General features: G+C 66.1%; 36 protein-coding genes (1 of these 36 running past the window's edge). 31 read left to right on the top strand and 5 right to left on the bottom strand.

From position 1 onward, the window contains the following. The 7 genes from CSC74_RS15460 to CSC74_RS15430 all read left to right on the top strand — a co-directional run. Nucleotides 1–1144, top strand: the 3' portion of a protein-coding gene (locus CSC74_RS15460; RefSeq protein ID WP_162315393.1) for a TonB-dependent receptor. Its footprint begins 1103 nt before the window's first position; 1144 of the gene's 2247 nt are visible here — the last part of the coding sequence; its start codon lies beyond the left edge, outside the window; the stop codon is at nt 1142–1144. An 86-nt stretch (nt 1145–1230) separates the two neighbouring features. Then, on the top strand, nt 1231–2517 hold the full coding sequence (locus tag CSC74_RS15455; protein WP_162315392.1) for a serine hydrolase domain-containing protein: 1287 nt from the start codon (nt 1231–1233) through the stop codon (nt 2515–2517). Beyond that, nucleotides 2514–3467, top strand: coding sequence for a ribokinase (locus CSC74_RS15450; protein WP_162315391.1), 954 nt, complete (start codon nt 2514–2516; stop codon nt 3465–3467). The genes CSC74_RS15455 and CSC74_RS15450 overlap by 4 nt, the downstream gene beginning before the upstream one ends. Nucleotides 3468–3502: 35 nt before the next feature. Further along, entirely contained in the window at nt 3503–5692 is a 2190-nt protein-coding gene (locus CSC74_RS15445; protein WP_162315390.1) for a formylglycine-generating enzyme family protein, read from the top strand. Further along, nucleotides 5638–8553, top strand: a complete 2916-nt coding sequence (locus CSC74_RS15440) for a ThuA domain-containing protein (RefSeq protein ID WP_162315389.1) — start codon at nt 5638–5640, stop codon at nt 8551–8553. The genes CSC74_RS15445 and CSC74_RS15440 overlap by 55 nt, the downstream gene beginning before the upstream one ends. Then, nucleotides 8550–10403: a glycoside hydrolase family 127 protein gene (locus CSC74_RS15435; RefSeq protein ID WP_162315388.1), complete on the top strand. Its 1854-nt coding sequence runs from the start codon at nt 8550–8552 to the stop codon at nt 10401–10403. The genes CSC74_RS15440 and CSC74_RS15435 overlap by 4 nt, the downstream gene beginning before the upstream one ends. A gap of 402 nt (nt 10404–10805) precedes the next feature. Then, complete coding sequence (locus tag CSC74_RS15430; protein WP_162315387.1) at nt 10806–11993, top strand: CoA transferase; 1188 nt, start codon at nt 10806–10808, stop codon at nt 11991–11993. A 30-nt stretch (nt 11994–12023) separates the two neighbouring features. Here CSC74_RS15430 and CSC74_RS15425 read toward each other — a convergent pair whose 3' ends face one another. After that, nucleotides 12024–12422 carry a DUF1801 domain-containing protein gene (locus tag CSC74_RS15425; RefSeq protein WP_211369663.1) on the bottom strand — a complete coding sequence of 133 codons (399 nt, stop codon included), beginning with the start codon at nt 12420–12422 and terminating at the stop codon, nt 12024–12026. A 156-nt stretch (nt 12423–12578) separates the two neighbouring features. Here CSC74_RS15425 and CSC74_RS15420 point away from each other — a divergent pair, with 156 nt between their 5' ends. The 6 genes from CSC74_RS15420 to CSC74_RS15395 all read left to right on the top strand — a co-directional run bounded on the left by CSC74_RS15420 (nt 12579) and on the right by CSC74_RS15395 (nt 20571). Next, nucleotides 12579–12671, top strand: a complete 93-nt coding sequence (locus tag CSC74_RS15420; protein ID WP_162315386.1) for a potassium-transporting ATPase subunit F — start codon at nt 12579–12581, stop codon at nt 12669–12671. A gap of 13 nt (nt 12672–12684) precedes the next feature. After that, nucleotides 12685–14385: a potassium-transporting ATPase subunit KdpA gene (gene kdpA / locus CSC74_RS15415; RefSeq protein WP_162315385.1), complete on the top strand. Its 1701-nt coding sequence runs from the start codon at nt 12685–12687 to the stop codon at nt 14383–14385. A gap of 10 nt (nt 14386–14395) precedes the next feature. Next, nucleotides 14396–16450, top strand: a complete 2055-nt coding sequence (gene kdpB / locus CSC74_RS15410; RefSeq protein ID WP_162315384.1) for a potassium-transporting ATPase subunit KdpB — start codon at nt 14396–14398, stop codon at nt 16448–16450. Nucleotides 16451–16461: 11 nt separating this feature from the next. Beyond that, entirely contained in the window at nt 16462–17082 is a 621-nt protein-coding gene (gene kdpC / locus CSC74_RS15405; RefSeq protein WP_246193316.1) for a potassium-transporting ATPase subunit KdpC, read from the top strand. Nucleotides 17083–17171: 89 nt separating this feature from the next. Further along, nucleotides 17172–19838: a sensor histidine kinase gene (locus CSC74_RS15400; protein WP_162315383.1), complete on the top strand. Its 2667-nt coding sequence runs from the start codon at nt 17172–17174 to the stop codon at nt 19836–19838. Beyond that, complete coding sequence (locus tag CSC74_RS15395) at nt 19813–20571, top strand: response regulator (protein WP_162315382.1); 759 nt, start codon at nt 19813–19815, stop codon at nt 20569–20571. Before CSC74_RS15400 ends, CSC74_RS15395 begins: the two co-directional genes overlap by 26 nt. Before the next feature lie 136 nt (nt 20572–20707). Here the strand turns inward: CSC74_RS15395 and CSC74_RS15390 are convergent, their stop codons facing one another. Then, nucleotides 20708–21448: an SDR family oxidoreductase gene (locus CSC74_RS15390; RefSeq protein ID WP_162315381.1), complete on the bottom strand. Its 741-nt coding sequence runs from the start codon at nt 21446–21448 to the stop codon at nt 20708–20710. 153 nt (nt 21449–21601) lie between these two features. Between CSC74_RS15390 and CSC74_RS15385 the strand changes: the two genes are divergently transcribed. After that, complete coding sequence (locus tag CSC74_RS15385) at nt 21602–21952, top strand: VOC family protein (protein ID WP_162315380.1); 351 nt, start codon at nt 21602–21604, stop codon at nt 21950–21952. A 120-nt stretch (nt 21953–22072) separates the two neighbouring features. Here CSC74_RS15385 and CSC74_RS15380 read toward each other — a convergent pair whose 3' ends face one another. Then, nucleotides 22073–23044 carry a LysR substrate-binding domain-containing protein gene (locus CSC74_RS15380; RefSeq protein WP_162315379.1) on the bottom strand — a complete coding sequence of 324 codons (972 nt, stop codon included), beginning with the start codon at nt 23042–23044 and terminating at the stop codon, nt 22073–22075. Nucleotides 23045–23212: 168 nt separating this feature from the next. Between CSC74_RS15380 and CSC74_RS15375 the strand changes: the two genes are divergently transcribed. The 15 genes from CSC74_RS15375 to CSC74_RS15305 all read left to right on the top strand — a co-directional run bounded on the left by CSC74_RS15375 (nt 23213) and on the right by CSC74_RS15305 (nt 52882). Further along, the gene (locus CSC74_RS15375; protein ID WP_162315378.1) at nt 23213–24394 is read left to right on the top strand and encodes an acyl-CoA dehydrogenase; all 1182 of its coding nucleotides are present in this window, start codon (nt 23213–23215) and stop codon (nt 24392–24394) included. A gap of 1 nt (nt 24395) precedes the next feature. After that, the gene (locus tag CSC74_RS15370; RefSeq protein WP_162315377.1) at nt 24396–25637 is read left to right on the top strand and encodes a CaiB/BaiF CoA transferase family protein; all 1242 of its coding nucleotides are present in this window, start codon (nt 24396–24398) and stop codon (nt 25635–25637) included. Between the two features lie 551 nt (nt 25638–26188). Further along, nucleotides 26189–28423 (top strand): TonB-dependent receptor, encoded by a 2235-nt coding sequence (locus tag CSC74_RS15365; RefSeq protein WP_162315376.1) that lies wholly within the window; start codon nt 26189–26191, stop codon nt 28421–28423. Further along, a complete protein-coding gene (locus tag CSC74_RS15360; RefSeq protein WP_162315375.1) occupies nt 28423–29550 on the top strand; it encodes a DUF4437 domain-containing protein in 1128 nt (375 codons plus the stop codon). Before CSC74_RS15365 ends, CSC74_RS15360 begins: the two co-directional genes overlap by 1 nt. 96 nt (nt 29551–29646) lie before the next feature. After that, nucleotides 29647–30591, top strand: a complete 945-nt coding sequence (locus CSC74_RS15355) for a DUF4437 domain-containing protein (protein WP_162315374.1) — start codon at nt 29647–29649, stop codon at nt 30589–30591. Continuing rightward, nucleotides 30588–31736: a DUF4437 domain-containing protein gene (locus CSC74_RS15350; RefSeq protein WP_162315373.1), complete on the top strand. Its 1149-nt coding sequence runs from the start codon at nt 30588–30590 to the stop codon at nt 31734–31736. Before CSC74_RS15355 ends, CSC74_RS15350 begins: the two co-directional genes overlap by 4 nt. Before the next feature lie 174 nt (nt 31737–31910). Next, nucleotides 31911–33275 carry a spinster family MFS transporter gene (locus CSC74_RS15345; RefSeq protein ID WP_162315372.1) on the top strand — a complete coding sequence of 455 codons (1365 nt, stop codon included), beginning with the start codon at nt 31911–31913 and terminating at the stop codon, nt 33273–33275. Between the two features lie 67 nt (nt 33276–33342). Then, the gene (locus CSC74_RS15340) at nt 33343–34149 is read left to right on the top strand and encodes a GntR family transcriptional regulator (protein WP_162315371.1); all 807 of its coding nucleotides are present in this window, start codon (nt 33343–33345) and stop codon (nt 34147–34149) included. Between the two features lie 4 nt (nt 34150–34153). Then, on the top strand, nt 34154–35425 hold the full coding sequence (locus CSC74_RS15335) for a 3-isopropylmalate dehydratase large subunit (RefSeq protein ID WP_162315370.1): 1272 nt from the start codon (nt 34154–34156) through the stop codon (nt 35423–35425). Continuing rightward, a complete protein-coding gene (locus CSC74_RS15330) occupies nt 35422–35919 on the top strand; it encodes a LeuD/DmdB family oxidoreductase small subunit (protein WP_162315369.1) in 498 nt (165 codons plus the stop codon). The genes CSC74_RS15335 and CSC74_RS15330 overlap by 4 nt, the downstream gene beginning before the upstream one ends. Before the next feature lie 148 nt (nt 35920–36067). Beyond that, nucleotides 36068–37534, top strand: a complete 1467-nt coding sequence (locus CSC74_RS15325; protein ID WP_162315368.1) for a dihydroorotase — start codon at nt 36068–36070, stop codon at nt 37532–37534. A gap of 247 nt (nt 37535–37781) precedes the next feature. Then, on the top strand, nt 37782–38642 hold the full coding sequence (locus CSC74_RS15320; protein ID WP_162315367.1) for an isocitrate lyase/PEP mutase family protein: 861 nt from the start codon (nt 37782–37784) through the stop codon (nt 38640–38642). A 694-nt stretch (nt 38643–39336) separates the two neighbouring features. Next, nucleotides 39337–41523, top strand: coding sequence for a hypothetical protein (locus CSC74_RS15315; RefSeq protein ID WP_162315366.1), 2187 nt, complete (start codon nt 39337–39339; stop codon nt 41521–41523). Between the two features lie 84 nt (nt 41524–41607). Continuing rightward, complete coding sequence (locus tag CSC74_RS15310; protein WP_162315365.1) at nt 41608–46917, top strand: autotransporter domain-containing protein; 5310 nt, start codon at nt 41608–41610, stop codon at nt 46915–46917. Then, nucleotides 46835–52882, top strand: coding sequence for an autotransporter domain-containing protein (locus tag CSC74_RS15305; RefSeq protein WP_425501471.1), 6048 nt, complete (start codon nt 46835–46837; stop codon nt 52880–52882). Before CSC74_RS15310 ends, CSC74_RS15305 begins: the two co-directional genes overlap by 83 nt. Before the next feature lie 359 nt (nt 52883–53241). Here the strand turns inward: CSC74_RS15305 and CSC74_RS15300 are convergent, their stop codons facing one another. Further along, the gene (locus CSC74_RS15300) at nt 53242–53946 is read right to left on the bottom strand and encodes an SDR family NAD(P)-dependent oxidoreductase (protein WP_162315363.1); all 705 of its coding nucleotides are present in this window, start codon (nt 53944–53946) and stop codon (nt 53242–53244) included. 14 nt (nt 53947–53960) lie between these two features. Between CSC74_RS15300 and CSC74_RS15295 the strand changes: the two genes are divergently transcribed. Then, entirely contained in the window at nt 53961–54197 is a 237-nt protein-coding gene (locus CSC74_RS15295) for a hypothetical protein (RefSeq protein WP_162315362.1), read from the top strand. 95 nt (nt 54198–54292) lie between these two features. Here the strand turns inward: CSC74_RS15295 and CSC74_RS15290 are convergent, their stop codons facing one another. Next, nucleotides 54293–55006 (bottom strand): response regulator transcription factor, encoded by a 714-nt coding sequence (locus CSC74_RS15290; RefSeq protein ID WP_246193309.1) that lies wholly within the window; start codon nt 55004–55006, stop codon nt 54293–54295. 508 nt (nt 55007–55514) lie between these two features. Between CSC74_RS15290 and CSC74_RS15285 the strand changes: the two genes are divergently transcribed. Beyond that, on the top strand, nt 55515–57671 hold a 2157-nt coding region (locus CSC74_RS15285), incomplete at its 3' end, for a DUF6923 family protein (RefSeq protein ID WP_162315361.1).

Genomic DNA, 57671 nt, shown 5'->3' with positions numbered 1-57671 from the left:
CTACGACCAGTCCGAAATCGACACCAAGAAATACGGATTCCGTCCGTCGTGGGTGCGCTCTTCCCTGTTCGATGTTTCCGGCCTGGAATTGCGCGTCGGCGTCGACTATGTCTACGATGAAGCGCAGCAGCGTCTGGCTCTGACCGATCGCTTGTGGGTGCCGCCGATGGAATACACCAGCACGGCGCCCTATGTGCAGCTGAGCTACGACCTGGGCCCGGTCACCCTGAGCGGTGGCTATCGGCACGAGAACGGCGAATTGAAGGTCGACAGCTACACCACCACGCCGTACCGGAACAGCGTGTTCGTGGAAGGCGGCGGCGTGAAGTACACGGAGAGCCTGGTCAACTTCGGCGCGATCTGGCGCATCACCGACGAGTGGTCGGTGTTCGGCTCCTACGGCGAGGGTTTCGGCCTGCCCAACATCGGCATCCCGCTGCGCAACATCAATGTGCCCGGGCAATCGGTTGATCGCATCCGCGACATCCAGCCGATCATCGTCGACAACCGGGAATTCGGTTTCAACTGGCGCGGCGAAAAGGGTTCGCTGGGTGGTTCCTATTACGACTCAAGATCGCCTTTCGGTACCTCGCTCTCGGTCGATCCCGAAACCAACGACTATGTCCTCAATCGTGCGCCGACCCGGATCAAGGGCGTCGAGCTGAGCGGCGAATGGCGCTTTACCGACGAATGGAAGGCCAGCGCGCTGTATTCGCGTATCCGCGGCAAGACCTCATTCTGGAATTCGGACCTTGAAGGGCGCTACCCGGCCGGCGGCTTGAACAAGCCTATCGGCGTGTCGGACATCAACCCCGACAAGATCGGGGCATCGGTGACCTGGAATTTCGTGCCCGAAGCCGGCGTGACCCTGAGTGCGACCAAGCTGCTGTCGAGGGATCTGTCGGCTACCGACGTGCGCGAGTTCGATGGCGAAGAATACGAATTCGAGGAACACACCAAGGGCTACACGCTGTTCGACCTCAGCGCGACCTACAAGATGGAGAAATACGGCCGCTTCACCGTGGGCATCGAAAACCTGACCGACAAGCAGTACGTGCTCAGCTGGTCGCAGGTCGATTTCTACAAGAACTACTTCGCCGGTCGCGGCCGCATGACTTCCCTTACCTATGAGCTGACGTTCTGAACCCAGGTCGATCCACGGTGGCCGACCATGGCCACGCAAGCAGCAAAGCCGCCCGGCCTTCCCGCGGGCGGCTTTCGATCGCTGGCGTGGCGAAGGCCGGTGCGCTGGGCTTGCTGTTCTCCTGCTTCGGCGCGGCGCCTGCCATCGCCGCTTCCCTGCCAGCCAGTCCTGCAGGCGCGGGCGCCGATTCTTCCCGGTTCCCGGCAGAACGCCTGCAGCGTTTGGACGGATTCCTGCACAAGGCCACCGACGCGCACGGCTACCTCGGTGCGGTGAGCCTGGTCGTGCGCGACGACGACGTGGTCCAGTCGCAGGCCTATGGCTATCGCGACCTCGCCCGCAGCGCGCCGATGCGCGCCGATTCCATCTTCCGCATCTATTCCATGACCAAGACCGCGACCACGATCGCGGTGCTGATGCTGATGGAAGAGGGCAAGTTGAACCTGGACGATCCGCTGGAGAAATTCCTGCCGGAGTTCGCAGGCATGAAGGTGTTCGCGGGCGGCACCGCCGATGCGCCGCAGCTGCGTCCCGCGGAGAACAAGATCACCCTGCACCAGCTGCTCACGCATACGGCCGGCTTCGCCACCGGTGGCGCGGGCTATGAAGAAGCGACCAGATTGCTGGAGCGTGCGGACCTGCACGGCTCGGCCGACCTCCAGGAATTCTCGCACCGCTTGAGCCGGGTACCGTTGGCGGTCGAACCAGGCACGCGCTTCAGCTACGACGGCACCCAACTGGAAGTGCTGGCCCGGGTGGTGGAAGTGGTCGGCGGGCAACGCTTCGATGCGTTCCTGCAGCAACGTCTGTTCGATCCGCTGCGCATGGCCGACACCGGTTTCAGCGTGCCGACGAACAAACGCGACCGCATCGTCGACATCACCGTCATGGGCAGCGACGGCAAGCTGCGCCTGGACGACGGCCCCAGTGCGGTGGATCCCGGCGCGATGCTGAATCCCTACTACAGCGGTGCCGGCGGACTCTATTCCACCGCGCCGGATTTCATGCGCCTGTGCCGGATGCTGCTCGACGGCGGCAGCCTCGATGGCGTGTCGATACTCGGCCGCAAGACCGTCGAGCAGATGATGGTCAATCACCTGACCTTTCTCGATCCGCCGGTCACCCAGTTCAGCGATGCCGAAGGCTTCGGCCTGGGCGGTTCGGTGCTGCTCGACCCGGCCCGCAAGGGACGCCTGGGATCGGTCGGCCAGTTCGGCTGGTCGGGCGCGGCTTCCACCTACTTTTCCATCGATCCGAAGGAACGGATGATCTCGATCCTGCTCCTGCAGCACCTTCCCAACGGTGCGGCCAACGACCTGCCGCGGCTTGCCACGCCGTTCTACAACCTGGTCTACCAGGCGCTGGTGCGATGAACGCGCGGGTTCGCGACACCTTGCTGGTGGCCGGTTCCGCCAACCTTGATTTCGTGGTCCGCGCCTCGCATGTGCCGGCGCCCGGCGAAACCGTGCTCGGACGCGACTTCGCAACCTTTCCGGGTGGAAAGGGCGCCAACCAGGCCGTGGCCTGCGCGCGCGCGGGCGACGTGCGAACCCGCATGTTGCTGGCGTTGGGCAACGACTCCTTCGCTGCCAGCCTGGAAGATTCGCTGGAAGGAGCCTGCGTGGAGTTGCAGGTCGTGCGCAGCGCATTACCGACCGGCACCGCCTTCATCTGCCTGTCCGATGATGCCGAGAACGCGATCACCGTGGCCCCGGGCGCCAATGCTGCGCTGCGCGGCGACGAACTTTCCTCGTTGCACGAAGTAAGCCATCTGCTGTTGCAACTGGAGACGCCGCTGGAAGCGGTCACCGCGTTCGCGCTGGCGGCACGCGCGGCGGGCGTGCAGGTCGTGCTCAACGCGGCGCCCGCGCGCGCGCTGCCGACCGAGCTGTTGCGATCGGTGGACGTGCTGATCGTCAACGAGGGCGAACTGGCCGCCCTCACCGGACATAACGGAACCGTCAACGAATGCCTGGCGCAGCTCGACGTGCCTTGCGTGGTGGTGACCCTGGGCGCGCGCGGTTGCTGCGCAAGGCAGGGCGGGGAGTTCTTCCTGCAACCGGGATTCAAGGTGCAGGCCGTCGATACCACCGCCGCTGGCGATACTTTTTGCGGCGCCCTGGCCGCCGCATTGTGCAGGCAGCTGCCCATGGCCGATGCCTTGCGCCATGCCAGCGCCGCATCGGCATTGACCTGCACCCGTCTGGGCGCACAATCCAGCATCCCCGCGTGGGAAGAGGTGCAGGCGCTGTTGCAGGATCCGGCTGCCGTCCACTCCCCGCAGGCCGTCGCAGCACTGGCCGCCTATTGCGGCTTCGGCTGAATCCCCCATTTGTTTATCGCTGGATGCAGGACCTGATGACCACGCCCTACCAGACGCCGGATTACGACAACGAAACGCCCGATTACGGGCCGGCGCCGATCAAGACCGAATACAAGTTCTCGCACGTCACCACCGGGCGTTACCTGCCCACGCCGGGCAAGGCGCCGGGCTGGCCGTTCGCCGATATCGGCCAGTGGATGATCGACGCCAATGCCAGTTCCGCCGACTGGCTGGCCGAACTGAAGGACTGGCGCCGCGAACACCTGGTGCGGATCGGCTACGACGACGGCAATTACCGTCGCCCGGAACTGCAATGGGCGCAGCGCAATTTCGTGCACGCGCAGATGATGGTGGAAGACCGCTACTTCTACGATCCGGTGAAGGGCGAGTACACCGTCGACCGTTACCTCGACGATCTGGAGGCGCGCTTCGGCGGCCTGGACAGCGTGCTGATCTGGTACATCTACCCGAATATCGGCATCGACGACCGCAACCAGTTCGACCTGGCCCACAGCCTGCCCGGCGGCCTCGACGGTTTGCGCGGCGCGGTGCAGGCGTTCCAGAAGCGCGGGGTCAAGGTGTTCCTGCCGGCCAAGCCGTGGGACCACGGCACCCGCGATCCGGGCACCACGCATTGGGACGGGCTGGCGGAAATCGTCAAGGCAGTGGGCGCCGACGGCATCAATGGCGACACCTTCAATGGCGTGCCGCGCGCGTTCTTCGATGCCTGCGACAAGCTCGGCCAGCCGGTGGTGGTGCAGCCCGAATCGACGATCAGCTCCGAGGAGCAGTTGATCTGGAACGTGCAGAGCTGGGGCAAGAAAGCACCCGATGGGCCGGTGCCGCCGGTGTCCAAGTGGAAGTGGCTGGAACCACGCCACATGGTCAACTACGAGAACCGCTGGGGCCGCAACCGCAACCACGACCTGCAATACATCTTCTTCAACGGCATCGGCTACAACGCCTGGGAAAACATCTGGGGCCTGTACAACCGGTTCACCCCACGCGATGGCGAGGCCTTGCGCCGCATCGCCGCGATCGAGCGTCAGTTCGCGCCCTTGATGGTCAGCCTGGACTGGGAACCCTACCAGCGCAGCTTGCAGGCCGGGATCTTCATCAGTCGCTTCCCTGGCGCCGGCCGTGCGCTGTGGACCTTGATCAACCGCAACGAATACGCCGTCGATGGCGAGCAACTGGCCGTGCCCCATGTCGAGGGAGCGCGTTATTTCGATGCCTGGAACGGAGTCGAGCTGCAGCCGCGGGTGATCGATGGCGACGCCATCGTCGAGTTGCCGATGGAAGCGCGCGGTTTCGGCGCATTGCTGGCTTTGCATGCCGGTGCCGACGAAGCCGGCCTGTCGACGTTCCTGCAGGCGATGCACGATTCGGCCAAAACCCCGCTTGGCGGCTATTCCGCCGCATGGAAGCCGGTGGCGCAGCAACAGGTCGCCATCGCGCCGACCGCGGCGCAAGCGCTCGCGCCGGAAGGCATGCTCAGGATTCCCGCAGGCGAATTCCTGTTCCAGGTCGGCGGCATAGAAATCGAGGGTTTCAACTGGGCCGGACAGGATTTCCAGTATCCATGGGAAGACTGTCCGCGCCGCCATCACCGCCAGCGCATGACCCTGAAGTCGTTCCACATCGACCGTTACCCGGTCACCAATGCACAATTCAAGCGTTTCATCGACGCCAGCGGCTACTGGCCGAAGGACGATCACAACTTCCTCGCCGACTGGAAGGACGGCGCACCGCGTGCCGGCTGGGACAACAAGCCGGTCACCTGGGTGTCGCTGGAGGATGCCCGCGCCTATGCGCAGTGGGCCGGCAAGCGCCTGCCGCACGAGTGGGAATGGCAATACGCCGCGCAGGGCGATGATGGCCGCCTGTATCCGTGGGGCGACGACTGGGAGAGCGGCTTCCTGCCGCGGGCCAATCGCGGCCGCCGGCTGCTGCCGCCCGACGATGTCGATGCCCATCCGCAGGGCGCCAGTCCGTTCGGGGTCGAGGATATGGTCGGCAACGTCTGGCAGTGGACCGACGAATACCAGGACGAGCACACCCGCGCCGCGGTCCTGCGCGGCGGCAGCGCCTACCAGCCGCAGACCTCGCACTGGTATTTCCCGCAGGCCTACCGCCTGGACCAGCACGGCAAGTACCTGCTGATGGCGCCGTGCAAGGACCGCTCGGGTTGCATCGGTTTCCGCTGCGTGGCGGACGCGGTGTGATCAAGGTGTTGTTGCGCGTGCCCGCCGCCGTGGTCGCGATGCTGGCCGTGGCCATGCTCGCGGCTTGCGGCGGAGGCGAACAGAAGAAGATCGTCCTGATCGGCGGCACGCCGAGTGAAGGCGCCGCGCGTCACGCCTATCCCGATGGCGTGCGCCTGCTGGAATCGTTCCTGCGCTCGGCGCCGGAAGCGCGTGGGGCGAAGATCGAAGCCTTCGCCGATGGTTGGCCGGACGACCCGGCCGCGTTCGATGGCGCATCGACGCTGGTGCTGTATTTCGACGGGCAGGACAAGCATCCCCTGCTCGATGCCGGCCACCGCCGCCAGTTCGAGGAACTGATGCGGCGCGGGGTCGGGCTGGTGGCCCTGCACCAGGCCTCCACGGTGCCCGTCGACGACACCGCCATCGGCCTACAGCGCTGGTTGGGCGGCGCGCGTTTCGGCACCTTCGACCGCAGCACCGAAACGGTCGAGGTGCAGGTCGCGGATCCCTCGCATCCGTCGAGTCACGGGGTGCGCGGTTTCCGCTATCGCGACGAGTTCTATCCGACCTTGCGTTTCGCGAAGACGGGCGTGACGCCGATCCTGACCGGCACGCTGCACGTGCAGTACCGCGACGGCGCCAGCGTGGTGGAAGACCTGCCGGAAAAGACCACCCTGGCCTGGGCTTACGAACGCGCGCAAGGCGGCCGTTCCTTCGGTTTCACAGGTGCGCACTACCTGGCCGCGCTGGACCAGCCGATGCTGCGCCGGAGCCTGCTCAACGCGATCCTGTGGACCGCGCACATCGAGGTGCCGCGCGAAGGCGCGACCCTGTCCTCGCCCGCCGCCGCGACCCGCGTCGCCGAACAGGCGATGGCCGCGGCTCCCCCAGCGGATGACTCGCATGTGGCGGGCGTGGATGCGCCCACCTTCCATGGCGACGCGCAACGCAGCGGCTGGCATTCCAGGCAAGGCGTGCTCACGCCGGACAACGTGGGCGGTTCCTCTTTCGGATTGTTGTGGGAGTCGCCGCAACTGGATCCGGTCGATGGCCAGCCGCCGCGCCTGTATGCCTCGCCGGTGTACGCGGAGCGGGTGAAGATCGGCGCAGGTCCGCACCAGGGCGAAACCTTTTCCACGATATTCGCAGCCAGCAACAATGGCTACGCGTACGCCATCAACGCGGCCAAGGCCGGCGATGTCGCGCCCGGACGGATCCTGTGGCGCACGCAGCTCGGCAAGCCGTGCAGGTTGCAGCCTGCACCACTGGATGCGGTGCCTACCGGCGTATTGAGCACGCCGGTCATCGACGTGGCGCGCGGGCGCCTGTACCTGACCAGTTGCGATCCGGAAAAGAAATGGCAGGCCTATGCGCTGGATATCGGCAGCGGCAAGGTCTTGCCCGGCTGGCCGGTGCAACTGGACGAGGCGCGCTTCAACGCGGTCAACCGCAACGCCGGACCGGTGCCGGTCGCACCGACCCGGCGCTTCGATTTCCGCGTGCAGCGCGGCGCGCTGAACCTGAGCCCGAACGGTTCTCGCCTGTACGTCACCTTCGGCGAAACCGAAACCGGCTGGCTGGTGTCCGTGGATACGCGGAAGGCGAGGGTCGACAGCGCCTTCGCCGCGGTCGCCATGCCGCATCGCGGCAGCGGCGGCATCTGGGGCGCGGGCGGTCCGGCGATCGACAAGTCCGGCAACGTATACGTGGTGACCGGCAGCGGCTTCGATGGTTTCGTCGCACAGGACCACGACTGGACCCAATCGGTGCTCAAGCTCTCCGATGCCGCATCCACCGGGCTGAAACTCGAAGGCACCTACACGCCCTTCAATTACTGCGGCACGGCGAAGATGGATATCGACCTGGGTTCGAGCGGCGCTTCGCTGCTTCCGGACCTGGATGCCGGCAGCACCAGCACGCCACATCTCATGGTGGTCGGTGGAAAGCAGGGCAACGCCTACCTGCTCGATCGCGACCGCTTGCCGGGCAGGCTGGATCGCCGCCAAGCCTGCAGCAATGACGCCGCCAGTGACGGTTCACTGCTGCCGCCGCAGCGCCAGCCGCAATTCGCCGGACGCGGACCGTTGAGCGTGTTCGGTCCGTACTCGGAAAACGATGCGGCGCTGGACCTGGCGCGGGCGCGTTCGACCCCGGCTTCTTTCCGTGCCGCCGACGGCAGCGGTTACGTCTTCATGACCGGCAACAACAAGGACGGCGAAGGTTCGCCGACCAGCATCCCGCCTTCGCTGGTGCGGTTGAAGGTCGCCACCGCATCCGGCAAGCCCGCCTACCTGCAGCGGGACGCGGCCGAGAAGAGCGTGGTGTTCGGCAATCCGGGCTCCCCCGTGGTCAGCAGCCACGGCTCCAGGGATGCGATCGTCTGGGTACTGGACGAGAACGCGCGCCGCTCCGCGCCCCTGGCCGGCAAGGATGCGCCCGCGCCGGTGCTGTACGCGTTCGATGCGATGACCCTGAAGCTGTTGTGGCGCAGCGCACCGGGCCAGTTGCATACCAGCGGCAAGTACAACGAACCCACCTTCGCGCGCGGCGCGGTGGTGGTCGGCACGGATCGCATCCAGGCGTTCGGGCTCGGCGCCGCACCGCTTCCACACCGCACCGGAAAGACCGCTGAAATCGCCGCTGACCGCATTGCCGTTGCAGTCGCCGCTGATTCCGGCCTGGATGGCGAAACGATTTACCAGCAGCGTTGCTCTGCCTGCCACGACCATCCGCAGGGCAATATCCCGCCGCGCGAATTGATCGCCAGGCGCTCCTATTCCCATATCGTCGATACACTCGCCAACGGCGCGATGCGTCCGCAGGCCGCGGGGCTCGGCCCCGGCGACATCGAAGCCGTCGCAAGGTACCTCAAGAAATGACCGATCTCCCCCGCGTCCAACTGCACGGCTTGCTGGGCGACGCACTCGCCGCCAATCATTCCGGCCGCCTGTCGCACTTCATCGTCGATGAAGCCAGTCCCGCGATCGAGATCTTCGATCCGGCCCGTGCGGCGAGCAACGACAAAGGCGACTGGTACGGCGAGCACGCCGGCAAGTGGTTGTATGCCGCGGCGAAATCCGCAGGCCGCACCCGCGATCCGCAACTCATCGGACACCTGCATCGCGTCGCCGGCTATCTCGTCGGCGTGCAGGAAGCCGACGGCTACCTGGGCACGTATGCGCCCAGCCACCGCTTCATGCGCAAGCAACCGCCCAAGCCCGGTACCTGGGATGGCGCGCCCAGCGTGCGCACCTGGGATATCTGGACCCACAGTTACCTGATCCTCGGCCTGCTTGAGGTCAACAAGCATTTCCCCACGCCCGCTTACCTGCGGGCGGCAAGCAAGATCGGCAACCTGTGCTGGCGGACGCTGACCGAGGGCGGCATCGATATCTGCGAACTCGGCAACCACCATGGCATGTCGGCGACGGTGCTGATGGACGCGGCGGCCGAACTGTATTTCGCGACCGATACGCCGCGCTACCTCGAACTGGCGCAATTGGTGCTACGGCAAGCCGATGCCAATCCGGACCTGGCCTTGCTCGAGCGCGCGCTGGCCGGCGTCGACGCTTCCGAGATCGCCACCGGCAAGGCCTATCAACTCGCCTGGAACCTGGTCGGCCTGGCCAAGCTGCACAAGGCCACCGGCGACGAGTCATATCGCGTGGCGGTCGACAACCTTTGGCGGAGCATCCGCACCCAGCACCTGACCCTCGGCGGCGGGCCGTGGGGTGGGGTGGCGCATCGCTCGCGCGAAGTGTTCAATCCGGCCGGGGTGTTCAGCCCGCACGGTTATGTGGAAACCTGTTCGCTGCTGGCCTGGATCCAGCTCAACCGCGAACTGCTGGCCATCAGCGGCGAAGCGCGCTACGCCGAAGAGATCGAACGCACCGCCTACAACGACCTGCTCGGTGCGATGGCGCCCGATGGCGAGGACTGGTGCTATTACTCCTTCGCCAATGGCCGCCGCGTGCACACCACGTATTGGCGCTGCTGCAAGTCGAGCGGGGCGATGGCGATCGAGGAGTTGCCGGCGATCGCCTACACGCAGTCGGCGGATGGAGATATCTCGGTCAACCTGCTCGGTCCGGGCGATGCGGAGTTCGATCACCCGCGCGCCGGCGGTTTGCGGCTGCGGCAGGTCACCCGCTATCCGTTCGACGGCGGCATCGTGCTGCAGGTGGCGCCGGAGCGCAGCGCGCGCTTCGCGCTCTCGATACGCATTCCGCAATGGGCGGAAGGCGCGACGATCCTGGTCAACGGCCGGGCCCATTCCGGTTCCGCGATGCCGGGCGGTTATGCGGTGATCGAACGCGAGTGGCTGACGGGCGACGAGATCCATCTCGACCTGCCCATGCCGCCGGTCGCCCACGGACAGGTCCAGCAGAACACCCAGGAATCGTTCGCGCCCGATGGCTCGCCGGTACGCCAGCAGGTCATGCACTACGAGTACATCGCGGTGACGCGCGGTCCGCTGGTCTATGCCAGTGGCCTGGTCGACGGCTACAGGACCGGCGAGACCTTGCGGCTGTCCGATGCGCCGGTCGAACAATGGCTGCAAGTGGCGCAGCAGGACAATGGCGAAGGCCCGGCGATCCATCTGCATAGCGACGGCCGCACGCCTCTGCTGCTGGAGCCGTACTACCGCACCGGCGGTCGCGTCGATGGCGCCTGGCGATTGACCTGGATGTCGCTGGCGCCGGCCGGATTCCACGAAGCGGTGGAATGAGATGAGGGTTTCCATCGGCGGCGCACTTGTTTGTCCCCTCTCCCCTTGTGGGAGAGGGGGCCGAAGGCGGGAGAGGGGAAGAACGGAGCCAGTACATCGTCCGGCTCGGCTCACCGTGCCGAGTATCGCTTTCCTTCAAGGGCCATCGCACTCGATACACCATGGCTGCACGCTGAAAATGGGCTCCGGCGGCCCCTCTCCCGGCCTGTCGGCCACCCTCTGCCACAAGGGGAGAGGGACACGAGGCGAAGCAACCAGCGACGGATTTTTGATATCCAGTCAAATGCGGTCCTCAAGCAAGAAATTGTGCCGACAGAAACTATCGGGCGATCCTGTTCAAGCCCGCGGGCATGAATCAGACTTTGCCCGGTGTTGTTGATGAGGTAGAGGGAGACGGATCTTATGGCGACTACTTCCGCTTTCGCGTTCGCAGGACGCACCGGTGCGGCCGGCCCGCTGAGCGGCGTGCGCGTGCTCGACCTCAGCGCCTACATCGCCGGGCCGTACGGCTGCACCCTGCTGGCCGACCAGGGCGCCGACGTGCTCAAGGTCGAGCCGCCCGATGGCGACAACCTGCGCAAATATCCGTCCACCCTGCAGGCCGAGAGCCGCGCCTTCATCGGCGTCAACCGCAGCAAGCTGGGCATCACCCTGGACCTGAAGAATCCCGTCGACCACGCGGCCTTGCTGAAACTGGTGCGCGAGGCCGACGTGCTGGTGCACAACTTCCGCCCCAGCGTGCCCAGGCGCCTGGGCATCGACCACGAGCAGTTGAACCTGGTCAATCCGCGCCTGGTCTACTGCGCGGTCACCGGCTACGGCGAAACCGGGCCGATGAAGGACAAGGCCGGTTACGACCAGGTGCTGCAGACCATGACCGGCATGTGCGCGCTGCAGGGCAAGCGCGGCGGCGCGCCGGAAATCATCTACGGCTCGGTGGTCGATTACTACGCGGCCGCGCTGGTGGCCGCGGGCGTGTCGTCGGCGTTGTACGAACGCGAGCGCAGCGGACTGGGCCAGTTCGTCGGCGTGTCGCTGCTGCGCAGCGCGTTGACCATGCAGTCGGCGCGGATGATCTGGGCCGAGGGCGAATCGCTGGACATCGGCCGCGACATGCGTTCCGGCGGCGTCACCGGCATCCACCCGGCGCGCGAGGGCCACCTCTACATCTCGGCCAACACGCCGCGCTTCTGGAAGGCGCTGTGCGACAAGACCGGGCTGCGCATGCTGGAAGAAAACCCGCGTTACGACAGCGTGCGCAAGCGCGCCGACCATGCCAGCGAAATCGTCCCGCACCTGCACGCGGCGCTGATGCGCCATACCGCACTGGAGTGGGAAGCCATCTTCGGCGATGAAGTGCCCTGCGCCGCGGCCCTGAAGGTCGAGGACATGTTCGACCATCCGCAGGTGCTGGCCGAAGAAATGGTCGGGGATATCGAACATCCGGTGATCGGCCGTTATCGCGGCATCACCCGGCCGATCAAGTTCGGACGCACGCCGGGGCCGGATCCGTTCGCGGCGCCGGTATTCCAGGAAGCCGAGGCCGCACGGGATCCATCGGCCGCGGGACAGAAGGCCCGCAAGGCCTGAAGCCATTCCGGCAGTTGCGCGGAGCGGCGGTCACTTGCCTTTGGCCACCTGCGTCGGGTCGCCGAGCTTCTTGTTCAGGACGACCGCTTCCCGGGTCAGCTTCGCCGCCGTCGTGGCAGCCAGCTCCATGCCCTCACGCAAATCCAGGGTCGCCATTTCGTACTTGCCGCCGCGCTTGAGCCCGGGTTCGATCCCGCGCAGGCGTTGTCCACGCCAGAAACCGAACAGCACGCGTTTTTCCTCGGCGCGGATCAGCAGGACCGGACCATCCGACAGATAGACCAGGTGGCCCCACTTCACGACTTCCTCCAGCGTCGCAGCGGAGCGGACTGCCGCGCGTAATCCCTCCACGCAGCTGCGCCGCCAACCGTCGAGACCGGCCACGTACGCATCGGGATCGGCGGCGGCAATCGACTTCTGCATGGCCATGTCGCGTGGTGCTCCGGATCGGGGCTGCCTGATGCGCGCGCGGCGGCAGGCGGGGTCGAATTTACGCTGAATTTACGCCGCCACTGCGTGCGCGAATAGAGGCTTTACGCGTCCCGGACCGACACTGCGCACCTCGAAACACCTGAGGAATGCGCGATGCCCGGCTGGTTGTCCCTGTTGTGCGGAACCGTGGTGATCATGGCGGCGGCTTACCTGCTGCTGGTGATCCTGCGCCCGGAAAAGTTCTGAGCGGACGGCGAACATGACCGAAATCCTGCTCGTTTTCGCTCTCGCCATCGGCCTGGGTTGGCCCCTGGGCCTCTACCTCGCCAAGGTCATGCGCGGCACTCCGATGCGTAGCGACCGCCTGTTCGGCTGGCTCGAGAAGCCGGTGTACAAGCTGCTCGGCACCGATCCCCGGCGCGGTATGAGCTGGCGCGGCTATGCCAAGGCCTTTCTGCTCAGCAATCTGGTCGTCGGCTCGCTGACCTGGCTGCTGTTCATGACCCAGGCCTGGCTGCCGCTCAATCCCGACGCCATCCCCAACCTGCGCTGGGATACGGCGCTGCACACAGTGGTGTCGTTCCTGACCAACACCAACCAGCAGCATTATTCGGGGCAGGCGCAACTCTCCTACCTGTCGCAGATGGTCGGCATCGTCGGCCTGCAGGTGGTCACGCCGATGATGGGCCTGGCGCTGGTGGTCGCGACGTTGCGCGCACTGTTCGGCGGCGCGGAACAGAACGCGCACGAAACCGGCGAAGCGAATGTCGGCAATTACTGGGCCGACGTAACCCGCGCGACGGTGCGCTTCATGCTGCCGCTGTGCCTGCTGTGGTCGGTGCTGCTGGCCTCGCAGGGTGTGCCCGCGACGCTTGCCGCGGGTCCGACGGTGACCCCGATCGACGCCAGCGCGCAGATGGCCGGCCAGAAGATCCCGCTGGGCCCGGTCGCGGCGATGGTCGCGGCCAAGCAACTGGGTTCCAACGGGGGCGGCTGGTATGGTCCCAACAGCAGTTTCCCGCTGGAGAATCCGACTCCATTCTCGAACCTGCTCGAAGTCTTCGGCATCATGCTGATCCCGATCGCGGTGATCTTCATGATCACCCCGTTCACCGGACGGCGTAGGCTCACCGCCCTGGTGTTCGGCGCCATGTTGTCGATGTCGGTGGTGTCCACGGGCGTTTCGGTGTGGTCGGAAGCCTGGTCGTCGACCAGTGGCGACGTCGCCGTCATGGAAGGCAAGGAAGTGCGGCTGGGCGCCGGATCCTCCGCCTTGTGGTCGTCCATCACTACCCAGGTCAACAACGGCTCGGTCAATTCCATGCACGATTCGCTGGCGCCGCTGACCGGCGGCGTGGCCATGGTCAACATGCTGGTCAACTCGATCTGGGGCGGCGTCGGTTGCGGCCTGCAGCAGTTCCTCGTCTACCTGCTGCTGAGCGTGTTCCTGGCCGGATTGATGACCGGGCGCACACCGGAATTGTTCGGTCGCAAGATCGAGGCGCAGGAAGTGAAGCTGCTGGCGTTGCTGGTCCTGCTGCAGCCGCTGGTGCTGCTGGGCTTCACTGCGTTGACGCTCGCCATCCCGTCGATCACCGGTTACTCCAACCCCGGCTTCCACGGCATCAGCCAGGTGTTCTACGAGTACACCTCGGCCTTCGCCAACAACGGCTCCGGTTTCGAAGGCCTCGGCGATGCTACGTACTGGTGGAACCTGAGCTGTGCCGCCGTGCTCGCGCTTGGCCGCTATCCAGCCCTGATCGTTCCGCTGGCCGTGGCCGCACTGATGGCGCGCAAGCGTCCGGCGCCGGAAAGCGCGGGCAGCCTTCGTATCGAAACGCCGACCTTCGCCCTGACCCTGATCGCGGTGGTGCTGGTCCTGACCGTGCTGCAGTTCATGCCCGCACTGGTGCTGGGTCCGATCGCCGACCACCTGTCGCTGTCCGCGATGGCGCACTGAGAGCAACGAAATGAGCGAAATCACTTCCCACAGCCAGCATCCGCGCAAACCCGCCCTGGTCGATGCCGCGGCGCTGCGCAGTGCGCTGCGCGACTCTTTCCTGAAGCTGTCGCCACGCCACCTGGCCAAGAGCCCGGTGATGGCGATCGTGTTGATCGGAACCTTGCTGTCGGCGTTGATCACCCTGGCCGGTCAAGCATCGCCCGGGTTCGGTTGGTCGGTCACTGCGATCCTGTTCGTCACCGTGCTGTTCGGCAACTTCGCCGAGGCCATCGCCGAAGCGCGCGGCCGCGGCCAGGCTTCGTCGCTGCGTCGCGCACGCAAGGATCTGGTCGCGCGCAAGCAGGAAGCCGACGGCAGCGAAACCCAGGTGCCTGCCGCCGACCTGCGTCCGGGCGACACGGTGATCGTCAGCGCCGGCGAACAGATTCCCGCCGATGGCGAGATCATCCAGGGCCTGGCCACGATCAACGAATCCGCGGTCACCGGCGAATCGGCGCCGGTGCTGCGCGAGGCCGGCACCGACCGCTCCGGCGTGATCGGCGGGACCAAGGTGCTGTCCGACGAGATCGTCATCCGCATCACCGCCGAACCCGGCCACAGCTTCCTCGACCGGATGATCGCGCTGGTCGAGGGCGCCAACCGGCAGAAGACGCCGAACGAAATAGCATTGACCATGCTGCTGGCGGCGATGACCCTGACCTTCCTGATCGTGGTCGCCACGCTGCCGGCCATCGGCGCCTTCGTCGGCGTGCAGGTCGCGCCGCTGCTGCTGATCGCGCTGCTGGTGTGCCTGATTCCGACCACGATCGGCGGTTTGCTTCCGGCCATCGGCATCGCCGGCATGAACCGCGCGCTGTCCGCCAACGTGCTGGCCAAATCCGGCAAGGCGGTGGAAGTGGCCGGCGACGTGGACGTGCTGCTGCTGGACAAGACCGGCACCATCACCCATGGCGACCGCCAGGCGACCGTGTTCCATCCGCTGGCCGGCGTCGATGCCTCGTTGCTGCGCGAGGCCGCGCTGCTGGCATCGCTCGCCGATCCCACGCCGGAAGGAAAATCAATCGTGAGGCTGGCGCGCGAGCAGGACTGCACCGTTCCCGAGCCCGACCGCGCCCATTACCTGCAATTCACCGCGCAGACGCGCATGTCCGGCGTGGATCTGGACGACGGTCGTGGCAACATGCGCGTCATTCGCAAGGGCGCCGGCGATGCGATCAGGCGCCACGTCGAAGCGCAGGGCAGCCTGGTGCCGAACGAACTCATCGCGCGCGTCGAACAGGTCGCGCGCAGCGGCGCCACTCCGCTGGTGGTCAGCGAAGGCAAGCACATCCTCGGCGTGGTCGAGTTGTCGGACGTGGTCAAGCACGGGGTGAAGGAAAAGTTCGCCCGCTTGCGTGCGATGGGCGTGCGCACGGTGATGATCACCGGCGACAATCCGCTGACCGCCGCCGCCATCGCCGCCGAAGCCGGCGTCGACGACTACATCGCCGAATCCACGCCCGAGGACAAGCTCGCCCGCATCCGCAGCGAGCAGGCCGGGGGCAGCCTCGTCGCCATGGTCGGCGACGGCACCAACGATGCGCCCGCGCTGGCCCAGGCCGACGTGGGCCTGGCGATGAACTCGGGCACCCAGGCGGCGAAGGAGGCCGGCAACATGGTCGACCTGGATTCGGATCCGGCCAAACTGCTGGCCGTCGTCGAGATCGGCAAGCAGCAACTGATCACCCGCGGCGCGCTGACCACGTTCTCGCTGGCCAACGACGTGTCCAAGTACTTCGCCATCCTGCCGGCGCTGTTCGCCGCGGCGATCCCGTCGATGGCGGCGTTGAATGTGATGAAGCTGTCCAGTCCGACCAACGCCGTGCTCGCCGCCCTGATCTTCAATGCGCTGATCATTCCGGCATTGATCCCGCTGGCGCTGCGCGGCGTCCGCTTCAAGCCGGCCGGGGCCACCGCGCTGCTGCGCCGGAACATGCTGATCTACGGCCTCGGCGGGGTGATCCTGCCGTTCGTTGCCATCAAGCTGATCGACCTGGTGCTCGCCGCCACGATCGGCGCCTGAGGAACAAGACAGTGAACTCCCTTATCCGCAACCCACAGCTCCACGACAACGGCGTCCTGCGCGCCTCGCTGGCCTTCGCCGCCGTCATCCTCCTCGGCATGGGCCTGCTCTATTCACTGGCCGGCACCGCGCTCGGTCGCGGCCTGTTTCCGCAACAGGCCACCGGCAGCATCGTGACCGTCGACGGCAAGGCGGTCGGCTCGTCGCTGATCGCGCAACCGTTCGCCGATCCGCGCTATTTCCAGCCGCGGCCCTCGGCGGCCAACTACGACCCGATGGCCGCCGCGGGCAGCAACCAGGCGCGGACCAACCCCGACCTGCGCAAGCGCATCGAGGAAACCGCCGCCGCGGTCGCCGCGCGGGACGGCATCGCCGCGCAGGACGTGCCTGCCGAACTCGTCACCCAATCCGGCAGCGGTCTGGACCCGCACCTGAGTCCGGCCGGCACGCAGGTGCAGATCGCACGCGTGGCCCAGGCACGGGGACTGGATCCTTCGGCCGTCGCCGCATGGGTGGCGGCCAACACGCAGGCGCCGCAGTTCGGCGCGCTTGGGCAGCCGCGGGTCAACGTGCTGGAGTTGAACCTGGCGTTGGATAGAAAGGAACAGGCACTGCATTCGCCGGAAAAATAGAAGTCGCCGTCCCCGCGAAAGCGGGGACGACGATCCAAAAAAATAGCGACAGCCCCAACAAGCCGTGGCCCCAGGCGCACAATAACCGCATGATCGACCTCCGCACCCACCAGGCAGACGCTCTCATCGGCGAGCTCCGGCGCGAAAGCGGCGGGCGTCTGACCATCTTCCTGGGCGCCGCGCCGGGCGTGGGCAAGACCTACACGATGCTGTCGCGCGCGCGCGAACTGCGCAAGCAGAATGTCGATGTCGTGGTCGGCATCGTCGAGACCCACGGCCGCGCCGAAACCGCCGCGCTCATCGACGGCCTGGAACTGATGCCGCGCGCGCGCCTGGACTACCGCGGCCGCGTGTTCGAGGAAATGGACCTGGACGCGATCCTGGCGCGCAAGCCGGCGATCGTCCTGGTCGACGAACTCGCCCACCGGAATGCCGCCGGCAGCCGCCACGAACGCCGCTGGCAGGACGTGGTGGAACTGCTCGACGCCGGCATCGACGTCTACACCACGATCAACATCCAGCACCTGGAAAGCCTCAACGATGTGGTCTTCCGCATCACCGGCGTGCGGGTGAGCGAGACCGTGCCGGATGTCATATTCGACCGCCTGCGCGACATCGTGCTGGTCGACCTGCCGCCGCGCGAACTGATCGAACGCCTGCGCCAGGGCAAGGTCTACGTGCCCGACCAGGCCGCACAGGCGTTGCAGACCTTCTTCTCGCCTTCCAACCTGATCGCGCTGCGCGAGCTGGCGATGCAGACCGCGGCCGACCGGGTCGACAGCGACCTGCGCGAAACCCAGGCCGCGCGCGGCGTATCCGGGATGAACGTGCGGCGCAGGGTGCTCGTCGCCATCGATGGCCTGGGCCAGTCGGAATATATGGTTCGCGTGGCCCGCCGTCTTGCCGAACGCCGCGATGCGCCGTGGACCGTGGTCACCGTGCAGACTGGCGTGAACGATGAGGTTCGCCAGCAGGAGCTCGACGCGGCCTTCGCCCTGGCGCGCAAGCTCGGCGCCCAGACCGAAGTGCTGCACGGCGCCAGCATCGCCGACGCGTTGCTGGACCACGCCGGGCGCAGCGGGGTGTCGGCGATCGTCCTGGGCCGCACCCGCGAACGTCCGGTGGCGCGCATGTTCAACCGCACCCTGACCCAGCAGCTGCTGCAGCGGGGCGCGCACTACGAACTGACCATCGTCAACACGCCAGAGGCGCGCGCGCGCGCGCGGCGCGAATCGCATGCGCCGCGCCTGTCCTTCATCCGCCACGATGTCGCGCTGGTGTTGGCCGCCACCTTGCTGGCGATGCTGGTCGCCTGGCTGGCCGAGCGCTGGGTCGGGCTGGACGATCTGTCGATGGTGTTCATCGTCGCGGTCGTGGTCGTCGCCGCACGCACGCGCATGACCGCGGCGGTGGTCACCGCGGTGCTGTGTTTCCTGGCCTACAACTTCTTCTTCATCGAACCGCGCTTCACCCTGGAGATCAGCGCGCGCCAGGGCGTGATCACCGTGTTCCTGTTCCTGGTCGCCGCGCTGGTGGCGGGGCGGCTGGCGTCCAGGCTGCGCATGCAGGTGATCGCCTTGCGCGCGGCCAACACCCATGCCACGGCGCTGCAGGAGCTTGGCCGGCAACTCGCCAGCGCGGCGGACCTGGGGCAGGTGCTTGCCGCGGGGCGCACCTCGTTGCAGGCGACCTTCGGCGCACCGGCGTGGATCCGCATCGACGATGCCGTGGCCGCATCGGAGTCTGCGAAGCTCGGCGATACCGACCTGGGCGCGGCCGAATGGGCGCAACGCCACGGCCAGGCGACCGGTCGCTATACCGATACGCTGGCGGGTTCGGCATGGTGGTTCCTGCCGCTGCGCAACGATCGCGAAACGCTCGGCGTGATCGGCCTGCGCTTCGCCACCGGCCATGCGCGGCTGGCCTTCGAGCAACAGCGCCTGGCCGAGGCCATGGCCGACGACATCGGCCAGGCCGCATTGCGCACGCGGCTGGTGTCGGACCTGGAAACCGCGCGCGTCGGCAACGAAACCGAGCGCCTGCGCTCGGCGCTGCTTTCTTCCGTGTCGCACGACCTGCGTTCGCCGCTGTCGTCGATGATCGGTTCGGCCAGCAGCCTGGCCAATTATTCCGAGGCGATGAGCGCCGAAGACCGCAAGAGCCTGCTCGACACCATCCAGCTGGAAGGCGAGCGCCTGGACCGCTACATCCAGAATCTGCTCGACATGACCCGGCTCGGCCACGATGGCCTGACCTTGAATCGCGACTGGATCGGCGTGGACGAACTGATCGGATCGGCCACCAGCCGCCTGCTGCGCTATCAGCCGGATATCAAGCTGCAGATGCGGATCGCGGCGGACCTGAAGCCGATCTGGGTGCATCCGGCGCTGGTGGAGCAGGCGTTGTTCAACGTGCTCGAGAACGCGGCCAAGTTCTCCCCGCCCGACCAGCCTGTGGAAGTCGAGGCGCGCCTGGTCGAAGGCAAGCTGCGCATCGACGTGCGCGACCATGGCCCCGGCATTCCCGAGGACGAGCGCGCGCGGATCTTCGACATGTTCTACAGCGTGGAGCGCGGCGATCGCGGCCGCCACGGCACCGGCCTGGGCCTGACCATCAGCCAGGGCATGATCGGCGCGCATGGCGGCAGCGTCGAAGCGCTCGCCGCCGATGGCCGCGGCACCCTGATCCGGATTACCCTGCCGCTGATCGAACCGCTGCCGCAGATGAGCAATGCCAAATCAGAATCACCCGACTGAAGCAGGCGACCCGACCTCCGCGCCACCGGCGCGGGTGCTGGTGATCGACGACGAGCCGCAGATCCGCAAGTTCCTCGACATCAGCCTGCGCGCGCAGGGCTACCAGGTGGCGCTGGCGGCGAATGGCGGGGAAGGACTGACCGCACTGGCCGTGCAGGGCGCGGATCTGGTGATCCTCGACATCGGCCTGCCCGACAAGGACGGCCATGAAGTGCTGAAGGAATTGCGCCAGTGGTCGCAGGCGCCGGTGATCATGCTCACGGTGCGCGCGGGCGAAGCGGAGAAGGTCGCCGCGCTCGATGCGGGCGCCAACGATTACGTGACCAAGCCGTTCGGCGTGCAGGAACTGATGGCGCGCGTGCGCGGATTGCTGCGCCAGCATGCGGCCGATCCGCACGAAGCCCTGCCCGTGTTCGACGACGGCCACCTGCGCGTGGATCTTTCCCGGCGCGAAGTGCGCCTGCACGGCGAACCGGTCGCATTGACCCGCAAGGAATACATGCTGCTCGCGCTGCTGTTGCGCCATGCCGGCCGCGTGGTCACCCAGCCGCAGTTGTTGAAGGAAGTCTGGGGCCCCACCCACCAGCACGACACCCATTACCTGCGCATCCTGGTCGGCAAGCTGCGGCAGAAGCTGGGCGACGAAGCGGCCTCACCGAAATACATCGCTACCGAGCCGGGAGTGGGCCTGCGTTTCGTCGACGCAAGCCAGTGGAAGCTACCTGACTTGTAGATCCGAGCTTGCCCGGATGCTTCTGCTTCGGCGTTTGTAGATCCGAGCTTGCTCGGATGCTTTTGATTCTTCACCAAGAGCATCCGGGCAAGTTCGGACCCACAGGTATCCGGGCATGTTGGTGTCCGTGGTCCGCTCAGACCATCCCGCCATTCGCCCGCAGCACCTGTCCGTTGATCCAGCCGCCATCCGGGCCGACCAGGAACGCCACGACTGCGGCGATATCTTCCGGCGTGCCCAACCGCTCCAGCGGGTTCATCTTGGCCAGGCGCTGCACCAGTTCGTCCGATTTCCCATTGAGGAAGAGATCGGTCGCGGTGGGGCCGGGTGCGACCGCATTGACGGTGATGCCGCGGCCGCGCAGTTCCTTCGAGTGGATGGCGGTCAGCGTTTCCACCGCCGCCTTGGTCGCCGCGTACACACCGTAGTTCTCCATTTTCGTGCCGACCACACTGGTGGAGAAGTTGACGATGCGTCCGCCGTCGCGCAGGCGCCTGGAGGCTTCGCGCATGGTATTGAAGCTGCCTTTCAGGTTCACCGCGATCTGACGATCGAACAGCGCATCGTCGCTGTCGCCGATCGATCCCAGCATCATGATGCCGGCGTTGTTGACCAGCACGTCGATGCCGCCGAAAGCCGCGACCGCCGCGTCGAACAGTTTCGCCACGGCCGCGGCATCCGCCACGTCGGCCTGCACCGCGAGCGCCTGGCCGCCGGCGGCTTCGATCCGGCGCACCACGGCTTCGGCTTCGAGGGCGTTGCCGGCGTAGTTGACGATCACCGCATGGCCATCGGCGGCCAGGCGCTGGGCGATGGCCGCGCCGATGCCGCGGGAGGCGCCGGTGACCAGGGCGACGCGTGGGGTTGCAGTATTCATGCGGGGCTCCATCGGCGGAAAGCGCGCAGTGTAAGGGCGCACGCGCACATGAATGCGGATCCCGTCCCGTCGGGCGTGAGCGGTCCATTTCACCAGCCTGTAACTGCCGGTTCGGTATCCCTCGTTCAAGACCCTCGCAGCGGAAGGTGTGCCATGTCCATCGTCAATGCCCTGGCCGGGATCGCAGTGAAGGATATCGATGCGGCCGTGCTCTGGTACGAGCGGATCCTGGGGCCGGCCTCGCGACCGATGGACGAAGTCGCCGAGTGGCAGCTGCCCCATGGCGGTTGCGTGCAGGTGTTCGAGGACGGGATCCGCGCCGGCTATTCCTCGATGACGCTGGTGGTCGAGGATCTGGACCGCGAAATCGCCGGACTGGAATCCAAGGGCATCCGCATCGGCGAGAAATCGCGCTCCGACCTGGTCGACGTGGCCATCGTCCAGGACCAGGACGGCAACCAGGTGGTGTTCGCGCATGCCAAAAGCGATGCGTTGCTGAGTTAGCCGCCGCAGGTCGTCCCTGCGCTGGTGCGGGCAGGGCACGCAGGAAGGGCGAACGAGGCCTCGTCTATCTTCTTCGAAGGATGACTGCAGGCCGGGGCGACCGCGCAGGCGTCGTTTCCGTCACTGGCCGGAAGCTGGCGAACGGGAGGCGCCGCGCGTCGCGAACGACAGTGGTGCCTGATCAACCGCGTGGTTCGCGGCCGCGGCCTGCTGCAGCCATTCGCTGAAATGCCGCAGCCGGGCATTGCCGGCTGCGGTCTCGGGGATCACCAGGTAATAGTGGCTTGCGCCATGCAGGGGACGGTCGCAGGCGATGACCAGTTCGCCGCGCGCCAGTTCCGCCATCACCAGCATCTTCGGTACCAGCGCGATACCCAGGCCCGCCGTCGCCGCCACCGCCGCCATCGAGAACAGGTCATAGCGGGGCCCGGCAAGCGCCATGGGCGAATCGACCTCCATCGCCGCAAACCATTGCCGCCATGCCTCCGGACGGGTCGACTGTTGCAGCAGCGGCGCGGCGGCGATATCGGCCGGCGTCCAGGATGCGCGCGTGGCCAGCAGCGCGGGACTGGCCATCGGCACCACATCCTCGCGCATCAGCGCGGTGGCGCGGATGCCCGGCCACTGCGCGATCTGTTCGGCGGTACCGGCGTACAGCGCGGCATCGTGGCTGGTTTCGGCGAACAGGAACGGCCGCGTGCGGGTTTCCAGATGGATCGTGATATCCGGATGCAGGGCCGAAAACCAGGGCAGGCGCGGCAACAACCAGCGTGTGGCGAAGGTGGGAACCGATGCCAGCCGGATCGAGCCACCGGCACCCTGGCGCGCCATCGCGTCCAGAGTGTCGCGTTCGAGCCCGTCGAGGCGTCCGGCGATCCGCCGCGCATACGCGGCCCCTTCCTCGGTCAGGCGGACGCCATGGCGGGTACGGCGAAACAGGTCGAAGCCGAGAAACGCTTCCAGGCTGGCGATCCGCCGCGACACCGCGCCCTGGGTGAGGGCCAGCTCGCGCGCGGCGCGGGTATAGCTCTCCTGGCGCGCGGCCGCCTCGAAGCATTGCAAGACCTGGAAGGATGGAAGCTTTCTTGCCATGACATGCAAAAACCGGTTGAATAAACAGAAATCGTGCGCAACAGCAGGCGTTCAGTACAGGATTTGCATCCAAATATGCATCAGAATCATATCTGCTTGCATACTTTTCGTTTGCCGCCGGCCCCGCCGGTTCCTAGGATGGCAGCCTTCACCCTGCCGGCGGCGCCCATGACCCGTACCGTTTTCTCCTATAACGACCCGCTCGATCTGGACGCGCAACTCGGCGCCGAGGAGCGGATGATTCGTGATGCGGCCGCCGATTACGCGGGCACGCGTCTGGCGCCCGGGGTCACCAGCGCCTTCCGCAACGAACATACCGACCCAGGCATCTTCCGCGAGATGGGCGCGCTTGGCCTGCTCGGCGCGACCTTGCCCGAACGCTACGGCGGCACCGGCCTGAATTACGTGTCCTACGGCCTGATCGCGCGCGAGATCGAACGCGTGGATTCGGGCTACCGCTCGATGATGAGCGTGCAGTCGTCGCTGGTGATGGTGCCCATCCACGACTTCGGCAACGAAGAGACCCGGCAGCGCTATCTGCCCGGGCTCGCCACCGGCGAGCTGATCGGTTGCTTCGGCCTGACCGAACCCAACCACGGCTCGGACCCGGGCAGCATGATCACCCGTGCGCGAAAGGTCGCAGGGGGTTACTCGCTGAGCGGCGCCAAGACCTGGATCACCAACAGCCCGATCGCGGACGTGTTCGTGGTGTGGGCCAAGGACGACGAGGGCGCGATCCGCGGCTTCGTGCTGGAGAAAGGCTGGAAAGGGCTTACGGCGCCGCCGATCCACGGCAAGATCGGTCTGCGCGCCAGCATCACCGGCGAGATCGTCATGGACGAGGTGTTCTGTCCCGAGGAAAACGCGTTTCCCGAGATACGCGGCCTGAAAGGACCTTTCACCTGCCTCAACAGCGCGCGCTACGGCATCGCCTGGGGCGCGCTCGGCGCGGCGGAGGACTGCTTCCATCGCGCACGTCTCTACACGCTGGAACGCAAGCAGTTCGATCGCCCGCTGGCCGCCAACCAGCTGGTGCAGAAGAAACTCGCCGACATGCTCACCGAGATCGCACTCGGCCTGCAGGGCTGCCTGCGGCTGGGCCGCATGAAGGACGAGGGCGGCGCAGCGGTCGAGCTGACCTCGATCATGAAGCGCAACAGTTGCGGCAAGGCGCTGGACATCGCGCGCCAGGCCCGCGACATGCTGGGCGGCAATGGCATCAGCGATGAATTCGGCGTCGCCCGCCATCTGGTGAACCTGGAAGTCGTCAATACCTACGAAGGCACCCACGACGTGCATGCCTTGATCCTGGGCCGCGCCATCACCGGCATCGCCGCATTCGCGGGCTGAGGTGAGCCCTTCTTCCCTCCGCAGCGCTCCGCTTGCCGGCATCCGGGTGCTCGATCTGTCGCGGGTACTGGCCGGCCCCTGGTGCAGCCAGATGCTGGCCGATCTCGGCGCCGACGTGGTCAAGGTCGAGCGCCCCGTGCACGGCGACGACACGCGGACCTGGGGGCCGCCGTATCTGCGCGATGCCGCAGAACGCGATACCGGTGAAGCCGCGTATTTCCTCTGCGCCAACCGCAACAAGCGTTCGATCGCCATCGATCTGGCCACGCCTGCCGGTCAGGCGGTGGTCGCGGATCTGGCCCGCAAGGCCGATGTCGTACTGGAAAACTTCAAGCCCGGCGGGCTGGCCAAGTACGGCCTGGATGCGGCCAGCCTGCGTGCGATCGCGCCACGTCTGGTGTACTGCTCCATCAGCGGCTTCGGCCAGACCGGGCCCTATGCCAACCGCGCCGGCTACGACTTCCTGATCCAGGCGATGGGCGGGCTGATGAGCATCACCGGGCGCGGGCAGGACGAGCCGGGCGCAGGCCCGCAGAAGGTTGGCGTGGCGCTGGCGGATATCCTCACCGGCCTCTATTCCACCATCGCGATCCAGGCCGCGCTAAGCGAACGCGAGCGCTCCGGACTGGGCCAGCACATCGACCTGGCGCTGTTCGATGTGCAGATCGCCTGTCTTGCCAACCAGGCGTCCAATTACCTGGTCGGCGGACAGGTGCCGCAGCGCATGGGCAACGCGCATCCGAACATCGTTCCGTACCAGGATTTTCCGACCGCGGATGGCGACATGATCCTGGCGATCGGAAACGATCAGCAATTCGCGCGTTTCTGCACGGTCGCCGGCCATCCGGAGTGGGCGCAGGACGCGCGCTTCTCGAGCAATCCGCAGCGGGTGGCCCACCGCAGCATCCTGATTCCGCTGCTGCGCCAGACCACGGTGATGAGGACCACGGCTGAGTGGGTTTCCGCGCTGGAATCGCAGGCGGTGCCTTGCGGGCCGATCAACGCAATCGATCAGGTCTTCGCCGATCCCCAGGCCATCGCACGCGGCATGCGTATCGAGATGCCGCATCCGCAAGCCGGCTCGGTATCGCTGGTGGCCAATCCGATCCGCTTTTCGGAAACTCCGGTGAGCTACCGGCTGCCCCCGCCAACGCTGGGCCAGCATACCGACGCCGTGTTGGCCGACTGGCTGGGATTCGACGCGGCGCAGCTGCGGACGTTGCGCGACAACGCCGCGATCTGAGCGCATCGGCGCGGCTTGCGCGCCGACGCCCGACATGCCGGCGCGCGGCGCGCGTGCCGGATCGGTTTTGGGCCGAGTACTGCAGAGGCTGCAACTGCGGCATTCCAGGATCGCGTTCCAGGCCCTTCGGAAAAACATGCCGCCGACCGGCGCCGTGCCCGACGGCATGTCCGGCAAGCTTGGCGCCGCCCCTGGCCCGCGCGGATGCGGATGATCCGCTCCCGCCGCACCCGGCCTCTTCGCGAGAGCGGCGTGGCGCACGCGCGCCGACCCCGAAAGACTCCGGAAGGAAATCGCACAAGACGGGAAATTCTCTCCAGCTGGCGCATATGGGCTATTGACCACCGCAAATGGCTAATGTATATACTTAGGACAAGTGCAGAGCGATCGGCACCGATGGACTCGAAAGGGATGCAGCAGATAGCTCCCGCACGAAGGGCAAAGGTTCGGGGAAGGCGGAAAAAATCGACGGTTTGCAGGGCGCGAATCGCCTGCCAGGCGTCACATCAGATCTTAGAGATGTCCCAGCACACTTAAGAGGGGTTGTTGAGATGGCCAGAGAGATTCGTCCCGTACGCAAGTTCCTGATGGTCGCGATCGCGACCGCGCTGTTCCCGGCGGCCGCTTTTGCGCAGGCCGGCGCCGAGACGGCCGAGGCGCAGGTAAGCGATGAAGCCGCCGATGAAAAACAGAACCAGCAGAGCAACGCGGTAACCCTGGACGAAGTGACCGTGACCGCCGAGCGCTATGGCGGTTCGGTGAAGACGACGCCCATTTCGGTGACGGCCCTGAGTTTCGAGGCCCTGGGCGATCGCCAGGTCAAGGATGTACGCGACATCGCCAACCAGATCCCGGGCGTGGTGCTCGCGCCCGCGACGGCTCCTTCCGCGCAGATGAAGATCGTCGTTCGCGGGGCCGGTACGGAAACGGGCGGCATCCGCTCCAACGGCACCGTCGGCGTGTATATCGACAACGTCATCCAGCCCCGTCCGATGGGAGCGTTCTTCGACTTCTTCGACATCAGCCGGGTGGAATTCCTGCGCGGTCCGCAGGGAAGCCTGTACGGGCGCAACACTTCCGGCGGCGCCATCAAGCTGGTGACCAAGCAACCCTCCTATTCGTGGACAGGCGGCGCCCAGCTGAGCGTGGGCGACTGGAACGCCCGCGAAGCCAAGTTCTATCTCAGCGGTCCGCTCATCGAAGACAAGCTCGCCTTTTCCGTCAGCGGCGTGCATCGCGAGCGCGATGGATACATCTACGGCTTGCAGTACGACGATCGCATCGGCGACATGGACCGCAGCGCGGAGCGCATGAAACTGCTGTTCCAGCCGACCGAAAAGCTGATGCTGGAGCTCTCGGCCTACGCGATGCAGGACGACTCCGACGCCAACATTCCGATCCCGCTGGTGGTGCTGCCGGGCGTCGACGATCCGTACGCGGTTCCCGGGCGCGACCTGACCATCAACGAGGTGTACGCCAACCTCGACCAGACCCTTTCGCAGCGCGGGTCGTCGCTCAACGCGACCTACGACCTCACCGAAAACGTGCAACTGACCTCCATCACCGGCTACGGCTCGCTGAAGCAGCGCAACCTGGGCAACGATTCGTTCCTCACGCCGGCCAGGATCGCGGCCAATGGCGGACGCCTGGTCGTGGCCAACGCGGACCGGGTGCGCCTCGAGAGCTCGTGGTGGACGCAGGAATTCAATGCGATCTTCACTGGCGAGCGGCTCAAGGGCGTCGCCGGCCTGTACTACTTCGCCGAAGAAGGCTCGCAGCAGGGCGCGAGCGGCGGCAGCCAGGTCGACGACGCGAAGAACGAAGTCAAGGCGCCCGCGGTGTTCGGCCAGGCGACCTACACGATCGGCGATGGCTGGAGCGTGGTGGCCGGCCTGCGCTACACGCGCGAGACCACGGACTACTACTCGCTGGCCATCGGTTCGGTGGCGGGCGAGCAGGTGGGCCACTCCACCTTCTCCTCCACCACGCCCAAGCTCGGCGTCAACTGGGAAGTCAACGACCAGCTGTTCACCTATGCGTCCTGGACCCGCGGCACCCGCAGCGGCGGCTTCAACTCGCGCGATCCGGTGACGGCGGCGCTCCAGCCCACGCCTTACGGCGCAGAGTGGGTGGACAGCTACGAGCTGGGCGCCAAGATCAACTCGTCGGACAACCGCTTCAGGCTCAATGCGACGGCTTACCTCGCCGACTACACCGACCTGCAGCTGACCACCGTCATTCCCGGTTCGCAGTTCCTGGCGGTGCTCAACGCCGGCGCCGCGCGGGTCTGGGGCCTGGAGCTCGAGCCCAACTGGCAGGTCACCGACAGCCTCAACCTGTACGGCAACATGGCCTTCAACGACGGCAAGTACACCAAGGATTTCGTTTGCGGCAACGCCAACGCGGTCTATGTGGACTGCACGGACAAGGAGATCAAGGGCCTGCCGAAGGAGAAGATCAGCGTGGGCTTCCGCTTCACGCCGACGATTCCGGCCTTGCCGGGAGACCTGACGTTCAACGGTTCCTGGGACCACACGTCGAAGGTCTACAACAACATTTCCAACGAACCCGAGCTGGTCCAGACGCCGGTGCTCGATCTGTTCAATGCGTCGATCGGCTGGCGCAGCAGCAACGGCAGCTGGGATGTCTCGCTGGAAGCACGCAACCTGACCAACAAGCACTACGTGCAGGCCGGTTTCCTGCGCTCCGATCCGGTCAGGCCGGCCGTGGTCGGCTACATCGGCGATCCGCGCCAGATCATGCTCCGCGTCGGTTACACCTACTGATGAACGTCCGACTCGGCCCGGATCCGTCGTCGTGCGGAGTGTGGTGGCTCCGCACCACGACATGCCTCTCGCTGACCCTCGCCGCGGGCCTGGCGTGCATCGCATTGCCCGCGGCCGCGCAGGAGTTCGGTCCGCCGAGCGTCAACCAGGCTCCGCCATTCCCGGTACCCGAGGAGGGCTACGAAGTCGAAGGGCGCCCGGGGCCGCCGGGTTCGGGCTTCGTCCTGCACTACACGCCCACCGCGATCGCGTGGGAAGCGTTCGAAGGCCCCGGTATTCCGGCCGGCCTGCAACGCAGGTTGCTGAGCCAGTCGCCGAGCATGGGCGCGGTGGCGCAGATCACCTACGTGCCCGCGGGTTGGCGCCAGGCGGCGGGTTACGACGAAGTCGACAACGAACTGGTGGTGCTGGACGGCGACCTCAGCTTCGGCGAAGGCGCTGGAGCCGAACGCCTCGCGCGCTATTCGTACAGTTATATCCCTGCCGGTGTCATGCGCGGTTCGATGGCCTCGCGCCAGGGCGCGGTGCTCCTGCAGTGGTGGAAGGGAAAGCCGAAATTCACCGCCTCCGACCGCGACAGACCGGGCGCGCGCGTCGAGGCGCGCATCCGCGACTGGAACCAGTTCGATGCCGCCTGGTACATCGGCAAGCCGTTCCCCGACTACCGCAGTGGCGGCAACTTCCCCGGCGCGCTGCACAAGCTGCTCCGCGAGGATCCCGACACCGGCGAGATGACCTGGATGACGTTCAGCTCCAGCATTCCGGCGCCGCCCAGCGGAAAGCCCAGCAACTTCGGCGGCGGCTACGAGGTGCACCCGAGTTTCGAGGAGTATTTCTTCCTCGAGAAGACCAACGACACGGTCATCGGCGAGTGCCTGGAGCAGGGCGAGACGCCGGTCACCTACGGCGACCGCACCTACTGGTGGCGCCCGGGCGGCGTCGCCCACGGCGGCCACATGAGCCGTGGCGAGCGCGACGCGGGCTACACCATTTCCATCGTCCGTACCGGTACGCCGCTATGGGCCACGTACGTGAGCGACTGCAGCTACAAGACCGGACTCGAGTACACGGGCGAGGGCTGGAAGAAGTACGACTACGACGTGCCGCGGTACCGGGTGCACGAATAGCCGTTCCCCCGACTCCGTGCTCCTCGAGCCGATGCATCGCGATAGTTTTCGCCACCTTTGCCACCGTCAAATGTTGATCCAACCCGGGAGCTACCAATGCCAATAAGCAATCGACTCAGAGCAGGCCTGTCAGTGTGCGGCGCATGGCTGCTCTGCACGACGGCGTTCGCGCAGGACGTGCGGATACCCGAGTCGCGCGATCGTTCGGCCGAGCTTGTCGGATTCGTCCAGCCGCGCAACCTGCACTTCCGCCCGCTGACGTTCCCCGGTCTGCCGGGCGCCGAGTTCAAGCAGCTGAGCTTCGATGACAAGACCGGTGCGAGGACGATCCTGGCCAAGCTGCCGCCGGGCTGGAAGCAGCCGTCGGGATACCATTCGGCGGACCTGGAGATGTTCGTCGTCGAAGGCGGCATCCGCATCGGCGACAAGCCGATGGGGCGATACGCCTACGCGTACTATCCGGCTGGCCATGCGCACAGCTTCAGCACCGAGGAAGGCGCCACGGTCCTGCAGTTCTGGGGCGGCGCGCCCGACTACGTGCCCAGCGCGAAGTCCAAGGCCGGCGCCAGGACGGCCGACGCCATCGACGGCCTGCTCTACAACGACGTGCCGACCAACGGTCCGGGCAGCCTGCCGAAGTACCGCGATGAGCCGGTCATGCAGAACTCCCCGCTCCACGTGAAGCTTCTACGCCTGGACGCGAGCAGCGGACAGAAGACCTGGATAGTGACGACGCCGGGCGGCTACCCGGTGATGAGCGGCGAGGGCGATCTGCCGCGCTGGGCATCCAGCAAGAGCTGGCAAGAGGGCTACCTGCTCGCCGGCGACATGACGATCGCCGAATGCCTGCCGCAAGGACAGGTAGCCGGCACCTACGGGCCGGATGGATATTTCTTCAGGCCCGCCGGGATCGCCCACGGAGGCTTGAGCCAGTATTCGGATACCTTCGCTGTGTGGTTGTACCGCACGGGTCCGGGCCACTGGGAAACGTATCGCGACACCTGTGCGGAGCCGACCGCGCAAGCGGGGGGGGCGCCATGAAGTTGCAACGATGGACATTCCTGTCGCTCGCTGTGGCGATGTTCGCATCGCCCGCGTTTTCCGAAGAGTACGGACCGCCGACGGTCAGCCAGGCGCCGCCGTTCGCTGTGCCCGAGTCGGGCTATGAGGTCGAAGGGCGCCCCGGGCTGATGAACAACATTCCGAACATCGAGTTCGTCGACTGGGAGCCGTTCGAGGCCCCGGGCATTCCAGCAGGGCTGCAGAGGAGGTTGCTCAGCCAATCGCCCAGCATGGACGCGGTGGCGCAGATCACCTATGTGCCCGCGGGCTGGAGCCAACCCGCCGGCTACGATGAAGTGGACAACGAGATCGTGGTCCTCGACGGCGACATGAGCATCGGCGACGGACCGGCCGGCGAGAAGCTGACCAGGTACTCCTACAGCTACCTCCCGGCTGGGGTGATGCGCGGGCCGGTGAAGTCCCGCCAGGGAGCCGTGCTTCTGCAGTGGTGGAAGGGAAAGCCGAAGTTCGTGGTCTCCGACCGCGACAAGGAAGGTGCGCGGACGTACGCGCGCGTTCGCGACTGGAATCGCTACAGGAATCCCTGGTATGTCGATGAGCCCTTCCCGGCCTATCGCACGGGCGGGAATTTTCCGGGTTATCTCCACAACCTGATGCGCAAGGATCCCGATACCGGAGAGATGACCTGGATGACGTTCGTCTCCAGCATTCCCGCGCCACCGAGCGACAAGCCGGGCAACTTCGGCGGCGGCGCCGAGATTCATCCCAGTTTCGAGGAGTACTACATCCCCGAGGGCAGCCGGTTCGCCCAGGTCGATGAAAGAGGGCCTACGCCCGCTCGCTACGGCGGCGAATGCGTGGAACAGGGAATCTCCTCCTACAAGAGGGGAACGCGCGGCTACTTCTGGCGCGCCGCGGGCGTAGCGCATGGCAGCGTCGCCCAGCCGCCGCCGCCGCCCAGGGATGGCGACGGCAACGTCAAGGGTGGGCAGGGCGAAGCGAGCTGGGGTTGGACGCTGGTCCGCACCGGCACGCAACTGTGGGCCTCGTACGTGACCGACTGCAGCTACAAGACCGGAATCGAGTACTTGGGCGAAAAGGGTTGGAGAAAGTACGATTACAACGTGCCGCGCTATGTGCCGAGGAGCCATGAACCGCATTGACGGGCGCTTCTCGCATTGCCGGGCCATGGCGGACGCCGTGGCCCGCGTCCCGGCCAGCGCGGACTCGCGCTGGCGCCAGGGTCGGTTCGATCACGATCGTCATTCCTCGCCGGCCGCCTCCTGTGGGTCGCCGGATCCAGTTGCGATGCAAAAAAGTTCGATAGGAGAGGAATGGTGAGTCAACACGCGCCAGGCGACCCGACGGAAACCGGTTATCCCCCCAGCGGTTACAGCTGGTATGTGGTCGCCATCCTGACGCTGACTTATGCCGTGTCGTTCGTCGACAGGCAGATCATGGCGCTGATGATCGAACCCATCCGCCGGGACCTGGGCATCAGCGATACCCAGGTCAGCCTCCTGATCGGCCTGGCGTTCGCGATCTTCTATGTCCTGCTCGGCGTGCCTATCGGCAGACTGGCCGACCGTTACAGCAGGCGCGCGATCATCGCCTCGGGCATCGCCATCTGGTGCGCCATGACCGCCGCCTGCGGACTGGCCCGGAACTACGGCCAACTCTTCGTGTTCCGGCTGGGCGTCGGCATCGGCGAAGGCTCGCTCGGTCCGGCAGCGCTCTCGCTGATCAGCGACTACTTCCCGAAGCGGACCCGGACCCGCGCGATCGGCGTCTACAACATGGGCATCCTGTTGGGCATCGGCCTGGCGATGATCGTCGGCGGCCAGGTCATCACCTACGTATCGAACGCTCCGCCGCTGCGCCTGCCCATGGTGGGCGAGCTGTACGCCTGGCAGACGGTGTTCATCGTGGTGGGCTTGCCGGGCCTGCTGATGGCCGCGTTGATGTTGACCATCCGCGAGCCGAGCCGCAAGGAAGGCCTTCCGACGGAGGCGGGCGCCGCCGTGCACATGTCGCTGGCCGAAGTCGCGCGCTATCTGCTCGACCGCTGGCGCATGTACGGGAGCCACTTCCTCGGCCTGTCGGCCGTGGCCCTCCTGGCTTACGCGCTCTTCGCCTGGATCCCCACCATGTTCATCCGGACCTGGGGCTGGGGCATCGCCGAGGTCGGCCTCGCCTACGGCACGGTGGTCCTGCTGGCGGCGCCCTTGTCGGCGCTCGCCGCGACGTGGCTGAGCGAACGCCTGGCCGCCAGGGGATACCGCGACGCGCAGATGCGCGCGGCATTGATCTGCGCGATCGTCGCCGGCGCCAGCGCGGTCGGCGCGGCCCTCGCACCGTCGCCCTGGATCGCGGTCGTGCTGCTGCTGCCCGCTTCCATCGGCACGACCGCGGCCACCGCCTGCGCCCTCGGCGCCCTGATGATCGTCACGCCGAACCAGATGCGCGCCCAGGCGTCGGCGATCTACTACCTGGTCGTCAACGTGGTCGGCCTGACCATCGGTCCCACCGGCGTGGCGCTGTTCACCGACTACGTATTCCGCGACCCGCTCGCGCTGCGCTATTCGGTAATGAGCATTTCGCTGGGCGCGGTCCTGTTCGCCGCGGCCCTGCTCGTCTACAACCTGCGCCACTTCCGTGCCGCCCTGGCGGAATCGCAGGCATGGGCCGACGTTCCGTCCTGACCGCGCTTCCGCCTTGGGAAATGGCCCATAGTCACGATAACAACGCTTCGAAAATGGAGTTAGAAAAATGAGCAGCAACGCGATAGATCGGTTGCGGTCGCCGGACTTGAAAAAGTTGTTGCAGGGCGATCTGCCCGTGCCGCTGTATTTCCAGATGTTCACCATCCTGCGCGACTACGTGCTGAGTGGGGAAATTCCCGTGGATACGCAATTGCCGTCGGAGTTCGAACTGACCCATTCGTTCGGCGTCTCGCGGATGACGGCCAAGCGCGCACTGGACGAGCTTGCGGTGGCCGGACTCGTCAAGCGTTCGCGCGGGCGCGGCACGGTCGTGATCCATCAGGCCGCATCCAAGCAGAAGAAGGCCAAGCCGTTGCGCGCGCCGCTGACCGGCCTGCTCGAGAGTCTCGAGATACTCGCCGAGGCCACCGATGTGAACCTGCTCCAGTTCCTGCGCACGCCGCCGCCAGCGCGCGTCCGCGAACTTTTCGAGCTGGGCGCCGACGAAGCGATCGTGAACGCGGTCCGGGTGCGCAGCCTCAACAAGACCCCGTTCGGCTACTACACGAGCTGGACCAACACCGACCACCCGCAGTTCAACAAGGCCAATCTCGCCACTACGTCCCGCCTGGCGTTGTTCAAGCGCTGCAAGATCGACATAGCCCGGGTCGAACAGAGCCTGTCGGCGGTTTCGGCCGACGCCATCATCGCGGGGTACCTGAAGGTGAAGCCCGGCGCGGCGCTGCTCACCCTGGAGCGCCAGTCATTCAATGCCAGCGGCCAACTGGTCGATCTGCTGAACATCCAATACCGACCCGACCAGTTCCGCTACCAGATGAGCCTGGATGTCGTGAACTGGAAACCGAAAGAGTAGGAACATGGCTTCGACGCTTGCCGAAAAAATAATCGCGCATTCGTGCGGGCGCGAGCAGGTGCGGCCAGGCGAGATCATCACCGCCTCGATCGACCTGCTGATGATGCACGACTCGGGAGGACCCCGAAGGGTCGCCTCGCGGCTGGAAGCGCTGGGCGCCACGGTATGGGATCCGGACCGCGTGGTCGTGGTCAGCGACCACTTCGTTCCCGCGGTGGATATCGAGAGCGCCGAAATACTCGCGCTGACCCGCCGCTGGGCCCGGGCGAATGGCGTACGGCACTACGATTCGGTCGGGATCTGCCACGTGGTGCTGCAAGAGCACGGGCATATCCAGCCGGGGATGTTCTGCGTGGGCGGGGATTCGCACTCGACCAGTGGAGGCGCGTTCGGCGCGTTCATGATGGGCGTCGGGGCCACCGATATCACCGCCGCACTGGTCACTGGCGAGATATGGCTGAAGGTGCCGGAAACGGTCCGGGTGAATTGGAACGGCGAACTGGCCGCCGGCGTCAGCGCGAAAGACATGATGCTGTTCCTGTGCGCCTCGCTGGGCATGGGCAATGAGAACCAGGCCTTCGAATACGACGGCCCGGCCGTGCGCAGGATGTCGATGTCCGAACGCATGGTGTTGTGCAACATGTCCGCCGAGCTCGGCGCCGAGACAGGCATCGTTACCGCCGATGCCGCTACCTTGCATGCGCTGGAGCTGGCCGGGCGTCCGTTCGCCGGCGACATCGGACGCTGGCAAAGCGACTCCGACGCAGCCTGTCTCGCCAACCACTGCTTCGACGCAAGTACGCTCGAACCGCAGATCGCGGCCCCGCACAGCCCCGCCAATAGCCGGCCGGCGGCCTCCTATGGCCGGGTCGCGATCGATCAGGCCTACATCGGCGCGTGCACCGGCGCCAAGCTGTCGGACCTGCAGATGGCCGCGGAGGTGCTGAAGGGACGCAAGGTGGCGCGCGGAACGCGACTGCTGATCGCGCCGGCCTCGGTGGAAATGACCGCCCGGGCGGCTGCCGACGGCACGCTGCGAATCCTCACCGATGCAGGCGCAATCCTGCTGCCCACGGGTTGCGGCGCCTGTGCCGGCATGGGCGCGGGCATGGTCGCCGGCGGCGAGGTGTGCCTGTCCACCACCGCGCGCAATTTCAAGGGCCGCATGGGGTCGTCCGAGTCGATGGTCTACCTCGGGTCGCCCTACAGCGTCGCTGCAGGCGCGGTGAAGGGCGAGATATGCGATCCGCGCGAAATGTTGGCGGAGACGGCATGAACGTCCGTGGCCGCGCTTTCGTCTTCGGCGACAGGATAGACACCGATCTGCTCGCTCCCGGTCCGTACATGCGCAGCTCCATCGAGGAGCTGGCCAGCCATTGCCTGGAGGCGATCGATCCCGATTTCGCCCGCGAGGTGAGGCCCGGCGACGTCATCATCGCCGGCGACTCGTTCGGTATCGGCTCGTCGCGCGAACAGGCGGTGCAGGCCCTGCTCACGCTCGGGGTCGGTGCGTTGCTGGCGAAATCCTTCGCCCGGATCTTCTATCGAAACGCGCTCAATCTCGGCATGCCCACGCTGGTCTGTCCCGAGCTCCAGGCCGATCCCGGCGACGATATCGAGGTGCGCCCGGTCGAAGGCATCGTGATCAACCACACCCAGGGACGCGAGTTCCCCTGCGAGAAGATGCCAGCCGAGTTGCTGGAGGTGGTCGCCGTCGGCGGGCTGATGCCGTGGCTCGAACGCAAGCTGGCCCGTAGGCGCGCGCCATGACCGATGCCGTTGTCCGTCGCGGGATTCCGCGTTCGACCGCGGCCGGAATACCGTCCCGCAAACAGCGCAGGACGCGCGTCGCTCGGGTCGGAAAATAGGCCGATCGCCTTTCCATTCTTCCTTTCACCGTTTCTCCGGAGTCACAACCATGGCAGTTGAGTTCGACGTCCTTATCAAGAATCTTCGTGTCGTCCGCCCGAACCAGGACACGGTGGCGATCGGCGATATCGCAATCAAGGACGGCAAGTTCGCCGAGATTTCCGCCGCTATAGATCCCGCGCGCGCCAGCGAACTCGTCGATGGAAAGGGCCGATTGGCGTTTCCCGGCGCCGTGGACGCGCACATGCACACGGGCATCTACCAGCCATTGGAGCTGGATGCGGTCAGCGAGAGCAGGGCGGCGGCCATGGGCGGCGTCACCAGCTCGCTCAATTACATGCGCACCGGCCAGTATTACCTCAACAAGTCCGGCCCGTACGCCGAGTTCTTCCCCGAGGTGCTGCGCCAGGCCGAGGGCAATTTCCATGTCGACTACTGCTTCCATCTGGCGCCGATGATGGCCGCCCACATCGACGAGATCGACGCGCTGATCGCCGACCATGGGGTCTCCTCGTTCAAGATCTTCATGTTCTACGGCCAGCACGGCCTGCACGGCAGCAGCGCCGACCAGAGGTCGTTCCTGATGACGCCGCCGGGCGAGCATTACGACTACGCGCATTTCGAGTTCATCATGCGCGGCGTCCGCCGTGCGATGGACAAGTACCCCAAACTGGCCGACCAGATCTCGTTGTCGCTGCACTGCGAGACCGCAGAAATCATGCGCGCGTACACCGAGATCGTGCAGCGCGAGGGCAAGCTGGAGGGGTTGCCGGCCTATTCCGCATCGCGTCCGCCGCACTCCGAGGGACTGGCCGTCTTCATCGCCAGCTATCTTGCCAACGAGACGGATTGCGTCAACATCAACCTGCTGCACCTGACGTCGCGCAAGGCGCTGGATGCGGCGATGATGATGGCCGCGACCTTCCCGCACATCAATTTCCGCCGCGAAGTCACCATCGGGCACCTGATGCTCGATACCGATGCGCCCTGCGGTGCGCTGGCCAAGGTCAATCCGCCTATCCGCCCGCGCGAGGATGTGGAATACCTGTGGCAGGCGCTGCTCGATGGAAACATAAGCTGGGTATGCTCCGACCATGCCTGCTGCAAGACCGAGTCGAAGGTGCATGCGGAGCATCCGGACGACATCTTCGTGGCCAAGTCGGGCTTCGGCGGCACCGAATACATGTTGCCCGCACTGATCTCCGAAGGGCGCAAGCGCGGCCTCGGCTTCAATCGGATCGCCGAACTGGTGTCATGGAATCCTGCACAACGCTATGGCTTGAACCGCAAGGGCGATATCGCCGTGGGTTTCGATGCCGACCTGGCCCTTGTCGACGACACCGCGTCGTACACGATCCACGCCAGGGAAAGCGAGTCTTGCCAGGGCTACACTCCGTTCGAGGGCATGCAGATGGAAGCGCGTGTCGATCAGACCTGGCTGCGCGGTCAGTTGATATATGCGGATGGCGCCGTGGTCGGAAAGCCGCGCGGCAGGTTCATGCGTCGGCCCGACTGACGCTCCCGCGCAGCGCAATCCGTGGGCGCGCCTGCAGCGCGCTCCAGCGGGATGGATGCACTGGCGTGGGAGCGTCCATTGCGGCGAGCGAAGGCCCGCTCCAATCCGTCTGGATCAAGCCTCTCCAGCGGGCGGAGAGGAGTCCCGGCCTGCGCCGGTACCCGCCTGCGGACTACTCGATCGACCCGACCGGCAACTGCCGACGCAGCCAGTTGCGCGCGAACCTTTTATTCCGGACCTGAATTCGATGCCCGACACCAATCTGAAAGAACGGCTCAGCCTATCCCAGCCGCTGCTGGTCCCGGGCGTCTACGACGCGCTGACCGCACTCCTCGCCCAGCAGGCCGGCTTCGAGGCGCTGTACCTGTCCGGCGCGTCGATCGCCTACGCCCGGTTGGGCCGTTCGGATGTCGGTCTGGTCACCGCCACCGAAGTGGCCGATACGGTGGCCAGCATCGTCGACAGGGTCGACCTGCCGCTCATCGTCGATGCCGACACGGGTTGGGGCAATGCGCTCAACACCCAGCGTACCGTGCGTGCCTTCGAGCGTGCGGGCGCGGCCATGCTGCAACTCGAAGACCAGACATTTCCCAAGCGTTGCGGGCATCTCGCTGGCAAGGAGGTGATCCCGGTGGCGGAAATGTGCGGAAAGCTGCGCGCGGCGCTGGATGCGCGCAGGTCCGCGAGCACGCTGATCATGGCAAGAACCGATGCGCTCGCCGTCGAGGGCTGGAACGCGGCAGTGGATCGCGCCGAAGCGTATCTGGCGTGCGGCATCGATGCGCTGTTCATCGAGGCGCTGCGCACGCAGGAACAACTCAGCGAGGCCGGCCAGCGTTTCGGCAGCCGTATTCCCTTGCTGGCCAACATGATCGAAGGCGGAAAAACCCCGATCCACGACACCGATTCGCTGGGCAGGATGGGTTACCGCATCGTCATCTATCCAGGCGGGACTTCGCGCGCGGTAGGCTTCGCCTTGCAGAAGTACTTCGGAAGTCTCAAGGCCCACGGCACTACGGCGCCGATGCGGGAGCACATGCTTGACTTCGACGGACTCAATGCGGTCATCGGTACCACGGAACTGCTCGAACTGGGTCGCCGCTACTGATCGTTTGTTTGGGTTTCACCGCTCCCGCGGAAGGCTGCGTAAAACTGACTGTAGAGCGGGGCATGGCTGCGATGGATAGGTCGATCCCGCTCCGTCTTCCGGGCGATGCCGGTCCAATGGCGCATGCCCGACCCTCCCGCTTGTAGGAGCGACGCAAGTCGCGAAGACTTCGGCCTCCGATTTCCGCGAAGACCGGTTTCCCAGGCTCGATGACGTCGCGACCCGCGTCGCTCCTGCGCGCCTTCCTCTGCGTATGCGTGGACTGGCGAAGGGCGATGGTCTTCCGCCCGCCATCGAATTCCTGCGCTTCCGTGGCAGCCGCGGCGAGCGATTTCCTCGATCGAAGAAAGACCATGCGATGGTCGTCGTTGCATGCGATTCGCCGTGTTAGTTCACATGACGTGAGTGAAGCGAAATGTCGTGAAAAAGCGGTGAGACAAAAAGCGGCGTGGAGAAGGTAATGTAACTCGCGACCAGCAGTGCCGTGTTTCCATTGCGCCGGAGATCGGCATTGCCGCATCGATTTCCTGCGCAGGGTTCCGACCAATGACGGAATCTTCGCATGGGCAATGCGGATTGCATCGGCTGATCGAGAGAACGCGCGACGCCATGGGATCGGTGCGGCCGGGTACGTGTTCGTGTATTCCGTGCATCGCAGGCGCGGTGATCCGGCTCCAACGACAGGAGGTTCACCATGCAATGCATCCACCGCACTGCACATCGGCAACGCACGATTCTGTCCGATCATTCCTTGCCGACCCGGGCGATGTCCGATGCGCCGGTCGCGCGCGGTCGGGCCGCCGCTGCGCCCCGCCAATGCGAAGCGGAGACGGGCCAGACGCTGGCGACGGCCATGAAGGCCGACATGGCCGATGGACCGGCCCGGACCGCCGATTGGATGGGCGGACATGGAAGCACGTGGTTCAGTCCCGCCAACTGGAGCGCCTTCGCGACGCCAGCGGCGGGCACTGATCTCCGTATCGGGATACGCGTTCCCGTCGAGATCGAAGAAGGCGATGCAGTCTGCCGCGACATGGTCGTCGGCGGAGCCGGTGGCGCCTCGCTGACCATTTCCGGTGGCGGTACGGTGAGCGGCGTCGAGGCAAGGATTGGCCGCGAAGGCGGCGGGGGCACCGTTACCGTGGTCGGCCTTGGCCTGGGCTCGCGCTGGAACACGCATGGACTGTACGTCGGCGACGTTGGTTCGGGAACGCTGGAGATCCGCGACGGCGGACTCGTGGAAAGCGCATCGGGTTCCATCGGTTCGCAGGCGGGGTCCTGCGGCGATGTCACGGTCACGGGCGTCGATTCCACAGGCGCCAGTTCCAGTTGGATCATCGATGCGGGAAACCTCGTCGTCGGCGATGTCGGAGGCGGCACGCTGCTGGTCGAACTCGGCGGCACGGTCCGCAGCCACGAAGCCATCATCGGCAATGCGGCGGACTCGACCGGCAGCAAGGCGACGGTGACCGGCGACGGCTCTACCTGGACCAACGAGGGCCCGTTGTATGTCGGCGATGCCGGTTCGGGAGCGCTGGATATCCTCGGTGGCGGCCGCGTGGAAACCGAATCGGGTTGCGTCGGCTACCGCGTGGGCGCGGAGGGCGAGGTCAAGGTCGCCGGCACCGATTCCCGCTGGATCCACACGGCAGGTCTCTGGGTCGGCTACAGGGGTGTCGGCACACTCGCCATCGAAGTGGGCGGCCTGGTACGCGGCGTGGACGGTTACATCGGCGCGGAGACCGGCTCGGTCGGCGCGGCCACGGTCACCGGCTCCGGTTCCGGCTGGATCAGTACGGGGCACCTTCTGGTCGGCGGCCTGGGTACCGGCGCACTCCGCGTGCGCGACCGCGGTCTGGTGCGCGGCGCCTGCTGCTGGATTGGCAACTCTTGCGGCTCGAAGGGCGAGGTCATGGTGACCGGCGCCGGTTCCCACTGGATCATTTCCCGTGAGCAGACCGTGGGCTTGCGCGGCGCAGGCGAGCTCACCATCGCGGAGGGTGGCCGGGTGGAAGTCCAGGCCGGCCATGGCGACAGCCGGCTGGCCCTTTTCGATGGCTCCAGCGGCACGCTCAATATCGGCACGGGAGGCGCGGCGGGCGTTCTCGACTCGGCCACGATCATCGGTGGCGACGGCATTGCGACGCTCAACTTCAATCACGACGAGGCGCGGTACGCCTTCACCAGCGATGGCACCGCAACCGGCGCGGCCATCCTCATCGGCGGCTCGATCGCGGTCAACCAGATCGGATCGGGTACTACCACGCTGCTGGACACCCACACCTACACCGGCGCCACCACGGTATCGGCCGGCACCCTGCTGGTCGAAGGCGCACTCGGCGATACCGCGATCAAGGTATGCAAAGGCGGGACATTGGGCGGTTCGGGTTCGGTCGCCGGCGCAGTGACGATCGCCGATGGCGGCATCCTGGCGCCCGGCTCCAGCTCCGGCGCGGGCGTGCTGACGCTCGGCGCACTGACGCTGGACGGCAGGGCGAGGCTGGGCTACGCGCTCGGCCAGGCTGGCGCGGTCGGCAACGGCGCCAACGACCTGATCGAGGTCAAAGGCGACCTGATCCTCGACGGCAGGCTGGACATCACCGACATCGGCAGCTTCGGCGCGGGGGTGTACCGGTTGATCAACTACAGCGGCGACCTGATCGACAACGGCCTCGAGGTCGGCAGCGTGCCGGACGGCGTCGACCGGCAGGACCTGTTCGTGCAGACCGCGATCCACGGGCAGGTGAACCTGGTCAACCGCGCCGGGCTTGCGCCGGGTTGCCGCGACGGATCGGTCTCCGCCGGGCACGACAGCGACGTCATCGTCGGCGCCGGCGTCGATGCGGCCAGCTTCGGTAACGGCGCGCGCTGGCGCCGGTAGGGCGCGGTCCGGTGCGGCGGTTCGCGCGCCACGCAAGGCAAATGCAGTCATCCAACCAATAGAAGAACCAGGGGAAAGTCCACCATGCAACACAGCCATCGCATCGTGCGCAAGCACCAGACAATCTCGTCCGCCCGTTCCTTGTTGACGCTGGCCGTCTCCGATGCGCTGGCCTCGTGCAGGCAAACGGCCGCCGCGCCGCGCCGGCGCGGGACGCAGGCGGCGCTGGTGATGGCAACTGCGATGACGTTTGCGTTTGCGGGCTTGCCTGCGCATGCCCAGTCCATCACCACTTGGACGGGCGAGGAGTCGAGCGACTGGTTCGATGGCGACAACTGGAGTCAGGGCGCGGAGCCCACCATTGTCGATGACGTGATCATCGGCGCGGGCAACCACACGCCGGCCGTGACCGACGGCCGATACTCCCGCATTTCCTTGATGTGGATCGGCTATGAGAGCGGCGGCATCGGAAACTTCCGGATCACCGATGGCGGCTGGCTCGACAGCAGGAGTGTCTGGATCGGCTTCGATCCCGGCACGCAGGGGGCGGCGCTCGTCAGTGGCGGAGATTCCCAGTGGCGCGTCGACGGCCCGTTTGTTGTCGGCGATGCTGGCACCGGCACGCTGCGCGTCGAAGCCGGGGGCACGGTCACAGTCTTCAACAGCGACGTTGTCGTCGGCAATGGAGACGGGTCGGTCGGCGAGGTCACGGTGACCGGCACGGAATCGAGTTGGAGCAACCGGAGAAACCTTTTCGTCGGCAATGCGGGCACCGGCAGGCTGCTCATCGAAGCCGGCGGTGCGGTCGACAACCAGGAAGGGATCATCGGCAACGAAGCAGGCTCGGTCGGCGAGGCCACGGTGACCGGCAGTGGCTCTACCTGGACAAACGGGGGGGCGTTGACCGTCGGCAGGGAAGGGCAGGGCTTGTTGCGGATCCTCGACGGCGGCCTGGTGGAAAGCGCATCGGGTTCCATCAATTCCGGCACGGCCCCGGATGGCGGGGTCGAGGTGATCGGCAGCGGCTCCACCTGGACCAATGCGGGTGGGCTTCTGGTCGGCGAGACCCGCCTGGGGTCGATGGAGGTCCTCTTCGGCGGCCTGGTGGAAAGCGCGTCGGTTTCCCTCGGTTCCGGCACGGGTTCGGAAGGTCGGGTCAGGGTGAGCGGCTTCGATGCCGCCACCGTCAGCTCTCGCCTGGGCATCACGGGAGATCTTCTGGTCGGTGACGCGGGGACCGGAAAACTGTCCGTCGACAACGCCGGCGTGCTCGACAACCAGGAGGGCATCATCGGCAACACCGCGGACTCGACCGACAGCCGGGCATTGGTGACCGGCACCGGCTCCACCTGGACCAACCGGGGGGCGTTGTCCGTCGGCAAGGGAGGAGAAGGAATCCTGGAGGTCCTCGATGGCGGCCATGTGGAAAGCGCATCGGGTTCCATCGGTACGGCGGCGGGCTCGGATGGCAAGGTCAGGGTGAGCGGTGTCGATTCCGCCGGCACCTATTCCAGCTGGGAAATCGACGCGGGCAATCTCACCGTCGGCGATGCCGGCGCCGGCTTGCTGCTCGTCGAAGCCGGCGGCCGGGTCCGCAACCTGCACAGCTTCATCGGCAACGAAGCGGGCTCGGTCGGTGAGGTCACGGTGACCGGCGAGGGCTCTGCCTGGATCAACGATCACGGGCTGTGGGTCGGCAACGCCGGTTCGGGCGTGCTGGAGATCCGCGATGGTGGCGTGGTGGGCAGCGTGGAAGGCGTGGTCGGCAACGCCAATGCCGGTGACGGCGCGGTGCTGGTGGACGGCGCCGGTTCGCGATGGGACATCGGCGGCGGGCTCGTCGTCGGCAACGACGGCTCCGGGCAGGTGACCCTCAGCAACGGTGGCGCGATGACGAGCATGTACGCCGCCATCGGCAACCAGGGCCAGGAGCTCGGCACGGTGCTGGTGCAGGGCGCCGGATCGGCATGGACCGGTCTGCAAGGCCTGTATCTAGGCCTGCAAGGGAACGGTGCACTGACCCTCGCGGAGGGCGGCCGGGTGGAGGTCATGGCCGGCATCCCGGGTGCCGGTGTCGTGCTGGGTGGATACGCCGGCTCCAGCGGCACGCTCAACATCGGCGCGGGTGGCGCGGCGGGCGTGTTCGACGCGGCTTCGATTACCAGTGGCGACGGCATCGCGATACTCAACTTCAACCATAACGACGCGAACTATTTCTTCAGCAACGACGGCACCGCCAGTGGGACGGCTGTCCTGATCGACGGCACGACCACGGTCAACCAGATCGGCACGGGCACCACCGTGCTGACCGGCGCCCACACCTATACCGGCGCGACCAACGTCAACGCGGGGACGCTGCGGGTCGAAGGGTCGCTGGGCGACACGGCAACGACGGTGGTCGATGGTGCAACGCTGGGCGGTTCGGGTTCGATCGCCGGCGCAGTGACGATTGCCGATGGCGGCATCCTTGCGCCGGGTTCGAGCGCAGGCACGCTGACGGTCGGTTCGTTGACGCTTGAGGAAGGCGCGACCCTCGATTACGAGCTTGGTCAGGCCGATACAGTCTTCGACGGCGTTAACGACCTGATCAAGGTCACCGGCAACCTGACCCTCGACGGCACGCTGGACATCACCGACATCGGCGGCTTCGGCGCCGGCGTGTACCGGCTGATCAACTACGGCGGCGACCTGATCGACAACGGGCTGGAGATCGGCACGCGCCCCGCTGGCGTCGACGCCAACGACCTGTCCGTGCTGACCACGTTCGCCGGCCAGGTGAACCTGGTCAGCACCGCCGGCCTGACGCTGACGTTCTGGGATGGTGCGACGGCGCACGACAACGACGTCATCGAGGGTGGTGGTGGCACCTGGGACGCCGGCAACAGCAACTGGACCACGGCCAACGGCGCGACGAACGGCCGCTGGGACAACGGCACCTTCGCGGTGTTCGGCGGCACGGCCGGCAAGGTCGACGTCGTCGGCGAGCAGGCGATCGCGGGCCTGCAGTTCATGTCGGGCTACACGCTGACAACGGGCACAGATGGTGCATTGCGCATCGACGGCGCCGACTCGGTGATCCGCGTGGATCCCGACGTCACCGCGACCATCGATGTCGCCATCACCGGCACCGGCGGCCTGGTCAAGACCGACACTGGCACGCTGGTGCTGTCGGGTGCGAACAGCTACGAAGGCGGCACGCGCATCGATCTCGGCACGTTGCAGGTCGCGTCCGATGACAACCTCGGCGACGCCGCAGGCGGCCTGTCCTTCGATGGCGGCACGCTGCAGACCACTACCGCGTTCGCCAGTGCGCGCGACGTGGATCTGCAAGCCGGTGGCGGTACGTTCCTGACCGACGCCGACCTCGGTCTCGGCGGCGTCGTCTCCGGCGCCGGCACGCTGACCAAGGACGGCGACGGCACTTTGACGCTTGCGGGCGAGAACACCTACGCCGGCGACACCCGCGTGCTGGACGGCATGCTCGTGGGCGACACCGGTTCGATCCGCGGCAATCTCGCCAACGACGGCACGGTGGTGTTCGACCAGGCCGACGACGACACGTTCGCCGGTGCGATCTCCGGCGACGGCACGATGGCCAAGCGCGGTGATGGTGCCTTGACGCTCACGGGCAACAGCGCACTGGACTGGAGCATCGACGCCGGTGCCCTGGCCAGCCGCAGCACCCTGTTCACCGGCGATGCAAACATCGCCGATGGCGCACTGCTGCGCTTCGACGAACAGGGCGACGGCCGCTACGGCGGGAAACTGTCGGGCACAGGCGCCTTCGAGATCGCTGGCGACGGGATCTTCGCACTCACCGGCGACAGCGCCGGCTTCACCGGCACGACATCGCTGGAAAGCGGCACGCTGCAACTGGGCGGCGCGCTCGGCGGCAACACACTGGTCGCCAACGGCGCCTGGCTGACCGGCATCGGCATGCTCGGTAGCGTCGACAACCATGGCACGATCGCCCCCGGCAACTCGATCGGCACGCTGACGCTCACCGGCGACTACCTCCACCGCGACGACGCCACCCTGCTGGCCGAGATCGAACCGGGCGGCGACAGCGACCTGCTCGACATCGCCGGCAGCGCGACGATCGAAGGCGGCACGGTGGAGATCGTCAAGCTGCCCGGCCAGTACGAAGGCGGCACCCGCTACACGTTGATCGATGCCGCCGGTGGGGTGACCGGCAACTTCGACACGCTCGACCAGGACCTGCCGTTCCTCGATCTGCTGCTGGGCTACGACGCCAACCACGTGTACCTGGACGTGCAGCGCAACGAAGTCGACTTCAACATCGTCTGCGGCGACGGCACGTTCAACCAGTGCCAGGTGGCCGGCGCGCTGGACCGCATTGCCGATGGGGAGATAAGTGACGACCTCAAGACGGTCCTGACCGAAGTCACCACGCTGAGCCTGCCCGGCGCGCAGGCCGCGTTCGACACCCTGTCGGGCGAAGCCCACGCCAGCGCAGCCGGTGCAATGCTCGAAGGCCATGCGCTGTACGGCCAGACCGTGACCCGGCGCATCGCCGAACGACGCGAAGCGGTAGGCGCGCAACGCCTGCAGGGCGGCGCCTGGGCACGCGGTTACGGGATGGGCAGCGAACTGGACGGCGACGGCAACGCGCATGGCGCGCGGCTGGAGCTGTACGGCCTGGCGGTCGGTGTCGATGCCTGGGCAAGCGAGTCGTGGCTGATCGGTGCCAGCGTGAACACGCTCAAGCTCGATGCCGACTTCCGCGCAGGCGACGGTGCCGAAGCCGATGCGAAGAACGTGTCGCTGTACACCAGCGTGCAGGGCGAGCGCGGATACCTGGATGCGGTGGCGAGCTTCGCCTGGTGGAACAGCGAAGTGCAGCGGCGGATCGCGGTGGGCAGCCTCGCCCGCGAAGCACGCAGCGATTACGGCATGGACCGGATCGCACTGGCACTGGAAGCGGGCCTGACCTACGACCTGGGCAACTCGACCCTGCAGCCGTTGCTGTCGGTGGAGTTCAACAAGCTCTCGACCGAGGGCTTCCGCGAAGACGGGGCGGACGAGGTGAACCTGATCGGCCGCAGCCAGGACGTGGAGCGCACGGTGGCAGGTGCGGGCGTGCGCTGGACGGGAGAGTTCAGCGCTGGCACCTGGACGTTCGCACCAACGGCGCAGGCGCGCTGGCTGCATACGTTCGGCGATCTGGACGCCGAGTTCGACGTGGCCTTCGCTGGCGCGCCGGACACCTCCTTCCGGGTACGCGGGGTGACGGTGCCGGAGGACCGCGGCCTGGTCGGCATCGGCTTGCAGGCCAGCCGCGACACGCTCGATGTCTTTGCCGATGTCGATTACCAGGCCGGTGACGGGTTCAAGTCGGCCAGCTTCGGTGCGGGCCTGCGCTGGCGCTGGTAACCGCTGGCCTGCATCCGCTCCCGCCAGTAGCGGCACACACGTTCCATCCCAAACACGACACAACACCCAGATGCACGACCCCATGGAGTCCACCATGCAACGCAACCATCGCATCGTGCGCAAGCACAAGGCAAACCCGTCCCCCCGTTCCTTGCTGACGCTGGCCGTCTGCGATGCATTGGCATCGTGCAAGCGAGTGGCAACCGTACCGAGCCGACGTGAGACACAGGTGGCGCTGGTGATGGCAACCGCGATGACCTTTGCGTTTGTGGGTTCGCCTGCGCATGCCAAGGACAGCAGTAACTGGACGGGCGAGGTATCCGGCAGATGGTTCGAAGAGGGCAACTGGAGTGACGGCTTGCCGACGGATGAAACGAACGTGGTCATCGACGCTACTCAACACAATCCCGAGATCAGCGGTGGCGATGCATTCACTTCATTTCTCCATATCGGTGGTGCATTGACCATCTCTGGCGGCGGCACATTGAGCAGCTTTAAAGGAGATATTGGCGACGACAGCAGCGGAGGCACCGTTACGGTGACTGGTCCGGGCTCCCGTTGGAGTACGACTGCATTTGACGTTTCCGTTGGTGCGGGTTCCGACAGTATCGGCAGGCTTGACATCGAAAATGGTGGCGTAGTCGAAGCAAAAAGAGAGGTCAGTATCGGTAGGGGGGCCGGTGCTGTCGGGCAGGTCACGGTGGACGGTGCCGGTTCCGAGCTCTTTGCGGAAGGTGACATCGCTGTTGGCCACGCTTCGTATAGCAAGGGTACCCTCGTCCTTCAGGACGGTGGGCAGGCAAGAAGTGGTTCAGGGACCGTCGGCGCCAATTGGAATGCTGTCGGCGAGGCCACGGTGACCGGCGTGGATTCCAGTTGGAGCATTTCGCACCAACTGCGGGTCGGCAATCTAGGAGTCGGCACGCTGCTTGTCGAGGCCGGTGGGTCGATTGTCAGCGAGAGCGGCGTCCTTGGCATCATAGCCCTCGGCGAGGCGACCGTGACCGGCACCGGCTCCAGCTGGATCAACTCGGAAGACCTTCTCGTTGGCGATACGGGTGGCGGCAGGCTGTTCGTCGAAGCCGGCGGCACGGTCGGCAACCAGAGCGCGTTCATCGGCAACGAAGCAGGCTCGGGTGGCGAGGTCACGGTGACCGGCGTCGATTCCACTTGGACCAGCTCGGGAAACCTTGCTGTTGGCAATGCGGGCACCGGCACGCTGCTCGTCGAAGCCGGCGGCATGGTCGGCAACCAGCACGCATTCATCGGCAGCGAAACAGGCTCGGTCGGCAAGGCCACGGTGACCGGCGCCGGTTCCACCTGGACCAATGACGGCGGGTTGCACGTCGGCGTTGCCGGTGCGGGGACGCTGGAGATCCTCGACGGCGGCGTGGTGTCCAGCCTGGAGAGCGTGGTCAGCAATGGCGGCGACGGCACGGTGCTGGTGGATGGCGAGGGCTCGCAATGGAATGCCGGGGAAAGCCTGGTCATCGGCAACTTCGGCCTCGGGCAGGTGACTCTGGGCAACGGCGGCGTGGTGACGAGCACCTACGGCATCGTCGGCAACCAGGGCGATGCGCAAAGCACGATGCTGGTGCAGGGCGCCGGCTCTGCGTGGACCGGACTGGAAGATCTTTACGTCGGCTTCGCCGGCATCGGTGCACTGTCTATCGAGGACGGCGGCCGCGTAGAAAACGGGTCCGGCTCCATCGGTTCCAGCCACGGCTCGGTGGGCGAAGTCACGGTGGCCGGGCCCGGTTCCAGCTGGATCAATGCCGGTGGACTCAATGTTGGCCAGGAGGGCAACGGCACGCTGACCATCGAAGCAGGCGGCCTGGTGGAGAGCGCGGAAACCGGCATTGGCACCGGGGCGGGCTCAACGGGGTCGGTCACGGTGACCGGCGCCGGTTCGCGCTGGACATTCGTCGACAACGGCAGGGTGCGGATCGGCTATTTTGGCCACGGGATGTTGTCGATCCTGGGTGGCGCCGAAGTATCGGGCGACGTCGCGGTCATCGGCGACAGCACCGGCTCGACCGGCGCGGTGACGGTGGATGGCGCCGGCTCCACCTGGACGCAGAAAAAGTTGCACGTCGGCAATGCGGGGACGGGATCGCTGGAGATCCTCGGCGGCGGCCGCATGGAGAGCGGGGAAGGATACATCGGCTCCGGGGGATCGGGCGAGGTCAAGGTGTCCGGTATCGATTCCGACTGGACCAACTCGGGACCTATTTCCGTCGGCTTCGCTGGTACCGGCGTGCTGCTCGTCGAAGCCGGCGGCACGGTCTCGAGTGCGAGCGCCCGTATCGCAAACCACGCGGGTGCAACCGGCAGCAAGGCCACGGTGACCGGCAATGGTTCCGCCTGGATCAACGACGGCGATCTTTTCGTCGGCTATGACGGAGCGGGAGCGCTAGAGATCCTCGACGGTGGCGTGTCATCGAGCGCCAGAGGCTACATCGGTGTCCGGAGCGAGAACCACAGCACGGTGCGGGTGCAAGGCACCGATTCCGCATGGATCGATCTGGAGGACCTGTATATCGGTTCCTTCATCGAGGAACCCGGGAACGGTGCGTTGACCATCGACGATGGCGGCCGGGTAGAGGTCCATGCCGGTGGCAAAGATTTCGATGTCCTGCTGGCCAACATCGTTGGCTCGACCGGCACCCTCAACATCGGCGCGGGCGGCGCGGCAGGCGTGCTCGACTCGGCTTCGGTTACCGGTGGCGCCGGCACCGCGACGCTCAACTTCAACCACGACGACGCGGACTACGCCTTCACCAATGACGGCACCGCAGGCGGCACGGCCGTCCTGATTGGTGGCACGACGACGGTGAACCAGATCGGCACCGGCACCACCGTGCTGACCGGCGCCCACACGTATACCGGCGCGACCAATGTCAACGCGGGGACGCTGCTGGTCGAAGGGTCGCTGGGCAAGACGGCAACGACGGTGGCCGATGGCGGCAGGCTGGGCGGTTCGGGTGCGATTGCAGGTGCGGTGACGATCGCCGATGGCGGCATCCTTGCACCGGGCTCGAGTGCAGGCACGCTGACCGTCGGCTCGCTGACCCTTGAAGAAGGCGCGACCCTCGATTACGAGCTCGGCCGGGCCGGTGTCATCGGCGACGGCGTCAACGACCTGGTCGAGGTCACCGGCAACCTGACCCTCGACGGCACGCTGGACATCACCGACATCGGCGGCTTCGGCGCCGGCGTGTACCGATTGATGAACTACGGCGGCGACCTGACCGACAAGGGCTTGGGGATCGGCGACGTACCGGACGGCGGCGACCCGCAGGACTTGTTCGTGCAGACCGCGATCGGTGGCCAGGTGAACCTGGTCAACAGCGCCGGACTGACGCTGAGCTTCTGGGATGGCTCGGTCGCCAGCGAGCACAACAACGACGCCATCGACGACGGCGACGGCATGTGGAACGCCGGCAACGACAACTGGACCGCATCCGATGGCACGCTCAACGGTCGCTGGCACGACGGCACCTTCGCGGTGTTCGGCGGCACGGCCGGCAACGTTGAAGTCGTCGGCGAGCAGGCGATTGCCGGCCTGCAGTTCATGTCGGGTTACACGCTGACCGCAGGCACCGACGGCGCACTGCGCATCGACGGCGCCGACTCGGTGATCCGTGTCGATCCCGACGTCACCGCGACCATCGATGTCGCCATCACCGGCGCCGGTGGCCTGGTCAAGACCGACACCGGCACGCTGGTGCTGTCGGGCGCGAACAGCTACGAAGGCGGCACCCGCATCGACCTCGGCACGCTGTCGGTTGCGTCCGATACCAACCTCGGCGATGCAGCCGGTGGTATCGCGTTCGACGGAGGCACGCTGCAGACCACCGCCGCGTTCGCCAGTGCGCGCGACATGGACCTGCAAGCCGGCGGCGGCACCTTCCTGACCGACGCCGACCTCGGTCTCGGCGGCGTCGTCTCCGGCGCGGGCACGCTGACCAAGAACGGCGACGGCACCCTGACGCTGACCGGCGCCAACACCTACACCGGCGGTACCCGCGTGCTGGACGGCACGCTCGTGGGCGACACCGGTTCGATCCGCGGCGACCTCGCCAACAACGGCACGGTGGTGTTCGACCAAGCCGACGATGCCACGTTCGCCGGCAAGATCGCCGGCAGCGGCACGATGACCAAGGAGGGCGTTGGCGTGCTGACGCTCACCGGCAACAGCGCGCTGGACTGGAGCATCGACGCCGGCGCACTGGTCGCCCAGGCGAAGCAGTTCGGCGGCGATGCGAGCATCGCCGATGGCGCACGCCTGCGCTTCACCGAGGCCACTGGCACCTACGCCGGCACACTGTCGGGTGCAGGCGCCTTCGAGATCGCCGGGGGCAACACTGTGTTCGCACTGACCGGCAACAGCGCCGCGTTCACCGGCACGACCTCGCTGGAGAGCGGAACCCTGCAACTGGGCGGCACGCTCGGCGGCAACACGCGGATCGCCAACGGTGCAGTGCTCGGCGGCATCGGCACGCTCGGCAGCGTCGACAACCACGGCACCATCGCCCCGGGCAACTCGATCGGCACGCTGACGCTCACCGGCGACTACCTCCACCACGACGACGCCACCCTGCTGGCCGAGATCGAACAGGGTGGTACCAGCGACCTGCTCGATATTGCCGGCAGTGCGACCATCGAAGGCGGCACGGTCGAAGTCACCAAGGCCCCGGGCCAGTACGAAGGCGGCACCCGTTACACGTTGATCGACGCCGCGGGCGGGGTGACCGGCACGTTCGGCACACTGGACCAGGACCTGCCGTTCCTCGATCTACTGTTGGGCTACGACGCCAACCACGTGTACCTGGACGTGCAACGCAACGAGGTCGACTTCAACATCGTTTGCGGCGACGGCACGTTCAACCAGTGCCAGGTGGCCGGCGCGCTGGACCGCATTGCCGACGGCGAGGCCAGCGCCGACATGAAGGCCGCGCTGGCTGCGGTGACCACGCTGGACCTGCCCGGCGCGCAGGCCGCATTCGACACCCTGTCGGGCGAGGCCCACGGCAGCCTCACTGGGATCCTGCTCGAAGGCCACGCGCTGTACGGCCAGGCCGTGAGCCGGCGCATCGCCGACCGGCGCGACGAGACCGGTGCCGGGCGCCTGCAGGGCGGCGCCTGGGTGCGTGCGTATGGCGCCAGCAGCGATCTCGAGGGCGATGGCAACGCGCATGCCGCGGACTTCGAACAACGTGGACTGGCGGTCGGCTTCGACGCCTGGGGCGACGAGCACTGGCTGATCGGCGCCAGCTTCAACGCGATGAGCATCGATGCCGACTTCCGTCCCGGCGACCGCGGCGAAGCCGATACGAAGAATGCCTCGCTGTACACCAGCTTCCAGGGCGAGCACGCGTATCTGGATGCGGTCACCAGCTTCGCCTGGTGGAACAACGGAATCACCCGTGCGATCGTGGTCGGCGACATCGAACGCCAGGCGCGCAGCGAGTACGGTGGGCATCGGTTCGCGACCCACCTGGAAGCGGGTTGGAACTTCGCGCTGGGCCAGCGCCAGCAGCTGACCCCGCTGGTCAGCGTCGAGTACGCCAAGCTCGACCAGGAAGGGTTCCGCGAGGAAGGCGCACAGGATCTGGGCCTGATCGGCCGCTCGCAGGATGTCGAGCGCACCACGGTCAGTGCCGGGCTGCGCTGGACGACCGCGTTCGAACGTGGCGACTGGACGTTCGAACCGACGCTGCAGGCGCGCTGGCTGCATGCGGTCGGCGACGAATACGCCGAACAGGACGTCGCGTTCGCCGGTGCGCCCGACATCGGCTATCGCGTGCGCGGCGTGAGCTGGCCGCAGGACCGCGGCCTGCTCGGCGTCGGCCTGCAGATGCGCCATGGCGACAACCTCGATCTGTTCGTGGACGTCGATTACCAGCAGGGCGGCGGACTGGAAGCGAAAAACCTCGGCGCCGGCGTGCGCTGGCGCTGGTAGTGCCGAGGATCGCGGGGGACCGGATCGATCAATTCTCGAGAAAACAAGCGCCTTGCGGGGCGCTGTAGACAGCCTTGGCGGGTCGGCTTCAACAAAGGGGCCTCAACAAAGGGGCCAGAGCAAATATCCGGTTGAATTCCGAATTTTCCCATGCACCCAAGCAGGAAATCCCGATAGTCACGACCCGGCATGACAGGGACGCTTACTGCAGTCTTCCAGATGCAGAGGATTCCTCCCGCCATGCCGCGTCTTCGAAGAACAGGGCCAGGTTCACTTGACCGGAATAGGAACTGCGCCTGCTCCCGTTATCCGGTTGCTCGTTGCGCAACTCCAGCGGCGCGGGAATTCGATAATGGCGATCAACCGCTCGTTGGCGCACCCACCAGCACATCCGCGCCGCTGACCACGGTCGTCTCACCGGAGGCCAAGGACAGCATCGTCTGTGCAAGCGCCTCGGGCTCGACCCATGCGGAGAAATCCGCGTCGGACATGTCGGCGCGATTACGCGGCGTGTCGATGATCGTCGGCGAAACCGAGTTGACGCGGACGCCCGCGGGCCGGAGTTCCTCGGCCAGCGATTCGGTCAACCGCAGCACGCCGGACTTGGCCGCGGTATAGGCCGCCATGCCATTGCCGCCGCGCCGGGCCGCCGCCGCGGCCACGTTGACGATCGCCGCGCCCGGCCGCAAGGTGGCCAGCGCCGCGCGGCTGGCGTTGACCGCGGTCAACACGTTGGCGCGGTAGAGCCGCAGCCACAGATCGCTATCGCTTTCGGCGACCGGACGCCATTCGAAGGCGCCGGCGATGTTGAGCAGCACGTCGACCGTGCCGAACCGCTCGACGATCCTGGCGAACGCAGCCTGCGCCGCCTCGAAATCGGCTAGATCGGTATCCGGGATCGCGAGGATCGCCGGATCCAGCGTGGCCGGCGCGGCGCCCCGGTCGATCAGCGCCACACGCGCCGACGAGGCAAGGGCGACAGTGGCGGCGGCCAGCCCGAGGATGCCGAATCCACCGGTGATGACCACGGTGCGGTTGGCGAGTGACGAAGCGGGGAAGGACATCGATTGGGTTCCTGATGAAGACGAAGAAGGCCGGTGGCCTATTCTGCTGGCCGGAATCACGAGGCTCAACCTTTATACAACTCCGGAAAGGCGTACTTACCCTACTCGTTAAACAACCAACAAAGAACGACAAAGGGGCCGGAGGGCACCCCAATGAAGGCGCTGCAAATTTGGATCGAGGTGATCTGCGGCACGATGAGCTTGATCTCTTCGCAGCCTTGCATATCGCTTTGATCGTGGCCGCATTCTGACCATCGTGGATCAGGGTGCCGGGATGCGAACCGACGCCCTGTCAGCGGCATCGGGCTGGACGTTCGATGTCTCCCTTGTCCACCGGCGATCCGCTTTAATCGGCGCCAGTGAGAAACACGTAGCCAACACCGCGAACCGAATTCAGCGGCAATGACTGATCGGTCGCAGCAGAGGCCTTGCGGCGCAGCCGGTGGACCAGCATTTCCAGCCGGTGCGGATCGAAATCGTGGATGCTCTCGGTAAGCCGGACGATGATCGCTTCACGCGATACGGCTTCGCCTGCGGAGGTCGCGAGCAAGCCGATGAACAGGCGCTCCGCATGGGTGAGTTGCACCTTGATGCCATCTGGAGAGATCAGATTCCAGCCGTCCGCTGCCAGATGCCAACCGGAAGGAGGCACTGCCGCGATGGGGCGTTGTTTGCGTTGCCCGATCCTGCGCAACAGGCTGCGCACGTTGGCGGCCAGTATATCCACGTCCACGGGTTTGGTGATGTAGGCGTCGGCGCCGCCCTCCAGCGCGCGTATTCGGTCTGCCTTGCCGCGCTTGCTCCCGGTCAGGATCACGATCCCCGCGTCCGTAAGTTTGCGCAGGTGATTGGCGATAGTGAGCCCATCCTCGTCGGGCAGTCCGATGTCAAGTATGAAGACGGAAAAATCCCGTGCGAGCATGCTGCGATAGGTTTCGATGGCGCTGCCGGCTCCCATCACGTTGAATCCTGCGTCGCGCAGGCCGGGAACCAGTATTTCATCACGCATTTCCGGGTCGTCTTCGACCACGAGCACCCACTGTTCACTGCTGTCCGTCACACAACTTCCCCTGTACCCGGATGCGATATGCGTTGCGCCCGCATCCGGTCATCGATCAGTCAAGCGGGTCGCGTGCCCCCCCCTGTTTGCAACGTCCATCATACCTTGATGCGTCATTGCGATTACGCATATTGGGCAAGCCGGGGGGCAGTCAAGCCGGGACAGGAAGAGGCCGTAAAAATTTCAATATATTTCATCTTATATAGAAAACTTCGCTTCAGGAGATTTTTCACCGGGATAGGTGCGTGTAGTCGGCCGCATCGTTGCCTATAGTCGCCGCCATAAGGGGGTCTGCGGTCTTCGATCGCGGTTCTGCTGGGGAGTTCCATAGCCATCTTGTCTTCCCCTTGAAGAAGCACGCTGCATCGGGTGTCCGATGCAACGTGCGCGCGCTACGAATCTGAGTCAGGGAAGCGGTGGAATGATGCAATCGACCTATAACGGCGGCGCGGTCGCGCGCGCGCGGCAACTTCGCGTGCATGCACAGCGGCTCCTTCACGGCCCAGCCTTGCTCTTTGCGCTCTTGTTGTTCGCCTGCGGACAGGCTTCGGCGCAGACATCGGTCGACAACATCGCGAGGGTGACCAATCCCGCGGGGCTCGCCTGTTCCGATGTCGCTACGAACCCGACCTGCGAGCGCACGGACAACGCACTGATCACGGTTGCCGCCCCTCCGCAGCCGGATTTCGGAAGTTGCGACGCGAGCATGTACCTCGCGCAGAACTCGCCGACCGGGCTGTTCAAGTTCGATACTTCCACGAATCCCTTTGCGGTCGACCCGATGGGGCCGACTTCGGCGCAGAACTACAACGCCGTCGCTTTCAATCCGCTCGACAACTACGTCTACGGCACCCTGCTGTCGAGCGCGCCGGGAACGCTGGCCCGGATCGGTAGCGACGGCAGCGTGGAAAACCTCGGGCTTGTCGCCGGCCTCGGGGTGCACAGCGTCGCGGGCGAAATAGGCCCCGGCGGGACGTACTACCTCTCGGCGGCCGGTCGACTGTACCGGGTGAATATCGCGACGATGACGTCGACATTCGTCACGTTGAGCCAGTCCATCGTTTTCCAGGACATGGCTTGGCACAACGGACTACTGTATGCCGCCGTCGCGGGCGGGGCGCTGTACTCGATAAACCCGGCGACCGGCGCGGTCACCCAGATCGGTCCGACAACGGGTGTAGCCGGTTCCTTCGGTGCCATGTTCGGGGCCAGCAATGGCGTCTTCGGTGGCAACAATGCGGGTGGATTCTATCAATTCGACCTGGCCACGGGCGTGGCTACGCTGATCTCGAACCTGCCGGGTTCGGGCAACAACGATGGCGCCAAATGCGCCACCACGCCGCTCGAGTTTCCGGCCGATCTTGCGATCACCAAGACCGACGGCAGCGACGAGTACACGCCAGGCGAGGATGTCGTCTACACCATCGTAGCCAGCAACCTCGGCCCGTTCGGCGTGTCCGGCGCAACGGTGAACGACCTGCTCCCGGCCGGCATCACGAGTGCCAGCTGGACTTGTGGGGCCGCGACCGGTGGTGGCAGCTGCGGCATCGCCAGCGGCACGGGCGCGATTGCCAACGTGCCCGTCGGCCTACCGGCGAACGCCACGGTGACTTTCACACTGACGATGGCAGTGCCGGCGGACTTCACCGGCGAACTGACCAATACCGCCACCGTGGCGGGACCGCCGGGTGGCGCGCCCGACCCCACGCCCGCCAACAACACCGCGACCGATACCGATACCACGCCCGCCGTCATCACGGTCAACAAGAGCGTAAATCCGGGCAGCGGCACGGCGGTGTCGGTCGGCGACACGCTGACCTACACCTTGACCGTGTCGGTCGCCAATGCGGTGACCACGACGGCGGAAACGCTGAAGGACACGCTGGGTGCGGGCCTGGAGGTCGGCACCTTGCCGGCGGGCTGCACCGCGGCGGGCCAGGAGATCACCTGCGTGCTCGGGATCGGCGCAGCGATCGGCGACCACACCTTCGAATACACCGCGACAGTGGTGGCCAATGCGACCACCTCGGTGAGCAACAGCGTGGTGCCGAGCACGGGCACCTGCCTGACCTGCACGACCACCAATCCGGTCGATCCGACGATTACGGTCAACAAGAGCGTGAACCCCGGCAGCGGCACGGCGGTGTCGGTCGGCGACACGCTGACCTACACCTTGACTGTCAGTGTCGCCAACGCGATCACGACCGCAGCGGAAACGCTGAAGGACACGCTGGGTACCGGTCTGACGGTCGGCACCTTGCCGACCGGTTGCACCGTGTCGGGCCAGGAGATCACCTGCGTGCTCGGGATCGGCGCGGCGATCGGCGATCACACCTTCGAATACACCGCCACGGTGGCCGCCAATGCGACCACGTCGGTGAGCAACAGCGTGGTGCCGAGCACGGGCACCTGCCTGACCTGCACGACGATCAATCCGGTCGATCCCACGATTACCGTCAACAAGAGCGTCAATCCGGGCGCTGGCACAGCCGTTTCGCCGGGCGACTCGCTGACGTACACGCTGTCGGTATCCGTTTTCAACGCGATCACGACGACGGCCGAAACGCTGACCGATACGCTCGGCACCGGCCTCGCGGTGGGCACCTTGCCGGCCGGCTGCACCGCGGCGGGCCAGGTCATCACTTGCGTACTGGCAGCAGGCGCG

It is taken from the genome of Pseudoxanthomonas yeongjuensis (assembly GCF_010093345.1).
Taxonomy (GTDB): domain Bacteria; phylum Pseudomonadota; class Gammaproteobacteria; order Xanthomonadales; family Xanthomonadaceae; genus Pseudoxanthomonas_A; species Pseudoxanthomonas_A yeongjuensis.
The sequence above is the reverse complement of the archived record's forward strand: the minus strand, read 5'-3'. Positions and strand labels throughout refer to the sequence as shown.

Bases quoted from the DNA above. Each gene is read 5' to 3' on its own strand.
- CSC74_RS15400 (WP_162315383.1), top strand. From the start codon at position 17,172: ATGATCGACCTCCGCACCCACCAGGCAGACGCTCTCATCGGCGAGCTC.
- CSC74_RS15380 (WP_162315379.1), bottom strand. From the start codon at position 23,044: ATGGCAAGAAAGCTTCCATCCTTCCAGGTCTTGCAATGCTTCGAGGCG.
- CSC74_RS15375 (WP_162315378.1), top strand. From the start codon at position 23,213: ATGACCCGTACCGTTTTCTCCTATAACGACCCGCTCGATCTGGACGCG.
- CSC74_RS15425 (WP_211369663.1), bottom strand. From the start codon at position 12,422: ATGGCCATGCAGAAGTCGATTGCCGCCGCCGATCCCGATGCGTACGTG.
- CSC74_RS15395 (WP_162315382.1), top strand. From the start codon at position 19,813: ATGCCAAATCAGAATCACCCGACTGAAGCAGGCGACCCGACCTCCGCG.
- kdpA (WP_162315385.1), top strand. From the start codon at position 12,685: ATGACCGAAATCCTGCTCGTTTTCGCTCTCGCCATCGGCCTGGGTTGG.
- CSC74_RS15330 (WP_162315369.1), top strand. From the start codon at position 35,422: ATGAACGTCCGTGGCCGCGCTTTCGTCTTCGGCGACAGGATAGACACC.
- kdpB (WP_162315384.1), top strand. From the start codon at position 14,396: ATGAGCGAAATCACTTCCCACAGCCAGCATCCGCGCAAACCCGCCCTG.
- CSC74_RS15355 (WP_162315374.1), top strand. From the start codon at position 29,647: ATGCCAATAAGCAATCGACTCAGAGCAGGCCTGTCAGTGTGCGGCGCA.
- CSC74_RS15390 (WP_162315381.1), bottom strand. From the start codon at position 21,448: ATGAATACTGCAACCCCACGCGTCGCCCTGGTCACCGGCGCCTCCCGC.
- CSC74_RS15340 (WP_162315371.1), top strand. From the start codon at position 33,343: ATGAGCAGCAACGCGATAGATCGGTTGCGGTCGCCGGACTTGAAAAAG.
- CSC74_RS15420 (WP_162315386.1), top strand. From the start codon at position 12,579: ATGCCCGGCTGGTTGTCCCTGTTGTGCGGAACCGTGGTGATCATGGCG.
- CSC74_RS15385 (WP_162315380.1), top strand. From the start codon at position 21,602: ATGTCCATCGTCAATGCCCTGGCCGGGATCGCAGTGAAGGATATCGAT.
- CSC74_RS15325 (WP_162315368.1), top strand. From the start codon at position 36,068: ATGGCAGTTGAGTTCGACGTCCTTATCAAGAATCTTCGTGTCGTCCGC.
- CSC74_RS15350 (WP_162315373.1), top strand. From the start codon at position 30,588: ATGAAGTTGCAACGATGGACATTCCTGTCGCTCGCTGTGGCGATGTTC.
- CSC74_RS15365 (WP_162315376.1), top strand. From the start codon at position 26,189: ATGGCCAGAGAGATTCGTCCCGTACGCAAGTTCCTGATGGTCGCGATC.
- CSC74_RS15335 (WP_162315370.1), top strand. From the start codon at position 34,154: ATGGCTTCGACGCTTGCCGAAAAAATAATCGCGCATTCGTGCGGGCGC.
- CSC74_RS15435 (WP_162315388.1), top strand. From the start codon at position 8,550: ATGACCGATCTCCCCCGCGTCCAACTGCACGGCTTGCTGGGCGACGCA.
- CSC74_RS15445 (WP_162315390.1), top strand. From the start codon at position 3,503: ATGACCACGCCCTACCAGACGCCGGATTACGACAACGAAACGCCCGAT.
- CSC74_RS15360 (WP_162315375.1), top strand. From the start codon at position 28,423: ATGAACGTCCGACTCGGCCCGGATCCGTCGTCGTGCGGAGTGTGGTGG.
- CSC74_RS15300 (WP_162315363.1), bottom strand. From the start codon at position 53,946: ATGTCCTTCCCCGCTTCGTCACTCGCCAACCGCACCGTGGTCATCACC.
- CSC74_RS15450 (WP_162315391.1), top strand. From the start codon at position 2,514: ATGAACGCGCGGGTTCGCGACACCTTGCTGGTGGCCGGTTCCGCCAAC.
- CSC74_RS15430 (WP_162315387.1), top strand. From the start codon at position 10,806: ATGGCGACTACTTCCGCTTTCGCGTTCGCAGGACGCACCGGTGCGGCC.
- CSC74_RS15315 (WP_162315366.1), top strand. From the start codon at position 39,337: ATGCAATGCATCCACCGCACTGCACATCGGCAACGCACGATTCTGTCC.
- CSC74_RS15305 (WP_425501471.1), top strand. From the start codon at position 46,835: ATGTCTTTGCCGATGTCGATTACCAGGCCGGTGACGGGTTCAAGTCGG.
- CSC74_RS15310 (WP_162315365.1), top strand. From the start codon at position 41,608: ATGCAACACAGCCATCGCATCGTGCGCAAGCACCAGACAATCTCGTCC.
- CSC74_RS15320 (WP_162315367.1), top strand. From the start codon at position 37,782: ATGCCCGACACCAATCTGAAAGAACGGCTCAGCCTATCCCAGCCGCTG.
- CSC74_RS15295 (WP_162315362.1), top strand. From the start codon at position 53,961: ATGAAGACGAAGAAGGCCGGTGGCCTATTCTGCTGGCCGGAATCACGA.